The organism is Pseudomonas sp. CK-NBRI-02 (assembly GCF_008124495.1).
Taxonomy (GTDB): domain Bacteria; phylum Pseudomonadota; class Gammaproteobacteria; order Pseudomonadales; family Pseudomonadaceae; genus Aquipseudomonas; species Aquipseudomonas guariconensis.
The window spans coordinates 56,241-110,841 of sequence record NZ_VSJH01000027.1 but is presented as its reverse complement, the minus strand read 5'-3'; the positions used below and the strand labels follow the sequence as shown (position 1 = coordinate 110,841).

The window sequence follows — 54,601 nt, the reverse complement described above, 5'->3', positions numbered from 1 at the left end:
AACGGCGTCACCTCCAACTACCGCTATGACCTGGCACCCTACACCTGGCAGTTGGTGCAGAACCTGAAAAAAGGCAGTGCCCTCTTCACTCAGCCGCCAATGCCAATCAAGTGTGCCGGTGCGCCCCAGAAAGCGTTGTACCTGTCCTGTGACCATTGGTTGCGCCAAGGCCACCTGGGCGCGATCAAGGCCCGTTTCTTCAATGCCGGCGCGGTGCTGTTCGGCGTGCCTGACTATGTTCCGGCCCTGATGGCTTACATCGACAAGTACGCTGTGGACCTCAACTACAGCCATCGCCTGGTGGCGGTGGATGGCCCGAACAAGCGTGCGACTTTCGTGCGCACATTGCCCGATGGCAGCAGCGAGACCCGCGTCGAGGCTTTCGACATGCTGCATGTGGTGCCCCCGCAAGTCGCGCCGGACTTCATTCGTCAGAGCCCGCTGGTCGATGCTGCCGGTTGGGTCGATGTGGACCCCGCCACGCTTCGCCACCGCCAATTCACCAACATCCATGCGCTGGGAGATGTCACCAACACCAGCAATGCCAAGACCGCCGCTGCGGCGCGCAAGCAAGCGCCGGTGGTGGCTAACAATGTGCTAGTTGCGCTGGGACGCCTGCCCACCCTCGCCCAATACGATGGGTATGGTTCCTGCCCGCTTACCGTCGAGCGCGGGAAGATCGTGCTTGCCGAGTTCACCTACGGCGGCAAGGTGGCGCCGAGCTTTCCGCGTTGGTTGCTCGATGGTCGCCAGCCCACTCGCCTGGCCTGGCTGCTCAAGGCGCAGATACTCCCGCCGTTGTACTGGAAAGGCATGCTCAAAGGTCGTGAATGGTTGGCGCGACCTCAACCGCTGGTGGCTGAGGTCGGGCAGTGATCGAACATCAACTGATCGGAGCTGGGCTCGGCGCGATCATTGGGGCCGTGCTGGCACTCACTGGTGCCGGTGGGGGCATCCTTGCCGTACCCCTGTTGGTGTTCGGTCTCGGTTTGTCGATGGTCGAAGCGGCGCCCATCGGCTTGCTCGCCGTGGGGTTGGCAGCCGGGGTCGGCGCCGTGCTGGGTTTGCGCAAGGGGGTGGTGCGCTACCGTGCGGCGTTGTTCATCGCGGCCCTCGGGGTCATCGCGGCACCGCTCGGCCTGATGCTGGCGCACCGTCTGCCCAATACGCCATTGGCGTTGGTGTTCGCTGGCGTGTTGGTCTATGCCTGCCAGCGCATTTGGCGCAAAGCCGGCCGTGAACTGCGCGGCGAACCGGCCTGCGGTGAGCGCCAGATCATGCCCTGCGTGCTCAACCCGTTGCAGGGGCGCTTACGCTGGACCCTGCCTTGTGCTCGCGCGCTGGCGTTTACCGGTGTGCTGTCTGGGCTGCTGTCCGGCCTGCTGGGCGTCGGTGGCGGCTTCGTCATCATTCCGGCCCTGAACCGCTACACCAACCTGGACATGAAGAGCATCGTTGGCACTTCCCTGGCGGTGATCGCCCTGGTATCCACAGGCAGCGTGGTCAGCGCCAGCCTGGCCGGTGTCATGCACTGGGCAGTGGGCGCGCCGTTTGCTGTCGGGGCTGTGTTGGGTCTGCTGCTGGCCCGGCCCCTGGCGAGTAAGCTGGCCGGGCCACGCCTGCAGCAGTTATTTGCCGTGACGGGGATCGGCGCTGCATTGCTGTTGGCGGGCAAGGCGCTACTCGGCTAGCAGTTCGTCCTGCTCCGCGTTGCACAAGGCCAGCAGGTAGTCCCAGACCACCCGCAGGCGCACCGACTTGTGTAGCTCCCGTCGGGTGCAGATCCAGTAGCTGCGCTGGATGGTTTCACTGGGCAGCACCCGCACCAGCGAGGGGTCATGGCGGGCCATGTAATTGGGCAGCACGGCAATGCCCAGCCCGGCGCGTGCGGCATGCTGCTGGGCGATCACGCTGGTGCTTCGGAACACCACGTTGGGCGCCCGGCAGAAACTGTTGAGAAACAGCAGCTCTTGGCTGAACAGCAGATCGTCGACATAGCCGATCCAGCTATGCCGGGCCAGGTCCTCACGGTTGCGCAGCGGCGGCGCCCGATCCAGGTACGCCTGGCTGGCGTACAGCGCCAGGCGGTAGTCGGTGAGTTTGCGAGTGATCAGCAGGTCTGCGCTGGGTCGCTCCAGGTGGATGCTGATCTCTGCTTCCCGGTTGAGGATGCTGACGAACCGCGGCACCGCCACCAGTTCCACTTCCAGCCCCGGGTAGCGCTCGAACAGGGCGTTCATACGTGGGGTGAAGAACATGATGCCGATGCCCTCGGTGACCCCCAGTCGGATCTTGCCCAATGGCGTGATGGCCTGGGTGATCTCTTCCTGAGCGAGCAAGGCCACATTCTCCATGGCTTCGGCATGCTTGAGCAGAGCCTGTCCGGACGGCGTGAGTTCATAACCCTGAGCGTGCTGGACGAACAGCGCAGTACCCAGGCTCTGCTCGATGCTCTCGATATGCCGAGCCACGGTGCTGTGGGTGGTGTTGAGGCGTTTGGCGGCGCTGAGCAAACGGCTGCTGCGCTGCAACTCGAGGAAAAACCGCAGATCGTTCCAGTCGAACATGCTGATCCTTTTGGCTGTTCGCGCTGGCCCTTTCGCGGGTAAACCCGCTCCGACAGGTTCTCCGCCGATCCTGAGTTCGGCGATAACCTATGGGAGCGGGTTTACCCGCGAAGGGCCGGCTCAGGTATAGCGCTGTGCTAAAACGCACAGCGGCTGCGCGAAATCTCGTGTTTCGTCCTCGAAATTAATCAATAAGATGGTCAGGGACAAGAATAAAAATCAGGCGCGAGGTTTCACATGCCATCAGCCGATTCAGTCTTCGACTATGTGGTCGTCGGTGCCGGTCCAGCCGGTTGCTTGCTGGCCAACCGCTTGTCCGCCGACCCGTCCTGCCGCGTGCTGCTGCTCGAAGCGGGTGGCCGCGACAACTACCCCTGGATTCACATTCCCGTCGGTTACCTCTACTGCATCGGCAACCCACGCACCGACTGGTGCTTCAAGACCGAGGCGCAGCCAGGCTTGGGTGGTCGCAGCCTGGGGTATCCCCGGGGCAAGGTGTTGGGTGGGTGCTCCTCGATCAACGGCATGATCTACATGCGCGGCCAGGCAGCCGACTACGACCGCTGGGCCGAACAAGGCAATGACGGCTGGGCGTGGAAGGATGTGTTGCCGTTGTTCAAGGCCAGCGAGTGTCACTTCGCCGGTGCCAGCGACAGCCATGGCGCCGAGGGCGAATGGCGTGTCGAACAGCAGCGCTACAGCTGGCCGATCCTCGATGCCTTCCGCGATGCGGCCGAGCAGAGCGGCATCGCCAAGGTGGCGGATTTCAATACCGGCGACAACGCAGGTTGTGGATACTTTCAGGTCAATCAACGCAGCGGTGTGCGTTGGAACGCCTCCAAGGCCTTCCTCCGGCCGGTGCAAGGGCGTCCGAACCTCACGGTGCTCACCGGTGTTCAGGTCGACCAGATCATCCTCGAAAATGCTCGGGCCTCAGCGGTCAAGGCCCGCTGGCAAGGGGCCTGGCAGGCATTCAAGGCGCGCCGGGAGATCATTCTGTGCGCCGGTTCGGTCGGCTCGCCTGGCATCCTGCAGCGCTCTGGCATCGGGCCGCGCAAGTTGCTCGAGGGGTTAGGTATCGGGGTTCGTCATGAGCTGCCGGGTGTGGGCGGCAACCTGCAGGACCACCTGCAACTGCGCCTGATCTACCAGATCCGCAACACCCGCACGCTCAATCAGATGGCCAACAGTCTATGGGGCAAGATGGGCATGGGCCTGCGCTACCTCTATGACCGCAGTGGCCCGTTGGCCATGGCGCCAAGCCAGCTGGGTGCCTTCGTGCGTTCGGGCCCTGAGCAGGCCACCGCCAACCTGCAATACCACGTACAACCCTTGTCGCTGGAGCGCTTCGGCGAGCCGCTGCACCGCTTCCCGGCGTTCACCGCCTCGGTCTGCAACCTGCGCCCGGTCAGCCGTGGGCGCATCGATATCCGCAGCGCGGACATGCTTGCTGCGCCATTGATCGATCCCAATTACCTGAGTGATCCGCAAGACCTCAAAGTCGCCGCCGATGCCATTCGCATCACTCGGCGCATCGTTCAGGCCCCTGCCCTGGCAGCATTCGATCCGCGTGAGTACCTGCCAGGCCCGGCACTGCAGACTGAACAACAATTGCACGAGGCTGCCGGCAAGATCGGCACCACTATCTTCCATCCCGTGGGCACCTGCCGCATGGGCAGCGGCCCACTGGACGTTGTGGATAACCAGCTGCGCGTTCATGGCGTGCCGGGCCTTCGGGTAGCCGATGCCTCGATCATGCCGCAGATCGTTTCGGGCAATACCTGCTCACCCACGTTGATGATCGCCGAGAAGGCGGCGCAACTGATCCTCAAGGGGGCTCTCACCCAGACCAACCTCAGCGACACCGCGATACCGACGCCCTGACCCGGGTGCGTGCAACACCGGCGGCTTGCGGTCAGAGGCCGCCGACAGTGGAAAACAACAATAATCACTGTGGCCTGCGGGCCGAGGACAGCAACGATGTCGGATTACATCCAAGAGCAAGGTACGGCTGCCAGCACGGTCAGCCGACGTGAGGAACGTAAGATCATTTTCGCGTCATCCCTCGGGACGGTGTTCGAGTGGTATGACTTTTTTCTCTATGGCGCATTGGCGGCGGTGATCAGCAAGCAGTTTTTTGCAGGGGTCAACGACACCACGGCGTTCATCTTCGCGCTTATGGCCTTTGCAGCCGGCTTTCTGGTCCGCCCGTTCGGCGCGCTGGTCTTCGGCCGCCTGGGTGACATGATCGGGCGCAAGTACACCTTCCTGGTGACCATCGTGCTGATGGGCCTGTCGACCTTCGCCGTTGGTCTATTGCCCACCTATGCCAGCATCGGCATCGCCGCACCCATCATCTTGGTGGTGCTGCGCATGCTTCAGGGCCTGGCTCTGGGCGGTGAGTATGGCGGCGCAGCAACCTACGTCGCCGAGCACGCACCGCCTGGCAAGCGTGGTTTTCATACCGGGTTCATCCAGTCCACCGCAACGCTTGGTTTGCTGCTTTCGCTGGTCGTCGTGCTGGGCAGCCGCTACATCAGTGGTGACCAATTCGAGGCTTGGGGCTGGCGGTTGCCATTCCTGTTGTCGATCTTCTTGCTGGCGATCTCCACGTGGATCCGCATGAGCATGGAAGAGTCGCCCGCCTTCGTGAAGATGAAGGCCCAAGGCAAGGTCAGCAAATCGCCGATCCGCGAATCTTTCACCTCCTGGCCGAACCTCAAGGTCGTGTTGACCGCTCTGTTCAGTATCAACGCCGGCCAGGCCGTGACCTTCTACACGGCGCAGTTCTATGTGCTGTTCTTCCTGACCCAGATGCTCAAGATGGACCCGGCCCAGGCCAATACCCTGCTGATCATCAGCGTGGTGATTGGTGCGCCGTTCTTCGTGTTCTTCGGCTGGTTGTCCGACCGAGTGGGGCGTAAGCCGATCCTGATGATCGGCCTGCTACTGGCCACGGTGCTGTACTTCCCGATGTTCAAGGCCCTGAGCCACTACGCCAACCCACAAATCGATGCGGCCAGCCGGCAGGCGCCGATCGTCGTCACGGCCGATCCACAAGGCTGCACATTCCAGTTCGACCCGGTGGGCAAGGCTCGTTTCGACAGCCCTTGCGACAAGGTCAAGACGTTCCTGGTCAAGCAAGGCCTGCCGTACAGCTCGGTGGATGCGCCAGCGGGATCTGCGGTGCAGGTCTCCATCGGCGAGCAGCGCATCGATGGGTTTGACGAGGCGGCCATGCGCTCGGCCATCGAGCAGGCTGGCTACCCGGCCAAGGCGGATCCCGCGAGCGTCAACCAGGTGATGGTGGTGGTGCTGATCGTCGCCATGATCCTGATTGCCACCATGACCTATGGGCCTCTGGCGGCAGTAATGGTCGAGCTGTTCCCGACCCGCATCCGCTACACCTCCATGTCCCTGCCGTATCACATCGGCAATGGCTGGTTCGGTGGCTTCCTGCCGACCGTGTCGTTCGCCTTGGTGGTGTACACCGGGGATATCTTCTATGGGCTGTGGTACCCGGTGCTGATTACCGGGGTGAGCCTGGTGGTGGGGCTGTTCTGCCTGAAAGAGACCAAGGATGTGGATATCGACAAGGTCTAGTGCCTGGCCTTGGTCGCGCGCAGGGTAGTTTGCGGGAGCGGGTTTATCCGCTCCCGCAAGTCTTCACGCTATCAGCGGTGCTGCGGACACAAAAAACCGGCGTAAAAGCCGGTTTTTTTATGCTGCGAAAAAACTTATGCACGATTTCCAAGAAAAGGTCATACAAAGAAATAAGCTTTTAAATCAATCACTTAAGTAGCATTTCGAGGTAATGATCCAAAACTTGCTCACAAGTTATCCACAGAACGTCAAACATTGTGTTCCGCCTGGCTTTCCGCCACCGGCGGCAACGATCCCATGGCCCGCTGTGCCGCCTCGTTCCAGGCCTGGGCGCGGTCGTTGAGCTCTGCGATCGCCCGCGGGCCAGTGCCCACCGGGTACATCGGCTCGCCGATCACCACTTCGATGGTCCCCGGGCGCTTGCCCCAACCTTCACGTGGCCAGAACTTGCCTGCATTGTGCGCGATCGGCAGCACCGGCAGCCCGGCATTCACCGCCAGGGCGGTGCCGCCTCGGGAAAACTTTCCGATCTGTCCGTGGGGGACCCGGGTGCCCTCGGGGAAGATCAGTACCCACACGCCCTGCTTGAGCAGCTCGTCGCCCTTGCTGGCGACTTGGCGCAGGGCCTCCTTCGGGTTTTTCCGGTCGATGGCGATCGGGCGAAGCATCGCCATTGCCCAACCAAAGAACGGCACGTACAGCAGCTCACGCTTGAGCACCTGGCTCAGCGGCGAAAAATAGGCAGACAGGAAGAACGTCTCCCAAGTGCTCTGGTGGTTGGACAGAATCACGCAGGGCTCCTTGGGCACATTCTCGGCGCCGCTCACCTTGTAGCGAATGCCCAAGATCACCCGTGCCAGGAATACGGCGCAGCGGCACCAGTAAACATTGATGAACCGGTAGCGCTTGTGGAACGGCAGAAACGGTGCGACGAAGAAACTCAGCGAGCACCACAGCAGCGAACTGGTGCCCAACAGCAGGTAAAAAAGAAAGATTCTGATCGCCTGCAGGATCGACATAGTGGCATGTACCGTTGCGGGGCCTGCCCGCCTAAGGAAAAGTGCGCCACAGCGGGCGCACTACTTAAATTAGTTCTCTGGCGATGGCTGCCAGATCGTCGAAAATCAAAGTGTTTTGCGGAACGCCTTTTTCCAGCGTCCTTTGTCCTTTGCCGGTCTTCACCAGCACAGGTTGTGCATCGACGGCCAGGGCGGCCTCCAGGTCACCTTTGCTGTCGCCGACAAACCAGACGCCAGCCAGATCGACCTGATAATGCTCGGCAATCGCCCGCAGCATGCCAGGCTTGGGTTTGCGGCAATCGCAACCGTCGTCCGGGCCGTGCGGGCAATGCACGATGTAACCCACCTCTCCCCCTTGCTCGGCCACTAGCGCGCGAAGGCGCGCATGCATGGCCTCCAGGGTCGCCAGCGGATAATAGCCGCGGGCGATGCCGGACTGGTTGGTGGCCACGGCCACCGTCCAGCCCGCCTTGCTCAACTGCGCGATGGCCTCGATCGAGCCCGGAATGGGAATCCATTCATCCAGCGACTTGATGTAGGCGTCGGAGTCGTGGTTGATCACTCCGTCTCGATCAAGAATCAGCAGTTTCAAGGCTTACCCCAGCAGCGAGATGTCGGCCACGCCCAGGAACAGGCCGCGCAGGCGGCTGAGCAGGGCATAACGGTTGGCGCGGACCTTGGCATCTTCGGCGTTGACCATCACCGCCTCGAAGAAGGCGTCGACCGGATCACGCAGGGCGGCCAGGCGGGCCAGCGACTCGCTGTACTGACGCGCGGCAGCCATCGGTTGCACGGCTTGGTCGGCCTGCTGGATGGCCGAATACAGGGAGAACTCGTTGGCATTGTCGAAGTACTTGGGCTCGACGTGCTCGGCGATGGCGCCTTCGGCTTTGCTCAGCAGGTTCGACACGCGCTTGTTCACCGCGGCCAGGGCTTCGGCTTCAGGCAGCTTGCGGAAGGCCTGCACGGCCTGCACGCGCTGATCGAAGTCCAGGGCAGAGCCCGGCTTGAGGGCACGCACCGAGAGGTAGGTGGCGACGTCGATGCCTTCGTCTTCGTAGCGCGCGCGCAGGCGGTCGAAGATGAACTCCAGCACCTGCTCGGACAGGCCGGCGGCCTTGACCTTGGCACCGTACTGCTTGACGGCGAATTCGACCGCGGTGGTCAAATCCAGGTCCAGCTGCTTCTCGATCAGGATGCGCAGCACGCCCAGGGCGGCACGGCGCAGCGCGTAGGGGTCCTTGCTGCCGGTCGGCAGCATGCCGATGCCGAAGATGCCGACCAAGGTGTCGAGCTTGTCGGCGATGGCCACGGCGGCACCGGTCAGGGTCTGCGGCAGCTCGGCGCCAGCACCGCGCGGCATGTACTGCTCGTTCAGCGCCAGGGCCACGTCTTCCGGCTCGCCATCGTTCTGGGCGTAGTAGTAGCCGGCAACGCCTTGCATCTCAGGGAATTCGCCGACCATCTCGGTGGCCAGGTCGCACTTGGACAGCAGGCCTGCGCGGCCTGCGCGCTGGGCATTGCCGCCAATCAGCGGAGCGATGAACGCAGCTAGCTTGGAAACGCGCTCGGCCTTGTCGTAGACAGTGCCCAGCTGAGCCTGGAAGACCACGTTCTTCAGGCGCTCGTTGAAGGTTTCCAGCGGCTGTTTCTTGTCCTGCTTGAAGAAGAACTCGGCGTCGGTCAGGCGCGGACGCACGACCTTCTCGTTGCCCAGCACGATCTGCTTCGGATCACGGCTCTCGACGTTGGCCACGGTGATGAAGCGCGGCAGCAGCTTGCCTTCGCTGTCCAACAGGCAGAAGTACTTCTGGTTGTCCTGCATGGTGGTGATCAAGGCTTCCTGCGGCACCTCCAGGAAACGCTCCTCGAAGGAGCACACCAGCGGCACAGGCCATTCGACCAGAGCGGTCACTTCGTCCAGCAGCGCCGGCGGCACGACAGCTGTGCCTTCCTGCTGCATCGCCAGCTCCGCGGTGCGCTTGGCGATCAGCTCGCGACGCTCGGCGAAGTCGGCCAGCACGTAGGCCTTGCGCAGGTCTTCGACGTAGTTGGCCGGGGTGGTGATGACCACGTTTTCCGGGTGGTGGAAGCGGTGGCCACGGGATTCGCGACCGGCTTTCTGGGCCAGGAGGGTGCATTCGACGACCTGGTCGCCGAGCAGCATCACCAACCACTGGGTCGGACGCACGAACTCTTCACGGCTGGCGCCCCAGTGCATGCGCTTGGGGATCGGCAGATCGTTGAGCGAGTCTTCGACAATGGTTGGCAGCAGGCTGGCGGTGGCCTTGCCTGGAATGTGCTGCGAGAAGCGCAGCTTTGCACCGCTCTGGTCGATCTCAGCCAGGTCGACGCCGCATTTCTTGGCGAAGCCCAGGGCGGCCTGGGTCGGGTTGCCCTCGGCGTCGAAGGCGGCCTGGCGGGGTGGGCCGTCGATGTTGATGCTGCGGTCAGGCTGCTGCACGTCCAGCTGGCGGATCAGCACGGCCAGACGGCGCGGGGCAGCATAGACCTGCTTGCCGGTGTAGTTCAGGCCGGCGGCCTGCAGGCCTTTCTCGATGCCGGCCAGGAAGGCGTCGCCGAGGCTGGCGAGGGCCTTCGGTGGCAGCTCTTCGGTGCCCAGTTCGACCAGAAAATCTTGAGCACTCATTGTGCAGCCTCCAGCTTAGCCAACACTTCGTCACGCAGTTCAGGGGTCGCCATCGGGAAGCCCAGGCGTGCGCGGGCTTGCAGATAGCTTTGCGCCACGTCCCGGGCCAGGGTACGCACGCGCAGGATGTAGCGCTGACGCTCGGTCACCGAGATGGCGCGGCGGGCGTCGAGCAGGTTGAAGGTGTGGGACGCCTTCAGGACCATTTCGTAGGTCGGCAGCGGCAGGTCCAGCTTGATCAGGCGGTTGGCTTCGCTTTCGTAGAAGTCGAACAGCTCGAACAGTTTCTCGACGTTGGCGTGCTCGAAGTTGTAGGTCGACTGCTCCACTTCGTTCTGGTGGAACACGTCGCCATAGGTGACCTTGCCGAACGGGCCGTCGGCCCAGACCAGGTCATAGACCGAGTCCACGCCCTGGATGTACATGGCCAGACGCTCCAGGCCATAGGTGATTTCACCGGTAACGGGGAAGCACTCGATGCCACCGACCTGCTGGAAGTAGGTGAACTGGGTCACTTCCATGCCGTTGAGCCAGATTTCCCAACCCAGGCCCCAGGCGCCGAGGGTCGGCGATTCCCAGTTGTCTTCGACGAAACGGATGTCGTGGACCAGCGGGTCCAGGCCGATCGCCTTCAGCGAGCCGAGGTACAGCTCCTGGAAGTTGGCCGGGTTCGGCTTGAGCACCACCTGGAACTGGTAGTAGTGCTGCAGGCGGTTGGGGTTTTCGCCATACCGTCCGTCGGTTGGGCGACGGCTAGGCTGCACATAGGCGGCGTTCCAGGTTTCCGGGCCGACGGCGCGCAGGAAAGTGGCGGTATGGAAAGTGCCGGCGCCTACTTCCATATCGTAGGGCTGAAGCACCACACAACCTTGCTCCGCCCAGTATTGCTGCAGGGCGAGGATGAGGTCTTGGAAGGTACGCACGGCTGGCGTAGGCTGGCTCACGAAATTCACCTGTATCTGGGGATGCGGATGTAAAGAGCGGGAGTATAACCCGATTCGCCTCGCCCTCTACCCATGGAATGGAGCCTTATGCCACGCTGCTTCTGGTGTACCGACGATCCGTTGTACCAGGCCTATCACGACCAGGAGTGGGGAACGCCTCAGCGTGACCCGGCGTTGCTCTTCGAGATGCTTTTACTCGAAGGGTTCCAGGCCGGGCTTTCGTGGATCACGGTATTGAAGAAACGCGAGCGCTACCGCGAGGTACTGCATGGCTTCGACCCGGTGAAGCTGTCGCAGATGAGCGACGAGCGGATCGAAGAGCTGATGCTCGACGCGGGGATCATCCGCAATCGCCTCAAGCTCAAGGCCGCGCGGCGCAATGCCCAGGCCTGGCTGGCTGTGGATAACCCGGCCGAGTGGTTGTGGTCGTTCGTCGGTGGCGCGCCCAGGATCAACCACTTCAAGACGCGCGGCGAGGTGCCAGCGGTAACCGACGAGGCCCGGGCCATGAGCAAGGCCCTGCAGAAGGCCGGCTTCACGTTCGTCGGACCGACCATCTGCTACGCCTTCATGCAGGCCACCGGCATGGTCATGGACCACACCACCGACTGTGATCGCTACGCCGCGTTGCTGCGCTGAAGCGTTACAATGCCCGCCTTGCAGAAATAAGGAATCCGGCTGTGGAAAAATTCAAAGGCGCCCTGATGGTCGGGGTGCTGCGACTGTTCGCCAAGCTGCCCTGGGGCGCAGTGCAGCGGGTCGGCGCGGGTATCGGCTGGCTCATGTGGAAGATCCCCAACGGTTCGCGCAATGTGGTGCGCATCAACCTGGCCAAATGCTTCCCGGAAATGAACCCGGCCGAGCGCGAGCAACTCGTGGGTCGTGCACTGAAGGACATCGGCAAGTCCTTCGTCGAAAGCGCCTGCGCCTGGATCTGGCCTCCCCAGCGCTCGCTGGAGCTGATCAAGGAAGTGCATGGCCTGGAGGTCCTGGAGCAGGCCCTGGCCTCGGGCAAGGGCGTTGTGGGCATCACCAGTCACTTGGGCAATTGGGAGGTGTTGAACCACTTCTATTGCAGCCAGTGCAAACCGATCATCTTCTACCGCCCACCCAAGCTCAAAGCTGTTGATGATCTGCTGCGCGAGCAGCGGGTGCAGATGGGTAACCGCGTGGCGCCTTCGACCAAGGAAGGCATCCTCAGCGTGATCAAGGAAGTGCGTCGGGGCGGTCAGGTGGGAATTCCGGCCGACCCGGAGCCGGCCGAGTCCGCTGGAGTGTTCGTGCCATTTCTCGGCACCCAGGCGTTGACCAGCAAGTTCGTGCCCAACATGCTGGCGGGCGGCAAGGCGGTAGGCGTGTTCCTGCATGCGCTGCGTCTGCCGGATGGCTCTGGCTTCAAGGTGTTCCTGGAAGCTGCGCCCGAGGAGATGTACAGCGAGGATGTGACCGTGGCGGCCGCCGCCATGAGCAAGGTCGTCGAGCGTTACGTACGCGAGTATCCAAGCCAGTACATGTGGAGCATGAAGCGCTTCAAGAAGCGTCCGGCGGGCGAAGCGCGCTGGTATTGAGTTATCCACCGCCGCTGGAACAGGCTCCATACAACTCTGCCTGTTTCAGCAGGGCCCCTGTGGGAGCGGGTTTTACCGCCCCCATAGGGACCGCGTCAACCTGCTGCCTTGTCGAGTTTCTTCAGGAACACCGCCATCTCCTTCTCGGCCTGCTTGTCCCCGTGGGCCTGCGCCGCCGCGATCCCCTCTTCCCAGGCCTTGCGCGCCGCCGCCAGGTCGCCCTGTAGCTGGTAGGCCTTGCCCAGCAGCTTCCAGGCCGCCGAGTACTTCGGATCGTGCTCCACGCAGCGCGCCAAGTGCACCGCCGCCTCGGCACCGTTGCCTTCATCGAGCCACGCCTTGCCCAGGCCAAAGCGTAGCAGGGCGTTATCCACACCCTTGGCCAGCATCTTTTCCAGCGATTCGCGCATGCCGTTTTCTCCCTAGAAGAAACTCAGGCCGACGTGGAACAGCTTTTCCACGTCACGGATGTGCTTTTTATCCACAACGAACAGGATCACATGATCACCCGCTTCGATCACTGTGTCGTCGTGGGCGATCAGCACTTGCTCGTCGCGGATGATCGCGCCGATGGTCGTGCCTGGCGGTAGGGCGATGTCTTCGATGGCCTTGCCGATCACTTTGCTCGACTTGGCATCGCCATGCGCGACCGCCTCGATGGCCTCCGCCGCGCCCCTGCGCAGCGAGTGCACGCTGACGATGTCGCCGCGGCGCACGTGGGCCAACAGCGTACCGATGGTAGCCAGCTGCGGGCTGATGGCGATGTCGATATCGCCGCCCTGGACCAGGTCGACATAGGCCGGGTTGTTGATGATGGTCATCACCTTGCGTGCACCCAGGCGCTTGGCCAGCAACGAGGACATGATATTGGCCTCATCGTCGTTGGTCAGGGCCAGGAAGATGTCGGCGTCGGCGATGTTCTCCTCGAGCATCAGGTCCTTGTCCGAGGCGCTGCCCTGCAGCACCACGGTGCTTTCCAGGGTGTCGGAGAGATGGCGGCAGCGGGTCGGGCTCATCTCGATGATCTTCACCTGGTAACGGCTTTCGATGGCCTCGGCCAAGCGTTCGCCGATCTGCCCGCCCCCGGCGATGACCACGCGCTTGTTGCTTTCATCGATGCGGCGCAGCTCGCCCATCACCGCGCGGATGTCCTTGCGCGCGGCAATGAAGAAGACTTCGTCGTCGGCTTCGATCACCGTATCGCCTCGCGGCGTGATGGGGCGGTCGCGACGGAAGATGGCCGCCACACGGGTATCGACGTTGGGCATGTGGGCGCGGATCTGGCGCAGTTGCTGGCCCACCAGTGGCCCGCCGTAATAGGCCTTGACCGCCACCAGTTGCGCCTTGCCGTCGGCGAAGTCGATCACCTGCAGGGAGCCGGGGTGCTCGATCAGGCGTTTGATGTAGTTGGTCACCACCTGTTCCGGGCTGATCAGCACATCCACCGGGATGTGGTCGTTGTCGAACAGCTCTTCACGAGTCAGGTAGGCCGACTCGCGCACCCGGGCGATCTTGGTCGGGGTGTGGAACAGCGAATAGGCCACCTGGCAGGCGACCATGTTGGTCTCGTCGCTGTTGGTTACCGCCACCAGCATGTCGGCGTCGTCGGCACCGGCCTGGCGCAGCACCGTAGGCAGCGAGCCGCGGCCTTGCACGGTGCGGATGTCCAGGCGGTCGCCCAGGTCGCGCAGGCGGTCGCCGTCGGTGTCGACCACGGTGATGTCGTTGGCTTCGCTGGCCAGGTGCTCTGCCAGCGTGCCGCCCACCTGCCCTGCGCCGAGGATGATGATCTTCATCCGCTACTCCTAGTCCTTGTGCTTATCCGCGCGAGGCGGCGATCTTGATCAGCTTGGCATAGTAGAAGCCGTCGTGGCCGCCCTCCTGGGCCAGCAGCTGGCGGCCGTGGGGCTGGCGCAGGCCGGCCTCGAGTGCCAGGTCCAGCTCGCGGGCACCGGGGGTGCGGGCGAGGAAGGCCTTGATCACTTCGGTGTTTTCGGTCGGCAGGCTCGAACAGGTGGCGTAGACCAGCATGCCGCCGACTTCGAGGGTCGGCCACAGGGCATCGAGCAGCTCGCCTTGCAGCGCGGCCAGGGCCGGGATGTCGTCAGCCTGGCGGGTCAGCTTGATGTCCGGGTGGCGACGGATGACGCCGGTGGCCGAGCAGGGCGCGTCGAGCAGGATGCGCTGGAACGGCTCGCCGTCCCACCAACTGGCGGTGTCGCGGGCATCGCAGGCGATCAGCTGGGCGTCCAGCTGCAAGCGGTCGAGGTTCTCGCGCACCCGCGCCAGGCGCTTGGCTTCCAGGTCGATGGCGACCACTTCGGCCAACCCGGCTTCGGCTTCGAGCAGGTGGCAGGTCTTGCCGCCCGGGGCGCAGCAGGCGTCCAGCACACGCTGGCCGGGCGCCAGTTCCATGAGGTCGGCGGCCAGTTGCGCGGCCTCGTCCTGCACGCTGACCCAGCCCTCGGCAAAGCCTGGCAGGCCGCGCACGTCACAGGCTTCGGCCAGCAGGATGCCATCGCGACTGTATTGGCAAGGGCTGGCGCTGATGCCGGCCTCGGTCAATAGCGCCAGGTAGGCGTCACGGCTGTGGTGGCGGCGGTTGACCCGCAGGATCATCGGCGGATGGGCGTTGTTGGCAGCGCAAATCGCTTCCCACTGCTGCGGCCAGAATGCCTTGAGCGCCTTTTGCAGCCATCGTGGGTGAGCGGTGCGCACCACCGGGTCGCGCTCCATGTCGGCGAGCAGTGCCTCGCCTTCACGCTGGGCGCGGCGCAGCACGGCATTGAGCAAGCCTTTGGCCCACGGCTTCTTGAGCTTGTCGGCGCAACCGACGGTTTCGCCAATGGCGGCGTGGGCCGGAATGCGGGTGTAGAACAGCTGGTACAGGCCGACCAGCAGCAAGGCCTGAACATCGGCATCGGCGGCCTTGAAGGGCTTTTGCAGCAGCTGGGCGGCCAACAGATCCAGGCGCGGCTGCCAGCGGGCGGTACCGAAGGCTAGGTCCTGGACCAGGCCGCGATCACGCTCCTCGACCTTGTCCAGTTGCGCGGGCAACGAGCTGTTGAGCGAGGCCTTGCCGCTGAGCACGGCGGCCAAGGCACGGGCGGCGGCCAGGCGAGGATTCATTGGCCGAGTACCTTACCGCTAGCGAACTTCTCGCGGCGGCTGTTGAACAGGTCGCTGAAGGCCAGCGGCTTGCCGCCCGGCAGTTGCAGGCGGGTCAGGCTCAGGGCGCCTTCGCCGCAGGCGACCACCAGGCCATCCTTGCTGGCGGAAAGGATCTCGCCAGGGTTGCCCTTGCCTGTGGACAACTGCGCAGCCAGGACCTTGACGCTCTCGCCGTCCAGGGTGCTGTGGCACACCGGCCACGGGTTGAAAGCACGGATCAGACGCTCCAGCTCTATGGCTGGGCGTTTCCAGTCGATGCGTGCTTCGTCTTTGTTCAGCTTGTGGGCGTAGGTGGCCAGAGCGTCATCCTGAACCTCACCTTGCAAGCTGCCGTCTGCCAGGCCTGCAATGGCCTGCACCACGGCGCCTGGGCCCATCTGGGCGAGGCGGTCGTGCAGGGTGCCGCCGGTGTCCTCGGCGCTGATCGGGGTCACGACCTTGAGCAGCATGGGGCCGGTGTCCAGGCCGGCCTCCATGCGCATCACGGTCACGCCGCTTTCGGCATCGCCGGCTTCGACTGCCCGCTGGATAGGCGCGGCGCCGCGCCAGCGCGGCAGCAGAGAGGCGTGGCTGTTGATGCAGCCCAGGCGCGGGATATCCAGCACCACCTGAGGCAGGATCAAGCCGTAGGCGACTACCACCATCAGGTCTGGCTTGAGCGCGGCAAGCTCCGCCTGGGCCTCGGCGTTGCGCAGGCTCTGCGGTTGGTACACCGGGATGGCGTTTTCAACGGCCAGCTGCTTGACCGCCGAGGGCATGAGTTTCTGGCCACGGCCAGCCGGACGGTCGGGCTGGGTGTAGACGGCCACCACTTCGTAGGGGCTGTCGAGCAGGGCTTTGAGGTGTTCGGCGGCAAACTCTGGGGTGCCTGCGAAGACGATGCGCATGGAGTTCTCGCTTTGAAAAAGAAAAAGGCTTGCCGAAGCAAGCCTTCTGAAAGGTGGGGATCAGGCTTGCTGGCGGTGCTGCTTTTCCAGCTTCTTCTTGATCCGGTCGCGTTTGAGCTGTGACAGGTAGTCGACGAACAGCTTGCCGTTGAGGTGATCGAACTCGTGTTGCACGCACACTGCCAGCAGGCCTTCGCATTCCAGCTCGAACGGCTTGCCGTCGCGGTCCTGGGCCTTGACCCGTACACGCAGGGGACGGTCGACGTTCTCGTAGAAGCCCGGCACCGACAGGCAGCCTTCCTGGTACTGGCCCATGTCGTGGGTCAACTCTTCGACGCTGGGGTTGATGAAGACGCGCGGCTCGCTGCGGTCTTCGCTGAGGTCCATGACCACGACCTGCTTGTGCACGTTGACCTGGGTGGCGGCCAAGCCGATGCCAGGGGCTTCGTACATGGTTTCAAACATGTCGTCGATCAGCTGACGCAGGGCGTCGTCGAACTCCGTCACCGGTTTGGCGATGGTGCGCAGGCGCGGGTCCGGGAATTCGAGAATGTTCAAGATGGCCATAAGGTCAGGCAGTCACTGTGCGTTCGGTTGAAAACTGAGCACACATAATAAAGGGAATCGGGGCATTCGGCACCTGGCAAAGCTCGGCTAGGGTGTGAAAGGACTGCATCAGGTCCATTCCATGGACAGCTTGTCAAAGTATTATCAACAAAGTTATCCACAGGTTGTGCCACGTGGATGACCCCTTGCCGATCAAGGATGATCCGCCATGAACATGCCTGTTGTGCCCGCCTGTCCACCTGCCGAACTCGAGGCGCGTCTGCGTTTGCATCAGCTGCCCGAGGTGGGCCCGCGACGTTTCCACGCCCTGATCGATGCCTTCGGCGATGCCGCTTCGGCCCTCACAGCTCCCGCCAGCGCTTGGCGTGCGCTGGGCTTGCCGGCGGCCTGTGCCGAGGCCCGTCGCAGCGCCGAAGTTCGTGACGGCGCTGCCGCCGCAATGGCCTGGCTAGAGCGTCCGGGCCAGCATTTGCTGATGTGGGACGCCCCTTCGTATCCCGCGCTGCTTGCTGAGACGGACACAGCCCCGCCGCTGCTCTTCGTGGCCGGCGACCCTACATTGCTCGAGCGGCCGCAGCTGGCCGTCGTCGGCAGTCGCCGCGCAACGCCGCCTGCGCTGGACACCGCCAAGGCATTTTCCCGGTGTCTTGCCCAGGCCGGTTTCACCATCACCAGCGGGTTGGCTCTGGGGGTCGATGGTGCCGCTCATCGGGCGGCATTGCAGGCCGGTGGGCACACCATCGGCGTGCTCGGCACGGGACTGCAAAAACTTTATCCACAGCGCCATCGCGAGCTGGCCCGGGACATGATCGAAGGTGGCAGTGCGCTGGTGTCGGAGTTTCCCTTGGATGCCAATCCGCATGCCGCGAATTTTCCCCGACGCAACCGGATCATCAGCGGTCTGTCGCTAGGAGTGCTAGTGGTCGAGGCGAGTCTGGCCAGTGGTTCGCTGATCACCGCGCGACTGGCGGCCGAGCAAGGCCGGGAGGTGTACGCCATTCCCGGTTCGATCCACCACCCCGGCTCCAAGGGCTGCCATCAGCTGATCCGCGACGGTGCGTTGCTGGTTGAAAGCGTTGAGCAGATCCTCGACAGCCTCAAAGGCTGGCAAAACCTGCCCCCTGCACCTGTGGAAAACTCGGACCACCCATTGCTCGCCCTGCTGCATGCCGCGCCCCAGACCAGCGAAGCCCTGGCCCACAGCAGCGGGCAGCCCCTGGCCCAGGTGCTGGCCAGCCTCACGGAACTGGAGCTGGGTGGGCGGGTGAGCAACGAAGCTGGGCGTTGGTTTGCCCGAAACAGCTAAGTACACTGCGCATCAGGCTTAAATGCGGAGAGACAAAATGGTGAGCAGTTGGCGTGTGCAACAAGCCGCACGTGAGATTCGGGCAGGTGCGGTCATCGCCTATCCGACAGAAGCGGTCTGGGGCTTGGGCTGCGACCCATGGAACGAGGACGCGGTGTATCGCCTGCTGGCGCTCAAGTCGCGGCCTGTGGATAAAGGGCTGATTCTGGTCGCTGACAACATTCGACAGTTCGATTTCCTGTTCGAGGATTTTCCACAGGACTGGATCGACCGCATGGGCAGTACTTGGCCTGGGCCGAACACCTGGCTGGTACCGCACCAGGACCTGTTGCCTGAATGGGTGACCGGGATGCACGACACCGTAGCCCTGCGGGTCAGCGATCACCCCTTGGTGCGCGAGCTGTGCGCGCTGGTCGGGCCGCTGATTTCCACCTCGTGCAACCCAGGCGGGCGCCCGGCGGCCAAGAGCCGGTTGCGGGTGGAGCAGTATTTCCATGGCCAATTGGACCTGGTGCTCGGCGGAGCGCTGGGTGGGCGAAAGAATCCGAGCGTGATTCGCGACCTGGTGACAGGCGAGGTCGTTCGGGCCGGCTGACCCAGGGAGGGCCCGGCGATGGATCGCCACGCGGCCCTTAGGTATTGCAGGACTTTTCTGATTTCCTCCGCCCGGCTGTCCAGCTGGAATTTAGGGAAATACCCTACCTATCCGTCAGCTGCCGTCACCTTCCGGCAGGGAACCCATGCCTCTAGGCTCCAGACCGTCGCCAAATAACTTGGTGATCGGGTGTGGTAACCCGGCAGTCTAGGTTCTCCGTGGCAGTCCATGGCGGCTGTGCGCGGGAGGCTTTCGAGCCTGCCGGATTGGGAACCGCCGGTTTACCACCCTGCGTACAGCTGCCACCTAATTCGTGTGGTAACGGATTGAGTGCTGGCGCCAACAGGTAGGTTCCCATGAAAAAGCTTGTCCCTGATCCACCTCTACCCAACACCACATCTCGCCCTTTCGGCCGCTGCGACGCCGGTCATCCTCCCCTCTTCTCCACAAACCGTGACATCTCTGCCCACGACGCCCTCGTCCACGTAGCGCTTTACCTGCGCTGCGCCTACGAGACTGGCCTGCAGGCACTCGAACACCTGCACGAGTCAGGCCGCGGCATGTACTGGTCGAACCTGCACGCGATTGAAATGGCAGAGGGCTTGGTGGAGGCGATGCTCGATGGCATCGAGTCGGCGCCGGCAACCATCAGGACCGCCGGCTAAGCGGTGGGCGCTGTGGGAGCGGGTAAAACCGCTCCCCACCGGTGGCGTTCTGAATCAACCCACCGCGTAACGGCCTCGGATCAGGGCAGCAGCACAGTCGAGCCAACGGTTCTGCGTGCCGACAGCTCCGTCTGGGCCTTGGCCGCTTCGCTCAGCGGATACCGCTGCTGGATATCCACAGCCAACTTGCCGCTGCTGATCATGCCGAACAAATCGTCGGCCATGGCCTGGGTATTCTCGGCATTGTTGGCGTAGCTACCCAAGGTCGGGCGGGTCACGTACAGGGAGCCTTTCTGCGAGAGGATCCCAAGGTTCACCCCGGTCACTGCGCCCGACGCGTTGCCGAAGCTCACCATCAAGCCGCGTGGACGCAGGCAGTCCAGCGAAGTGAGCCAGGTGTCGGCGCCCACACCGTCATAGACCACCGCGCACTTCTGGCCGTCGGTCAGCTCCAGCACGCGCTTGGCCACGTCCTCATGGCTGTAATCGATGGTCGCCCAGGCGCCCAGAGCCTTGGCGCGCTCGGCTTTTTCGGCGGAACTGACCGTGCCGATCAGCTTGGCACCCAGGGCTTTCGCCCACTGGCAGGCCAATGAGCCCACGCCACCGGCAGCAGCATGGAACAGGATGAAATCGCCCGGTTGCACGGCGTAGGTCTGCTTGAGCAGGTATTGGGTGGTCAGGCCCTTGAGCATCACTGCGGCGGCCTGTTCGAAGCTGATGGCCTCCGGCAACATGACCACGTTGGCCTCTGGCAGGGTGTGCACCTCGCTATAGGCGCCCAGCGGTCCGCCGGCATAAGCCACGCGATCGCCCACTTTCAGCCGGCTGACGCCTTCGCCGACCGCGTCGATCACGCCGGCAGCTTCGGTGCCCAGGCCTGAGGGCAGCGCGGGCGGCGCGTACAGGCCGCTGCGAAAATAGGTGTCGATGAAGTTCAGCCCGATCGCGTGGTTGCGCACGCGGACTTGTTGCGGGCCCGGAGGAGCGGGTTCGAACTCGACCAGCTGCAGGACTTCCGGGCCGCCGTGCTGGTTGAACTGGATACGCTTGGCCATCTCACACTCCGTTGTCTGGGAATCGGGAAGGCCTTCTATCGGACGCCTTTGCTTGATCGCCGTCAACTGCGGCGTAGCTTGCGCCGATGGTATGCTAGCCGGCACATTTTTCCGCTCCTTCCAGGTGACCCGATGACCAGCCGCACCGAGGCCGTGAAAGCCTACCTGCTCGACCTGCAAGACCGCATCTGCTCTGCCCTCGAAAACGAAGACGGCGGCGCCCGCTTCGTCGAGGATGCCTGGGTGCGCGAAGCCGGGGGCGGTGGCCGCACGCGGGTGATCGGTGAAGGCAAGGTGATCGAAAAGGGTGGTGTTAACTTCTCCCACGTGTTCGGTGCCGGCCTGCCGCCATCGGCCAGTGCGCATCGCCCGGAACTGGCGGGCCGTGGCTTCGAGGCGTTGGGCGTGTCGCTGGTGATCCACCCGCACAACCCACATGTGCCTACCTCCCACGCCAACGTTCGGTTCTTCATCGCCGAGAAGGAAGGCGAGGAGCCGGTGTGGTGGTTCGGCGGTGGTTTCGACCTGACGCCTTACTACGGCAACGAAGAAGACTGCATCCACTGGCACCGGGTCGCCGAGCAGGCCTGCGCGCCGTTCGGCGCCGATGTGTACCCGCGCTACAAGGCCTGGTGCGACCGGTACTTCCACCTCAAGCACCGGGGCGAGCCACGGGGCATTGGCGGGCTGTTCTTCGATGACCTGAACGAGTGGGACTTCGACACCTGCTTCGCCTTCCTGCGCGCCATCGGCGATGCCTACATCGAGGCCTACCTGCCGATCGTCCAGCGCCGCAAGGCCACGCCGTACACCCCCGCACAGCGCGAGTTCCAAGAGTTCCGCCGTGGGCGCTATGTGGAGTTCAACCTGGTCTACGACCGCGGCACCTTGTTCGGCCTGCAATCGGGCGGTCGCACCGAGTCGATTCTCATGTCGCTGCCGCCGCAGGTCCGCTGGGGCTATGACTGGAAACCCGAGCCGGGCAGCGAGGAAGCGCGCCTGACCGAGTACTTCCTGCAGGACCGTGACTGGCTCAATCAGTAAGCCTGTGGATAACGAGGAGTTCCCATGGACCAATACGTCGTTTTCGGTAACCCCATCGGCCACAGCAAGTCGCCGTTGATCCACCGCCTGTTCGCCGACCAGACCGGCCAGGACTTGGAATACAGCACCCTGCTGGCCCCGCTGGATGATTTCAGCGATTGCGCCCGCGGCTTCTTCAAGCAAGGCGCGGGGGCCAACGTCACCGTGCCGTTCAAGGAAGAAGCCTTCCGCCTGTGCGACAGCCTCACGCCACGGGCCCAGCGTGCAGGTGCCGTGAACACCTTGAGCAAACTGGCCGACGGCACGCTGCAGGGCGACAACACCGATGGTGCCGGCCTGGTGCGGGACCTGACGGTCAATGCCGGCGTGGAGCTTGCCGGCAAGCGCATCCTGATTCTTGGTGCCGGTGGTGCGGTGCGCGGCGTGTTGCAGCCAATTCTGGCGCATCACCCGCAGTCGCTGGTGATCGCCAACCGCACGGTGGAAAAAGCCGAGCAACTGGCCCGGGAGTTCGATGACCTGGGGCCGGTGGTGGCCAGTGGTTTTGCCTGGTTGCAGGAGCCGGTGGACCTGATCATCAATGCCACCTCGGCGAGCCTGGCGGGTGAGTTGCCGCCGATTGCCGACAGCTTGGTCGAGCCGGGGTGCACGGTCTGCTACGACATGATGTATGGTAAGGAGCCGACGCCGTTCTGCCAGTGGGCCACCCGGTTGGGCGCGGCCAAGGTGCTCGATGGGCTGGGGATGCTGGCCGAGCAGGCGGCCGAGGCGTTCTTCACCTGGCGTGGGGTGCGACCGGATACGGCACCTGTGCTGGATGAGCTCCGGCGGCAGTTGGCGCGAGGCTGACAGAGTTGGGCCGCACAGCGGCCCTCATCACTCTTCGAAGCGGATCGGGCACAGCGCGGCGCCTTCAAGCTTTTGCAATTCTTCGATCACCTGCGGCCTGGCACGATGCAAGGTGAGGCTCCCGCCATTACGCTTCAGTCGCCGCGCTTCGCGGTGCAGCATGTCCACCCCTGAGTAGTCGATGAAATTGATCTGCCGAGCGTCGATCACGACCTGCGGCCCTTGGCAGCGTTGCAGGCGCACCTGCAGATAATGAGCGGCGCCGAAGAAAATCGACCCGCCCACTCGCAGCACATCGACCCCCCCTTCCCGGCTCTGTTGCACCCGTGGCCGTGAGGTGCGCTTGAGATAGAAGAACAGCGATGCCAGCACGCCCGCATAGATCGCGGTCTGCAATTCCAGCAGCAAAGTGGCGGCGGCAGTCAACGCCATGACGAGAAACTCCGAGCGGCTGACCCGAAACAGCGAGCGGATGGCCCGGTGATCCACCAACCCCCAACAGATCAGCAGAATGCTGCCGGCCATGGCTGGAATCGGCAGGTGTGCGATCAGCCCGGCGCCGGTGACGGCGAACAGGGCCACCCACAATGCCGAGAACACCCCGGCCAATGGCGAACGGGCGCCTGCGTCGTAGCTCAAGCCTGAGCGGGTGAACGAGCCCGATGACAGATAACCGGAAAACAGCGCGCCGACCATGTTCGACAGGCCCTGGGCACGGATCTCCTGATTGGCGTCGATCAGTTGCTCGGAGCGCGCCGACAACGACCGGGCAATCGACAGGCTGGTCACCAGCCCGAGCATGCCCACCGCCACGGCGCTGGGCAGCAGGCGCAGGATCAGTTCCAAATCCAGCAGCGGCAACGGGCTCAAGGGAGGCAACTGGCCAACGAAGGCAGGCACCCTGGGCACGTGACCAAAGACGCTCGGCAGCAGCCAGGCAATGACGCTGACCACCACCAGGCTGATCAACAGGCTGGGCCAGCGTGGGCGCCAGAGCTTGAGCACTACACCGATCAGCAGGGTCGCCAGGCCCAGGGCCAGCGACGGCAGGTCGACCTCGCCGGCATGGTTGAGCAAGTCCTGCAATGTGCGCAGCGCCGTGGCCTGGCTGGGCAGGTCCATGCCCATGAGGTTGGGCAACTGACCGAGGGCGATCACCACCGCAGCGCCCAAGGTGAACCCGAGCACCACGGAGTGGGAGACGAAATTGACCAGCGCGCCGAAACGCAGCATCCCCAGCAATAGCTGGAACACGCCGCCTAGGAAGGTCAGCAGCAGCACCAAGGTGATGTAATCGTCGCTACCAGCCACGGCAAGCGGGCTGATGCTGGCGTAAAGCACGATGGAGATGGCTGCGGTCGGGCCGCAGATCAGGTGCCAGGACGAGCCCCACAGGCAGGCCACCAGCACCGGCACGATGGCGGCGTACAGGCCATATTCGGCGGGCAGGCCGGCGATCAGGGCGTAGGCGATCGATTGCGGCAGCGCGAGGATCGCGCCGCTGAGGCCCACCAGCAGGTCCTGGCGCAGGCTGCGGCCCGATTGACGGGGGAGCCAAGTGAGGAAGGGCAGCAGGTGGCTCAGGTGGGGCATGGGGAGTACAGATTCCTGGAGATTTTTCACCAGCCCTGTGGGCGCGGGTATACCCGTGTCCACAGGGGTTATGTGTCGCTCAGCGGATCAAAGTCTAGCTTTTACAGCCTCTTGGGCATCCCCACCTTCTTTGGTGGTCACCCCGGCCAGCCAAGTGTTCAACGATTCTGGATGCGCCTTCACCCAGGCCTTGGCCGCTTCATCGAAACTCACCTTCTTGTCCACAACCTCGGCCATGATGCTGTTTTCCATCTCCAGACTGAAGCGCAGGTTGCCCAGCAGTTTCGCTGCATTTGGGCAGGCCTGTGGATAACCCTTGCGCACCAGGGTGTACACCTCCCCCTTATCGCCGAACCACTGCTCGCCGCCGGTCAAATAATGCATCTTGAGCTTCACGTTCATCGGGTGCGGTGTCCAGCCGAGGAAGGTGATGAACTGTTTTTTCTGCACCGCACGCTGGACCTGAGCCAGCATCGCCTGTTCGCTGGATTCGACGAGCTTCCACTGCCCCAGGCCGAAGGCGTTCTTGCCGATGATTTCTTTGAGCGACAGGTTGGCCGGTGCCCCGGAGCCGATGCCGTAGAGCTTGTTGCCGAACGCGTCGGCATGTTTTTGCAGGTCAGCGAAGTCTTTCACGCCGGCCTCCCAGACGTAATCCGGCACCGCGAGGGTGAATTGCGTACCTTCAAGGTTGCGCGCCAGACGCTGCACGTCGCCGTTGGCGACGAACTTGTCGTGAAAGCCCTGCTGCGCGGGCATCCAGTTGCCTAGGAAGGCATCCACCTGGCCGTCCTTGAGGCCGCCGAAGATGATCGGTACGGCCAGGTTGTCGATCTTCACCTGGTAGCCGAGGCTCTCCAGGAGCAGGCGGGCCACGGCATTGGTGGAGGCGATGTCGCTCCAGCCGGGGTCGGCCATTTTGACGGTGGTGCATTGGCTATCGCTGTCGGCGTGGGCCGGGATGGCGGTCAGGCCCAGGGCCAGGGCGATCAGGGCGGTGGAGAACTTCTTCATGGCGGTCTCTCTGCTCAATCCAGGGGTGCGGGCTGTGGATAACGTGCCTTGCGCTCGAGGTCGTCGAGATCGATGTGGTTGCGCATGTACTGTTGGCTGGCGTCCACCCAGGGTTGGTGGTCCCAGCTTTTGAGCTTGCCGATGGAAAGCGCCTCTGCCACCAGACGACGACGGCGCTGGCTGGCCAGCACTTGCTGGCGCAGGACGGGAATGTCCCAGCGTTGGCGGGCTTGATCGACAAATGCCTGCAGCAGCGCCTGATGATCCGGGCTGCCGGTGAGGTTCTCCCGCTCGTGCGGGTCGCGGCTCAGGTCATAGAGTAGACACGGGTCGTCCTCGCTGTACACGAACTTGTATGGGCCTCGGCGGATCATCATCAGCGGGCCGACGGTGCCCTCGGCCATGTATTCGCCGATCACCTCGTCATGCCCACCCTGCCCTTGCAGGTGCCCGACCAGGGAGCGGCCATCCAGGTGCAGGGCTGGTTCGACTGCGCCACCAGCCAGCTCCACCAGGGTTGGTAACAGGTCACAGGTGGAGACGTTGGCGCTGATCCGCGCCGGGGCGAAGCGTTTGGGCGCGTGCACCAGAAGTGGCACCCGGGCCGACATCTCGAACCAGTGCATCTTGTACCAGAGCCCGCGCTCGCCAAGCATGTCGCCGTGGTCACCGGAAAACACGATCAGGGTGTCCTCGGCCAGGTCGCATTCCTCCAGGGTCTGCAGGAGCTTGCCGATGTTGTCGTCGATATAGCTGCAGGCGCCGAAATAGGCGCGGCGGGCATCGCGGACCTTGTGCGGCGGCAGGGGTTTGTCCCACAGGTCATAGACCTTGAGCAGGCGTTGGGAGTGCGGGTCCTGCTCGTCTTGGGCAATGGTTGCAAGCGGCATGGGGATATCCACACCGTCGTACAGATCCCAGTAGTGCTTGGGAATCGTGTAGGGGTCATGGGGGTGCGTCATGGAGACGGTCAGGCAGAACGGCCGGCCGTCGCCCTCGCGAACATGGTCGTAGAGATACTGGCGGGCCTTGAACACCACCTCTTCATCGAAATCCAGTTGGTTGGTGCGCACGCAGGGCCCGGCCTGCAGTACCGAGGACATGTTGTGGTACCAGCTCGGGCGCAGGTCGGGTGCGTCCCAGTTCACGGCCCAACCGTAGTCGGCCGGGTAGATGTCGCTGGTCAGTCGTTCTTCGTAGCCGTGCAGTTGGTCTGGCCCACAGAAATGCATCTTGCCAGAGAGCGCGGTGCGATAGCCCAGGCGACGCAGGTAATGAGCATAAGTGGGCACGTCGGCTGGGAAATCCGCAGCGTTGTCGTAGGCACCAATGCGGCTGGGCAGTTGCCCGCTGACCAGGGTGAAACGCGAGGGTGCGCACAGCGGGCTGTTGCAGTACGCAGCTTCGAACACCACCGCCTGTTCGGCCAGGCGGCTCAAGTGCGGCATCTTGATGGGGGATGAGCTGTAGATGGGCAGCAAGGGCGCGGCCATCTGGTCGGCCATGATGAACAGGATGTTGGGTCGCTTCATGGGGCCTTCCATCGTTGGAGGTTATGGGAACTGCTTGCGATCGAGGATGCGACTGTGGATAACATGGGTAAAGCCCATGCCGGGCAATGAGTGGGATTAGCTACGCTTATGTTTGAGCACCTCGCTGACGTTTCTCTGGATACCTTGCGGGTCTTCGAGGCTGCCGCCCGGTTGCGAGGCTTTACCGCTGCGGCATTGGAGTTGGGCACTACGCAGCCGGCGGTGAGCCAGCAGGTCAAGCGCCTGGAGGCCCAGTTGGGCACGCGCCTGTTCGACCGGATCTACCGGGGAATTGAGTTGACCGAGACCGGCCAGGCGCTGTTCGAGCAGATTCACCAAGCGTTGCTGGCGATGGACGACGGCATCGCCCAGGCCAGTGGGCGCGGCCAGCGCGAAGTGTTGCAGGTGGCCACCGACTTCGCCTTTGCGGCCTTTTGGCTGATGCCACGGTTGCCGCGCTTCCATGAGGCTTATCCACAGGTGGACGTCAGCCTGGTGACCGGTGAGCGTAGTCAGGCCATGCTGCGTCCGGACATCGACGTGGCGGTGCTGTTTGGCGATGGCCGTTTTCACCAGGGCGAGAGCCGCTGGCTGTTCGACGAAGAGGTATTCCCTGTCTGCAGCCCCAACCTGATGCGTGGCAAACCCTCGTCAGCCGAGGCTTTGCAACGATTACCCCTGCTTCATCTGCGCGGTGAACAGGCCAGTCGCTGGTTCGATTGGACGGGGGTCTTTCGAGGGTTCGGTCTACACAGTCCACCCCCGCCTGGGCAGATGCGTTTCGACAATTACACGCTGTTGATCCAGGCGGCGATTGCCGGCCAAGGTGTGGCGATCGGTTGGCGACATTTGGTGGATGGGCTGGTGGACCAAGGGCTATTGTGCCGGCCGCTCGAAGGCAGTTTGCGCTCGACGCGCGGGTATTACGTGGTATTGCCGCCGCGCAAGCGGCGTGGGGCGTTGATCCAGCGGTTCGTGGATTGGCTGGAGCAGGAGCGAGGGCTGTGATGCCACGGGCGCTGCTTTGCGGCCCAGCGCAGGCAGCCCCGCGTTCTAGAGCACGAAGTTCACGTGCTCGCCCTGATGCAGATTCAACTCGAGGGCATCGACCATCCCTGCCGCAATCCGCGCCAATCGCTGCAAAGGCCCGGCCAGTCCGGGCTCCAGGGTTCCATCGAGGTTGCGGAAATGCTCGATGCCCAGGCCTGGCATCTCTTCAGGGGCGTTGATCAGCGTCCAGCGCAGCGCGCTGCGTTGCAGTTGATCGACAATCTGGTCTGCGCACGTCCGTTGCGCTTCGCTGTGCCCGGCCGGCTTGTCCAGCACATCGAAATCGCCCACCAGCAACAGCCGGCGTATAGTCGTACGCGAAAGGCCTGCCACCAGGGCTTCGGCCATTTGCCGTTGCGCAGGCAGATCGTCTGGCGCCAGCGCTGAAAGCAAGGCGATCACCGCCGAGCCTCCGGCCACGCTCTGTTCGGCCTGGTGCTTGTCACCTAGCGCGCCTCGCTTGAAGTGCAGCCCAGGACGCGGTGCGTGACGGTTAAGGTCATCGACCACCGCGGTGACCTCGTGCTGGCGCGACAGCAGCTCGACGATCAATGCACTGCCCAGGCTGCTTTCGGCACCGAACAGAACCAGTTTGAACACTGGAGTCTCGGCATTTTTCACAGGATCGCTCCCCTTCGCTGGCCAGTGATCCTTTGACCTCATTTGGGAGTAATCGTGCAAAGGATCAAGGGTTATCACGCCCACGTGTATTACGACGCAGCGACGATGGAGCAGGCCCGGGCGCTGTGCGAGGAAGCGGCGCGGCTGTTTCCCGTGACTATGGGGCGCATGCACCAGAAGCCGGTCGGGCCGCATCCGGACTGGAGCTGCCAGCTGGCCTTCGGGCCGGAAGTGGTGGGCGTGGTGTTGCCGTGGTTGGCGCTGTATCGCAAGGGGTTGGTGGTGTTCCTGCATCCGCTGACGGGGGATGAGCTGGCGGATCACCGGGATCATGCGATCTGGATGGGGGCCGTGCGGCCACTGGACTTGTCGATATTCGAATGAAAGGGCCGCTTTGCGGCCCATCGCAGGCTATCGCCAGCCCCCGCGAGCGGTGATTCCCGCGGGGCTGGCGCTGCGCTCGCTAGGTTACAGGCGGGCGCCGCGTACGCCTTCAGCCAGTGCCGAGCACAGGCTCAGCACATCAGCCACTGCCTGGTCGGCACTCTTGGCTTGGGCGATCTTGTCGACCAGCGCCGAACCGACCACCACGCCTTCGGACAGCTTGGCGATCGCCGCGGCCTGCTCCGGTGTGCGGATACCGAAACCCACGCTGATGGGCAGGTCGGTGTGGCGGCGCAGGCGAGCGATGGCCTGCTGCACGTGCTCGGTGGTGGCCGAGCCCGCACCGGTCACGCCGGCCACCGAGACGTAGTAGACGAACCCGGAGCTGCGCTCCAGCACGCGCGGCAGGCGGGCGTCATCGGTGGTCGGGGTGGTCAGGCGGATGAAGTCGATGCCTGCGGCCTGGGCCGGGGTGGCCAGCTCGGCGTCGTGCTCAGGCGGCAGGTCGACGATGATCAGGCCATCGACGCCGGCGTCCTTGGCCTCTGCCACGAAGCGCTCCACGCCAAAGCGATGGATCGGGTTGTAGTAGCCCATCAGCACGATCGGCGTGGTCTGGTTGCCGACGCGGAACTCGCGGACCATCTGCAAGGTTTTCGCCAGGGTCTGACCGGCATCCAGGGCGCGCAAGGTCGCCAGCTGGATGGCCACGCCATCGGCCATCGGGTCGGTGAACGGCATGCCCAGCTCGATCACGTCGGCGCCTGCTTCGGGCAGGCCCTTGAGGATGGCCAGGGAAGCGTCATAGCCAGGGTCGCCGGCAGTGATGAAGGTGACCAGCGCGGAGCGGCCTTGGGCCTTCAGCTCGGCGAAGCGGTGTTCAAGACGGCTCATGGCTGTTTCTCCTGGGCGGCCATATGGTTCATCACGGTTTGCATGTCCTTGTCACCACGTCCGGACAGGCACACGACCATCAGGTGGTCCTTGGGCAGGTTCGGTGCGCGCTTGATCGCTTCGGCCAGAGCATGGGAGCTCTCCAGGGCCGGAATGATGCCTTCCAGGCGGCAGCAGGTGTGGAAGGCGTCGAGGGCTTCATCGTCGGTGATGCTGACGTACTCGACACGTTTCACTTCGTGCAGGTAGGCGTGTTCAGGGCCGATCCCCGGGTAGTCCAGGCCGGCGGAGATCGAGTGGGCATCGGTGATCTGGCCATCCGCGTCCTGCAGCAGGTACGTGCGGTTGCCATGCAGCACGCCCGGGACGCCGCCGTTGAGGCTGGCGGCGTGCTTGTCGGTGTTCACGCCGTGGCCACCGGCTTCGACGCCGATGATTTGCACGCTGGCATCATCGAGGAAGTCGTGGAACAGGCCCATGGCGTTGGAGCCACCGCCGACGCACGCAATCAGGCTATCAGGCAGGCGGCCTTCCTTCTCATGCAACTGGGCGCGGGTTTCCTTGCCGATGATCGATTGGAAATCGCGGACCATCGCCGGGTACGGGTGAGGACCTGCCACGGTGCCGATCAGGTAGAAGGTGTCGTCGACGTTGGTGACCCAGTCGCGCAGGGCCTCGTTCATGGCGTCCTTGAGGGTGCCGGTGCCGGCGGTGACCGGGACGATCTCGGCGCCCAGCAGCTTCATGCGGAACACGTTGGCTTGCTGGCGCTCGATGTCGGTGGCGCCCATGTAGATCACGCAGGGCAGGCCGAAGCGTGCGGCCACGGTGGCGGTGGCGACGCCGTGCATGCCGGCGCCGGTCTCGGCGATCAGGCGTTTCTTGCCCATGCGTTTGGCCAGCAGCACTTGGCCAATGCAGTTGTTCACTTTGTGCGCGCCGGTGTGGTTGAGTTCTTCACGCTTGAAGAAGATTTTCGCGCCGCCGCAGTGTTCGGTCAGGCGCTCAGCGAAGTACAGCGGGTTGGGACGGCCGATGTAGTCGCGCTGGAAGTAGGCCAGTTCCTCGAGGAACTTCGGATCGGCCTTGGCCGCTTCGTATTCGCGGGCCAGGTCCAGGACCAGCGGCATCAGGGTTTCGGCCACGTAGCGGCCGCCGAACGAGCCGAACAGGCCGTTGGCGTCGGGGCCGGCGCGGTATTGGGTCTGGGTCATGGGGCGCTCCATAGGCGATGTGATCAGTGAAATCGTGTGGGCCTGTGCGCAGCTGAACCCGCGAACAGGCCTTTCTCGTCGATGGGCCTACTCTAACCACGACATGGCTGGCTGAAAACCGATAAGATTGCGATAACTTGTCAGAAAATCTCACATATAAAATGCGCCAGGATCTCCCCCCTCTCAATGCCTTGCGGGCCTTCGAGGCCACTGCCCGGCTCAACAGCGTCAGCCAGGCTGCCGAGCAGCTACACGTGACCCACGGCGCCGTCAGCCGACAGATCAAGGTACTCGAGGAGCATCTGGGTGTGGCCTTGTTCGTCAAGGATGGGCGCGGCATCAAACTCACAGATGCCGGGTCACGCCTGCGCGATGCGAGCTTCGATGCCTTCGATCGGCTGCGCACGGTCTGCGCGGAGCTCAGCCGTGATGTCAGCGAGGCGCCGTTCGTGCTGGGGTGTTCTGGCAGTCTGCTGGCGCGCTGGTTCATCCCGCGTTTGGGACGGCTTAAGGCTGACTTGCCGGAGCTGCGGCTGCATTTGTCCGCCGGTGAAGGCGACCTGGACCCCCGGCGCCCCGGACTGGATGCCTTGCTGGTGTATGCCGAGCCGCCGTGGCCTGCGGACATGCAGGTTCATGTGTTGGCCCAGGAGCGCATCGGGCCGGTGGTGAGCCCGCATTTCGCGGGTTTCGAGCGTTTGCGCAGCGCGCCGGCCAAGGCGTTGCTCGATGAAGCCCTACTGGATACCACCTCGCGCCCACAGGCCTGGCCGACCTGGGCCGAGCAGCAAGGGCTTGACCCGGCCGCGTTGAGGTTCGGCCAAGCCTTCGAGCATTTGTATTACCTGCTGGAGGCCGCAGTGGCCGGTCTGGGGGTGGCCATCGCTCCGCAACCGCTGGTGGCGGATGACCTACGGGCCGGGCGGCTGAGCGCACCTTGGGGCTTCTCGCCTACCCGCGCAGCCTTGGCGCTATGGGTGCCGCGACGCGCCGCGGACGGGCGCGCCGAGCAGTTGGCGCAGTGGCTGCGCAACGAGCTGGACCTTCAAACGACTTAGTTGCGCTTGCACATCAGCCAGGCGGCCAGCAGGCCGAGGGCACCGATGGCGACGCCTGCGGTGGTCCAGGGATGTTCCTGGGCGTAATCGCGGGTGGCGATGCCGGTCTGGCGGGTGCGGGCTTTGACTTCTTCGTAGGCTTCGCCCATCAGTGTTCGCGACTGCCTGAGCGCGTTCTCGGCGTTGCTGCGGATCGCTTTCATGGATTTCTGCGACTCTTCCGAGGCGTCGTGCTTGAGGTGTTCGAGGGTCTTGAGCAGGCTTTCGATCTCCGCCTCCATGCTTTCCAGCGACGCTTTACGCAGCGAGTTGTAGGCCATGATGACTCTCCTTCGCGTGGGTTGGGTTGTAAGGGTTGCGACTGTGCAGCGAAGCGAAAGTGCGATCGAACTTTCGTTTGCCATGCAAGTTCGCAGGTAAAGCGGGCCTGCGCTGCTAGGCTCAAATCTCACACGCCAACCAAGGAGAGCGCTCATGTCCGATCATCGCACCTACAAGAAGATCGAGCTGGTCGGGTCCTCGCCCACCAGCATCGAGGACGCGATCAACAATGCCCTGGCTGAAGCCGGCAAGAGCATCAAGCATTTGGAGTGGTTCGAAGTCGTCGATACCCGTGGCCATATCCGCGATAACCAGGTCGCGCACTTCCAGGTCACGTTGAAGGTCGGTTTCCGCATCGCCAACAGCTGAAACAGGCCCAGGCTGGCTTCGCCCGGCCAGATGGGGTAAAGGTTGCAGGGTGCCATTTCGATAATGGCACCCTGTCCTTTTTTGATCTGAACAAGGAAAGCGATCGATGAAGAAACTGATTCTGGCGGTGGGTTTGATGGCGCTGGCAGGCGGGGCATTTGCGGCTGGGAAGCCGTGCGAAGAGCTCAAGGCCGAGATTGCGGCGAAGCTGGATGCCAAGGGCGTGAAAGACTACACGCTGGAGATCGTGAACAAGGGCGAGCCGGCGGGCAAAGTGGTCGGTACCTGCGAAGGCGGTACCAAGGAAATCGTCTATCGACGGGGTTGAGTGAATGAACGCTTCGCGGGTGAACCCGCTACCACGTGCTCCGCGTTGAGGCCTGTGGGAGCGGGTTCACCCGCGAAAAGCGCTACTCGGTCTTGAGCGCCTGGGCCAGCAGCTCGTAAGAGCGCAACCGATCCGCATGCTCATACAGGTCGCAGGTGAAGATCAGCTCATCGGCACCGGTCTGCTCCAACAGCACTTCCACCTTGGCCCGCACCTTCTGCGGGCTGCCGATCATCGCCAAGCCCAGGAAACTGCCCACCGCATCGCGTTCGTGGGGCAGCCACAAGCCGTCCATGCTCGGCACCGGTGGTCGCTGCATCAGGCTTTGGCCACGGATCAGCGCGAGGATGCGCTGGTACACGGAGGTGGCCAGATACTCGGCCTGTTCACCGGTGTCGGCCACGACCATCGGCACGCCCAGCATCACGTAGGGCTTGTCGAGCACGGTCGAGGGCTTGAAGTGGTCGCGGTAGATGCGGATCGCCTCATGCATGTAGCGTGGGGCGAAGTGCGAGGCGAAGGCGTAGGGCAGCCCGCGCATGCCGGCCAGCTGGGCGCTGAACAGACTGGAGCCCAACAGCCAGATCGGCACGTCGGTGTCATGGCCGGGCACGGCGATGACCTTCTGGTCCGGCGTGCGAGGGCCCAGATAGCGCGATAGCTCTTCGACATCATCCGGGAAATCATCGGCGCTGCCGGAGCGTTCGCGGCGCAGTGCGCGGGCGGTCATCTGGTCGGAGCCTGGCGCACGGCCAAGGCCCAGGTCGATACGGCCGGGATACAGGCTGGCCAAGGTGCCGAACTGCTCGGCGATGACCAGTGGCGCGTGGTTGGGCAGCATCACGCCGCCAGAGCCGATGCGGATGCTCGAGGTACCGCCGGCCAAGTAGCCGATCAGCACCGCCGTGGCGGAGCTTGCGATGCCATCCATGTTGTGGTGTTCGGCCACCCAGAAGCGGTTGTAGCCCCAGCGTTCGACGTGCTGCGCCAGATCCAGCGAGTTGCGCAGGGACTGGGCCGGGCCGCCGTCGGCGCGCACCGGTACCAGGTCGAGGGTAGAAATCTTCAGGTCACGCAGGTGCGTCATTGGAGCCTCCGCAGAAATTTGGCCAAGGGGCCTTGAAGACTCTGTATGGGCAGTTTCCGGGGTTTCAATGTTGAGCGTCGGATTGTTCTGAACTTGCATAGGGTGCCGTCCTCAGAACCCATAGGTACTCACCCTATGACCAGGAGGCAGCATGAAAAAGACAGCATCGGCGATCTGGCAAGGCGGGCTCAAGGACGGCAAGGGCTCGCTGTCCACCGAGAGTGGGGCGCTCAAGCAGAATCCCTATGGCTTCAACACCCGCTTCGAAGGCTCGCCTGGGACCAACCCGGAGGAGCTGATTGGTGCGGCGCATGCGGGGTGTTTCTCGATGGCCCTGTCGATGATGCTGGGCGAGGCCGGCTTGACCGCAGAACGCATCGACACCATTGCCGAAGTGAGCCTGGACAAGCAGCCGGACGGTTTCGCCATCACCGCCGTGCACCTGATCCTCAAGGCCAAGGTTCCTGGCGCCAGCGAGGCGCAGTTTCAGGAAATCGCCAACAAGGCCAAGGCCGGCTGCCCGGTATCGAAGGTACTGAACGCCACGATCAGCCTGGACGCGAGGTTGGTTGCCTAGGCGCAACAGGGGCGGTTTCCTGTAGTCTAACCAGCGTTGGCAGCTGGTCTGCCTTTTCAGGAGCCGTCCCATGATCCGCGTTGCAACCGCCGTGCTGGTTTCCCTGCTGGCCACGACCGCCCTGGCCGCGCCCAAGCCGTGCGAAGAACTCAAGGCCGAAATCGAAGCGAAGATCCAGGCCGCGGGCGTGACGTCCTACACTTTGGAAATCGTGCCCAATAGCGAGGTCCGCGACCAGAACATGATCGTCGGCAGCTGTGATGGCGGGACCAAGAAAATCATCTACCAGAAAAACGATCGGTAGAAAGGGCCCGCGCTTGCGGGTCACGGAATGCAGAAAACGTTGCTGGGCTCGTCCACCACCACCGTGCGTTTGGCATCGTACAGCAGCACCTGCGGCTGCATTACCGGCGCTCGGGCTTCCAGACGATAGCGTTCACCGGCCTTGAAGTCGTCGTAGCGCACGGTCAGGTAGCAGGTGCGTTCGGTTGGATCGGTCGAGAAGCCGCCTGCGTACACCTCGTAGTCGAAGCGCACCACCAACTCGTGCCTGCCAGGTGTGACCTGGAAGTAGCGGCCATCATCGAGCCGTTTGCCGTCCAGGCGGTCGGCCATGATGGTCCTGCCGGGGGTGATGGTGTAGAGATCGACCCAGGCCTGCTTGGGGTCGACGGGCGGCAAGGGGCTGGCGCAGGCCCCCAGCGCACTGAGGGCGATCAGCATCATGGGCTGGCGCATGGCGAAACTCCCGCTTGCGATTCACAAGCTATAAGCATAGCGCCGACAGGCCCGCACTGTCGCGAAAGTCGTTGTCTTTCAGGTGCGCTGGCAGCCTGCTGGCAAGCCTTGGCTGACGAGTTTTCGCTGCTGGTCGTACAGCTTGATCCAGGGGCGGAAACCGATGCTGCCGGCTTGCAGTTGGTAACGCTGTCCGGCGCTGAAATCCTTGAAGGTCAGATTGAGCTGACAGTCACGCCACAAGGGTTCGTCGACCGGGCCGATGTTGCTCGGCTCCACGGCGAACTGGTAGCGCACAGTGAGCTCATGGTTGCCAGGCTGGACTTCGAAATAACGGGTGTCGGCCCAGTCGCGTTCGTCCACCTGCACTGCGTGCAGTGACGTGTTGTCGAAAGGCGCGAGATCGACCCAGGCCTGATTAGGGTCTGGCGCCGGCAACGTGGAGCATCCGGACAGCAGCACGAGCGTGCCGGCGATGACAATCATTGAACGCATGGCGAAACGCCCCCCTGGCGAGATAGTCTTGGACCGCACTGGCCGTGAGCGAGATAGACAGCCTTGATGTTCCGACTTTTTCTTTTACAGCGCTCAAGCCCTGGGCCTCTCGACCGCGTTTTCACCCGTTTGGTTCCCGTCCTTGCAGCCCTCCTGCTGAACGGTTGCAGCAGCCTTGGCTATTACGGACAACTGGCCGAAGGGCAATGGCAGTTGCTGCGCGCACGCCAGCCGGTGCAGCGCCTGCTTGATGACCCCACCACCCCTGCTCCTTTGCGCCAGCGACTGGCGCAGGCCGAGCTGGCCCGGTCGTTCGCCAGCGAGCACCTGAAACTGCCGGACAACCGCAGTTACCGCATCTACGCCGATCTGGGCCGACCCTATGTGGTCTGGAACGTGTTCGCCACGCCGGAGCTATCGTTGCAGCCGGTGACCCATTGCTTCCCGATCGCCGGTTGTGTCGCCTACCGCGGCTACTACCGACAAGGCGCGGCCCGGGGGGCGGCGGCACTGATGCGCCAGCAAGGACTGGACACCTATGTGGGGGGCGTCGAAGCGTATTCGACCCTGGGCTGGTTCGACGATCCGATTCTCTCCTCGATGGTCGGCTGGGGCGACGAGCGTCTGGCCGCGGTGATCTTCCACGAGCTAGCGCACCAGCGTTTCTATGTGCAGGACGACACAGAGTTCAACGAGTCTTTTGCCTCGTTCGTCGAGCAGGAAGGATCGCGGCAATGGCGCGCAGCCCGTGGGCTTGCAGCGATTCGGGAGGATTCGCTGCGCCAGCGCGAGCAGTTCATCCAACTGGTGCTGGACAGTCGAGCGCGGCTCGAGGCGATCTACGCAAGCCCACGCAACGAGCCAGCCAAGCGGGCGGCCAAGCAGGCGGAGTTCGCACGGCTGCGCCAGGCCTATCGGCAGGTGCGCGATGAGCAGTGGCAAGGGGACAAACGCTATGACGCCTGGATGTATGGGCCGATGAACAACGCCAAGCTGTTGCCGTTCGGGCTGTATGACCAGTGGGTGCCGGCGTTTGCGGCGTTGTTTAGGCAAGCGGGCGGAGACTGGAGCCGGTTCTACCGGCAGGTCGAGGCGCTGGGGCGGTTGCCGCTCGAAGAGCGCAAGACGCGGTTGGCGCGATTGGCTGCAAGCCGGTGAGTGGGGCCGGCTTGTGCCCTTTGCAGGCTTCTACAAGGGTCACCGCTGCCCTGTAGGAGCCTGCGAACGGGCTGCAACAGCAGCCGCCCCCTGCACTTAATGACCGACGAATGCCTGGTGCATCTGCGCCAGGGTCTCGAAATGAAATGCCGGCGCTTCGGCTGTGAGCTCTTCACGGCTGCCGAAGCCATACCCCACCGCCACCGCCTGCAAGCCGTTGCTGCGTGCACCGATCAGGTCGTGCTTGCGGTCCCCGATCATCAGCGTCTGGGCCGGGTCCAGCCCTTCTTCGTCCAGCAGGTGGCGAATCAGCTCGACCTTGTTGGTGCGGGTGCCATCCAGTTCGCTGCCGTAGATCACCTTGAAGTGGTGGTCGAAGGCAAAGTGCCGGGCGATCTCCCGGGCGAACTCCCAGGGCTTGGAGGTGGCGATGTAAAGCGTGCGGCCTTGGCTGTTGAGGGTTTCGAGCAGTTCTGGCACGCCGTCGAACACCAGGTTCTCGTACAGGCCCGTGACACGGAAGCGCTCACGATAGAAGTTCACCGCCTCCCAGGCTTTGGCTTCGTCGAAGCCATAGAACTGCATGAAGGCTTGCAGTAAAGGTGGGCCGATGAAGTGTTCGAGGCGGGTCAGGTCCGGCTCGTCGATGCCCAGCTTGGCCAGGGCGTACTGGATCGAACGGGTGATGCCCAGGCGTGGGTCGGTCAGGGTGCCGTCGAGGTCGAAGAGAATGTTCTGCTGGTGCATGTACAAAGGGTTCCACTTGAATGCTGCGTGGCGTTGTTCGCGGGTAGACCCGCTCCCACAAGGTCAGTCGTAGGGCTTGTGGCGCGGTTAGTCGCGAAGACGGTCATTCGGGCCGGTCGTAGCCTTCGGCCAGGTGCTGGTCCTTGAGCTTGACGTAATTGGCGGCGCTGTAGGTAAAGAACGCCCGTTCCTTGTCGGTCAGCGGGCGGGCTTGCTTGGCCGGGCTGCCGACGTACAGGTAGCCGCTCTCCAGGCGTTTGCCGGGGGGGACCAGGCTGCCAGCACCGATGATCACTTCGTCCTCTACCACCGCGCCATCCATGATCGTGCAGCCCATGCCGACCAGGATGCGGTTGCCAAGGGTACAGCCATGCAGCATCACTTTGTGACCGATCGTCACATCGTCGCCGATCAGCAGTGGAAAACCGTCAGGGTTGAAGGGGCCGGCGTGGGTAATGTGCAGCACGCTGGCGTCCTGCACGCTGGTGCGTGCGCCGATGCGGATGCGGTGCATGTCGCCGCGAATGACGGTCAGCGGCCAGACCGAGCTGTCCTCGCCGATCTCCACGTCGCCCAGCACCACCGCCGAACGATCGATGAAAACCCTGGGTCCAACTTTCGGAGTGTGTTGTGCAAAGCGTCGGATGGCCATGATAGCGCCCCTCTTGAATGCCGATAGGCGGGCTGCCTGCTGCGGTCGGCGTCGATTGTAATTAAGATGGTCCCGTGTTTCCTCCTGCCAAGGTATCTAAACCGTGAGTGCGAACAACCCGCTTCTGCAGTCCTACGATCTGCCGCCCTTCTCGGCGATCCGTGCCGAACACGTGCTGCCGGCGATCGAGCAGATCCTGGCCGATAACCGAAAAGCCATTGCCCAGATCCTTGAACAGCAAGGCCAGAACCCGACCTGGGCCGGCCTGGTGCTGGCGATGGACGAGCTTAACGACCGCCTGGGCGCCGCCTGGAGCCCGGTCAGCCACCTCAATGCGGTGTGCAACAGCAAGGAACTGCGTGAGGCCTACGAGTCCTGCTTGCCTGCGCTGAGCGCCTATTCCACCGAGCTGGGGCAGAACCGCGCCCTGTTCGAAGCCTATGAAGCCCTGGCCAAGAGCCCCGAAGCCGCGGGCTTTGATGTGGCGCAGAAGACCATCATCGACCACGCCCTGCGGGACTTCCGTCTGTCGGGTATCGACCTGCCGGCCGACAAGCAGCAGCGCTACGCCGAGGTGCAAAGCCGCCTGAGCGAGCTGGGCAGCCGCTTCTCCAACCAATTGCTGGACGCCACCCAGGCCTGGACCAAACACGTCACCGACGAAGCGCAGCTCGCCGGCCTGACCGACTCGGCCAAGGCGCAGATGGCCGCCGCTGCCCAGGCCAAGGGCCTGGACGGTTGGTTGATCACCCTGGAGTTCCCCAGCTACTACGCGGTGATGACCTACGCCAATGACCGCGCCTTGCGCGAAGAACTCTACGCCGCCTACTGCACCCGCGCCTCCGATCAAGGCCCGAACGCCGGCCAGTTCGACAATGGCCCGGTGATGAGCGAAATCCTCGACCTGCGCCAGGAGCTCGCTGAGCTTCTGGGCTACAAGAACTACGCCGAGCTGAGCCTGGCCACCAAGATGGCCGAGTCCAGCGACCAGGTGCTGAGCTTCCTGCGCGATCTGGCCAAACGCAGCAAACCGTTCGCCGCTCAGGATCTGGAGCAGCTCAAGGCCTACGCCGCCGAGCAGGGCTGCCCGGAGCTTTCGAGCTGGGACGCCGGCTATTACGGCGAGAAGCTGCGCGAGCAGCGCTACAGCGTCTCCCAGGAGGCCCTGCGCGCCTACTTCCCGATCGACAGGGTGCTTTCGGGCCTGTTCACCATCGTGCAGCGCCTGTACGGCATCGAGATTGCCGAGCTCAAGGGCTTCGACACCTGGCATCCGGACGTACGCCTGTTCGAGATCAAGGAAAACGGCCAGCACGTGGGCCGCTTCTTCTTCGACCTGTACGCCCGCGCCAACAAGCGTGGCGGTGCCTGGATGGACGGCGCTCGCGACCGTCGCCGTACTGCCGCCGGCAGCCTGCAGAGCCCGGTGGCGAACCTGGTGTGCAACTTTACCCCGGCCGCGCCTGGCAAGCCGGCGCTATTGACCCACGACGAAGTCACCACCCTGTTCCATGAGTTCGGCCATGGCCTGCACCACCTGCTCACCCGCATCGAGCATGCGGGCGTCTCCGGCATCAATGGTGTGGCCTGGGATGCCGTGGAGCTGCCGAGCCAGTTCATGGAGAACTGGTGCTGGGAGCCTGAAGGCCTGGCGCTGATCTCCGGCCACTACGAGACCGGCGAGCCTCTGCCTCAGGACCTGCTGGACAAGATGCTGGCGGCCAAGAACTTCCAGTCGGGCATGATGATGGTGCGTCAGCTGGAGTTTTCGCTGTTCGACTTCGAACTGCACGCCAACCATGGCGATGGGCGCAGCGTGCTGCAGGTGCTCGAAGGTGTGCGCGACGAGGTGTCGGTGATGCGCCCGCCGGCGTACAACCGCTTCCCGAACAGCTTCGCCCACATCTTCGCGGGTGGTTACGCGGCCGGTTATTACAGCTACAAGTGGGCAGAAGTGCTTTCGGCGGATGCCTTCTCGCGCTTCGAGGAAGAAGGTGTGTTCAATGCCGAGACCGGCCGTGCCTTCCGCGAAGCAATCCTGGCCCGTGGCGGCTCCCGCGAGCCGATGGTGCTGTTCGTCGACTTCCGTGGCCGCGAGCCCTCCATCGATGCGCTGCTGCGCCATAGTGGCCTGACCGAGGATGCGGCGGCATGAGCGAGGTTCCTGTGAGCAAAACCAAGAAGCGCTTCATCGCCGGGGCGGTCTGCCCGGCGTGCAGCGAGCCCGACAAGCTGATGATGTGGAATGAAGACGGTGTGCCGCACCGCGAGTGCGTAGCCTGCGGTTTCACCGACACCCTGAACGAGCAGGGCCTGTCGGTGCCGACCGAGCTGGGCACCCGGGTCAACCACTTGGCGCCCAAGGCCGCGCCGGCCAAGGTGCAGACCGTGCAGTTCTTCCCCAATCCTAAGCTGAAGAAACCGGCCGAATGAGGCCGTCGCACCGCTGGGCCAAGGCCCGGTGGTGCGTGCCTGCCCAGGCAGGTGGTAGTTATGCAGCCACCTGCGCAGGGCCTTGCGTTCCATGCTCGCGTTGATCATCAACCGAGCAGGAACCTCCCATGCAAGCCCGCAATCCCCTACTGAACGACAATCGTGCGCCCATCGATTACGACAGCGTGACGCTCGAGCACGTTAAGTCGGCCCTCGACACCGTGGCCGGAGCCTATGAAACCGGTCTGTCGCAAGTGTTGGAAGGTCAGCAAAAACAGCCCAGCTGGGATGGGTTGGTGTTGGCGATGGACAACGTCATAGCCGATCTGCAGGCGATCGTCTTTGCGACCTTGCCCCTGGCCAACAAAGGTGAGGCCTGGCATGCGGCGTTTGACGAAGGCTATCGTCGAGCGCAGCGCCTGTTCATGGAAAACCGCAGAAACAAGCCCCTGCACGCCCTCTATCAACGCCTGGCCACGGATGAGTCCAGCCTGGATGTCTATGAAAAGGCCACGCTGCGCAGGATCCTTCTGGAGTACCGCTTGGCCGGTGTACATCTGGATGCGCAGCAAAACGCCACGTTGGCGCAGCTGGAAGATGACATCAACGAACAGATCGGGGGCTTCTATCAGACGCTCGATGAAACGAGTGAACGATCGAGTATTCAGATCGAGGATGAGGCGCGCCTGCAAGGGGTGCCCCAGCGCTTGCGCGACCTGATGGCCCGGCAAGCCAAGGATGCCGGCCTGGAGGGCTGGCAGATTCTCTGCAATGAACGCAACGCCAAGGCCATTCTCGAATTCGCCGATGATCGGCGTCTGCGCGAGGCTGTCTATACGGCCTACCACTCCCGGGGTGTTCATTCGGATGAACAGCAAGACAATGGCACCCGCCTGCAGCAGCTGGCGCTTCTGCGGGAGCAGAAAGGGCAACTGATCGGAAACACCAGCTACGCGCAGCTGATCTTGCAGGGCAAGGCCGCAGGCAGCGTCGAGCCTGTTCATCAGTTGCTCCAGACGCTGGCGCAAAAGCTGCGGCCCGCCATGCTCAAAGCGCGCACCGCGCTTCAGGGCCTGGCTGCGCAGCATGATCTGGATGCAGTCCAACCATGGGACGTCCGGTACCTGCGAGCCCGCAAGCAGGCCATGAGCAATGAAGCGCTGCGCGGCTACTTCACGCTGGACAAGGTGGTGCACGCCTTGGTCGATCTGGCCGAGCGGGTCTTCGACCTGACGCTTGCGCCCTGCTCTGTCTCGGCGTGGCATCCCAGCGTGCGCAGCTTCACCGTGCGCCAGGAAGGCGTGGAAGTCGGCATGCTGTATCTGGATGTCCTGATGCACCCAGGCAAGCAAGACGGAGCTCATACTATTGCCGTGCGCCATCGGCGTCGGGACGAACAGGGCCGGACGCATGGCGCTTCGGTAATGGTGGTCAGCGACGGCGAGCCAGGCTTGGGGGGCGAGCCAGCCCTGCTCGATCATCTGGCCCTGCGCAAACTGTTCCACGAGTTCGGCCACGGGCTGCACATCCTGCTGATGCCCGCCACCAACCATTTGCTGTCCGATCCAAACCGGGCAGGCTCGGATAGCCAGGAGTTCTTCGGCAAGTTTCTTGAGCGTTGGCTGTGGAACGCGCAGTACCTGGCGGACATCTCCAGCCATTACCTGACCGGTGAGCCGCTCACGCTGGCGCAGGCTCAGGCGGCCCTGGCCAACCTGCGCGAGGCGCAGTTGGAGAAATGCGCCTTCGACGTGAGCATGGCGCTGTTCGATCTGGAGCTGCACAGCTCGCCCGGCGATGGCAAGTCCATCCAGCAGCGCCTGTCTGAATGCCGCGAACGTTGCGGCTGCTGGCCTCTGGCGAGCTTCGAGAAGCCGGCGCACGCGTTCGACTATCTGGTGGCCGGTTACGAGGCGGGTTATTACAGCTACGTCTGGGGCGAAGCACATGCCATCGACGTATTCACCCACTTCGAAAAATGGGGGTTGTTCGACAACAGGGCGGGTAAGCGCTTCCGGGCGGCATTCGCCAACTGGGCCAATGCCAAGCCGATGCCCGAAGGATGCGAGGAGTTTCTGGGACGACCTATGCAGATCGAGGCACTGTTGGACTGGTACGGTCTCGAATGAGGCGCACTGGCTGACGTAAGGCGCTAGAACGGATGATCATCCAGATGTACTGTACATGGATACAGTGATTTGGAGCCTGCGATGTATTCCCCAGCGCCGCAAAAAGGTCGAGGCACGACCCACAATCCGCTCAATCGTTTTTCTCCCAGCCATTCGACTGTGGAAGACGATGGCTGGTACCAGGACGTGCCGGCGACCCAAGGCACCGAGATCCGCATCGAGACCGCCAAGACCATCATCACCCGCAACACCTCGCCCGATCTGCCCTTCGACCGCTCGATCAACCCCTACCGGGGTTGCGAGCATGGCTGCATTTACTGCTACGCCCGACCCAGCCATGCCTACTGGGACCTCTCCCCTGGCCTGGATTTCGAGACCAAGCTGATCGCCAAGACCAACGCCGCCGAGGTGCTCGAGCAACAGCTGAGCAAGCCAGGCTATGTCTGCGCCCCCATCAACCTGGGTTCCAACACCGACCCCTATCAACCCATCGAACGGGAGCAGCAATTGACCCGGCGCCTGCTCCAGGTGCTGCTGCGCTATCGCCATCCGGTGACCATCGTCACCAAGGGAGCATTGGTGCTGCGTGACCTTGACCTGCTGGCCGAGCTGGCCAGCCAGCGCCTGGCGCGGGTGATGATCAGCCTTACCACGCTCGACGACACGCTCAAGCGCATCCTCGAGCCGAGAGCGGCGGCGCCCAAGGCACGTCTGCGGGCGATCCGCGTCCTGCGTGAGGCCGGGGTGCCGGTGGGGGTGCTGTGCTCGCCGATGATTCCCATGGTCAACGACAGCGAGCTGGAACACCTGCTGGAGGCGGCGAAGGATGCCGGCGCCCAGAGCGCGGCCTACATGATGTTGCGCCTGCCGTTGGAGGTGGCGCCGTTGTTCGAGCAGTGGCTGCAGGATCACTACCCGCAACGTGCCGCCCACGTATTGAGCCTGATTCGCCAGAGCCGCGGGGGCGAGCTGTACGACAGCCGGTTCGGGACGCGCATGCGTGGCGAGGGGGTGTTCGCTGAATTACTGGCGCAGCGGTTTCGCAAGGCGGCAAAGCGGCTGGGGTTCGAGGGGCGCGAGGCGCAGGCGCTCGATTGCACGGCCTTTTGCCCACCGGGTGGGCAGATGGCGTTGTTTTGAGGTGCGGTCCCATGGCCATCCTCAGCCTGGCTCATGCAAGCTGAGATTTTTATTCAGGAGTAGTGGCGATTGATATTTTTTTGCTACTATCGACGTCCCGCCTCATGAAGCTAGAACGCCCGTTCTAGAGCCTCCGAATTCAGTTTCAGTTAAGTTTTCTCCCGTAGCGTAAGTCGACAAGAGATTGTGATTTATCGCCTGTGCGTGTCATCTAACGCCCTGCATAGCCAGAATCTTTCCCCGGTAAAATGGACCTTACCTACAACCGCCAAGAGGATGAATCATGCCCGTCAAGGACCCAAACAAGGTCGTCCCGGCTGCACCTGCCGAAAGCGCCGATGCTGCCCTGAAGCATATCGTCGACGGCTTCCTGCGTTTTCACCATGACGTCTTCCCCGAGCAGCAAGAGCTGTTCAAGAAGCTCGCCACCGCGCAGAAGCCACGCGCGATGTTCATCACTTGTGCCGACTCACGCATCGTTCCGGAGCTGATCACTCAAAGCTCGCCGGGCGATCTGTTCGTGACCCGTAACGTCGGCAACGTCGTTCCGCCTTATGGTCAGATGAACGGTGGTGTTTCCACCGCCATCGAATACGCCGTGATGGCCCTGGGCGTGCACCACATCATTGTCTGTGGTCATTCCGACTGCGGCGCCATGCGTGCGGTGCTCAACCCCAACTCGCTGGAGAAGATGCCCACGGTCAAGGCCTGGCTGCGGCATGCCGAAGTGGCCCGTACCGTGGTCGAGGACAACTGCTCCTGCGGCAGCGAGCACGAAAGCATGCAGGTGCTGACCAAGGAAAACGTCATCGCCCAGTTGCATCACCTGCGCACCCATCCTTCGGTCGCCTCGCGCCTGGCAGCCGGCCAGCTGTTCATCCATGGCTGGGTCTACGACATCGAGACCAGCCAGATCGAAGCCTACGACGCCGCTTCCGACAGCTTCCTGCCGCTCACTGCCGGTGAGCCAATCCCCTGCGCTACACCGAGAGGCCGCTACTAAGCGACCCGAACACCTGCGTTGTTCTTGATAGCCGGTCGCACCCCTGCGGGGTGTGGCCTGGCTGTCGGCTGCCTTGAATTTCCCTGGCTGACCTGCCGGCTTGCTGGCGGCCCGCGCCTGCGCGCGTGTCAGGGTTCCCCGTGCCTGCGGCCTTGGAGTGGCCGCCAAACTTGAGAAAGGAGCTTCATGGTGAACAAGACACAGATCAAAGCGGCATTGCCGCGAGAGTTGTTGGCCTCGGTGGTGGTCTTCCTGGTGGCGCTGCCCCTGTGCATGGGCATCGCGATCGCTTCTGGCATGCCGCCTGCCAAGGGCCTGATCACCGGCATCATCGGCGGCATCGTAGTGGGCTTTTTGGCCGGCTCGCCCCTGCAGGTCAGTGGGCCGGCGGCAGGCCTGGCGGTGCTGGTGTTCGAGCTGGTGCGCCAGCATGGCATGGCCATGCTGGGGCCTATCCTGTTGCTGGCGGGGCTGTTGCAGTTGGTGGCAGGACGCCTGCGCCTGGGCTGCTGGTTCCGGGTCACGGCGCCTGCGGTGGTGTATGGGATGCTCGCGGGTATCGGTGTGCTGATCGTGCTGTCCCAAGTGCACGTAATGTTCGACAGCGCGCCACAGCCCTCGGGTGTGGAAAACCTGCTGGGCTTCCCGGCAACACTGGCCTCGGCGCTGCCCTTGGAGCGCGCGGGCAATGGCTGGCAGGCCGGTGCCCTAGGCCTGGGCACCATTGCTTTGATGTGGGCATGGGAACGGTGGCGGCCGCAGCGCCTGCGCTTTGTACCTGGCGCGCTGTTGGGCGTCGCGGCGATGACCGCTGTCAGCCTGTGGCTGGCCCTGCCGGTGAACCGGGTGCAGGTGCCGGCGGATTTGTCCGAAGCCATCGACTGGCTGCGCCCGGATGATTTGCTCAAGCTGGCCGACCCTTCCCTGCTGGTCGCGGCCTTCGCACTGGCCTTCATCGCCAGCGCCGAAACCCTGCTGTCCGCCGCTGCGGTGGACCGCATGCACAGCGGCCAGCGCTCGGACTTCGATCGGGAACTGTCGGCGCAGGGGCTGGGCAACATGTTGTGCGGCGTGCTCGGTGCGCTGCCGATGACCGGGGTCATCGTGCGCAGCTCGGCCAATGTCCAGGCCGGTGCGCAGACCCGCTGGTCGGCGATTTTCCATGGCCTGTGGCTGCTGGCCTTCGTGGTGGCGCTTAGCAGTGTGCTGCAGCAGATCCCGGTGGCCAGCCTGGCGGGTGTGCTGGTGTACACCGGTATCAAACTGGTGGACTTCAAGGCATTCCGGGGGCTGGGCCGCTATGGCCGCATGCCGATGTTCACCTATGCCGCGACGGCGCTGGCGATCATCTTCACTGACTTGCTGACTGGCGTGCTGCTGGGCTTTGCCCTGACCCTGCTCAAGCTGGCGCTCAAGGCGGCGCGGCTGAAGATCGGCCTGGTCACCCTGGCGCAACCCGGGCACATGGAGCTGCGCCTGAGCGGCGCGGCGACGTTCCTCAAAGTACCGGCGCTGACCCAGGTGCTGGAGCGCGTGCCGCAAGGGACCACGCTGCACGTGCCGTTGGGCAACCTGAGCTATATCGACCACTCCTGCCTTGAACTGCTCGAAGACTGGGGGCGCAGCAATGCGGCCAAGGGGTCTCGCTTGGTGATCGAGCAGCGCAGGCTCAAGCGGCGTATCGAGGGGCGCCTGCGCACGACGGCGGGTGTTGGGGCCTGACACAAAAGGGGCCGCTTTGCGGCCCGTTCGCGGGTAAACCCGCCCATGCGTCAGGTGGATCAGACCGGCTGGCCGAGCTCCACGCCCAGCTGGCGGGACAGGCAGGGCCAGCGCTTCCAGGCCGCGCCGGTTTCGGGGCTGCAGAGTTTCTCCCGGTAAGTCTCGACCGACTCCACGGCAAAACTCTCGTCGTCGAGCATTTCGTCCACCGAGTGGTGCACCACTTCATCCAACTGGTTGGCGAAGGTTTCGCCGATCAACTGATGGGCGATCAGGTTGGCCACGGTGGTGTCCACCGGGATCAGCGGCTGCTGGAAGTGACGGATGTACAGGTCATTGACCTCTTCGACCAGGCGATGGGCCAGGTAGGCTTCGTCCAGCAGGCAATCCAGGCCGACATGGCCTTGCATGACGCTGGGCGGTTGCAGGAAGTAGGCTTCGGCGATTTTCAGCACCGGCTTGATCTGCGACTCGATCCCGGCTTCGCGGGCCACCTCATGGGCGGCCTCCAGCAGTTCCGGAACCTGATCGATGTAGGCGCTGACGAAGCGCGCCAGAGTACCCTGGGCATCCTGCTCAGGCAGTTGGATCGATGGATGCAGATGCGGCAGTTGTTGTTCCAGGCGCTGTTTCAGTTGGCCGGTCTGGCCCTCGTGTTGGTGGGCGTGGGTGATCTGCTCGCGGACAGCAGCGATGTTCATGACAACTCCAGGGACAAGGCGTTACAAACGGAAGACACTAAGTTAGCTCGCTTACCAGAATGCCTAAGACGCATTTGTTATAACCCCGAGGCACGTCTGTCTGCGTGGTTATATCAATATGCCACCATTTTGCTCTATCCCTGTAACTGCAAGCCTTTCAAGCGATTACGTCAATCGGTGAAGTTGTTTTCATGGCCTTCGTTGCGTGCCATTGGTCGCTGTCTATACTCGGGTTGAACGTGATTCGTTGATGAGGCCCGACTGCCATTTGCAGGGGCTCGGTCGTCGAAGCCAGGCAGTCTTGGCCGCCATCCCCTCCTTAGCCGTACGGTCGTCCACGCCTCCGGGACAACAAGAACGATAAGGGGAACCCGCAATGATGCGACATCCACATGTCTGGATGGGCCTCCTGTTGTGGTTGGTGTTTGGCCAGGCACAAGCCGCCTGGACCGTGAACATGGCACCGGGGGCGACGGAAGTTTCCAACGCCGTGTTCGACCTGCACATGACCATTTTCTGGATCTGCGTGGTCATCGGCATCGTGGTGTTCGGCGCGATGTTCTGGTCGATGGTCATCCACCGCCGCTCCACCGGCCAGGAGCCTGCGCATTTCCACGAGCACACCTGGGTCGAGATCCTCTGGACCGTCGTTCCCTTCCTGATTCTCGTGGCCATGGCCATCCCGGCCACCAAGACCCTGATCGACATCTATGACGCCAGCGAGTCGGACCTCGACATCCAGGTCACCGGCTACCAATGGAAGTGGCACTACAAGTACCTAGGCCAGGACGTAGAGTTCTTCAGCAACTTGGCCACGCCCACTGACCAGATCCACAACAAGGCGCCCAAGGACGAGCATTACCTGCTGGAAGTCGACCAGCCGCTGGTGCTGCCGGTCGGGGCCAAGGTGCGGTTCCTGGTGACTGCCGCCGATGTCATCCACTCCTGGTGGGTGCCGGCCTTCGCGGTCAAGCGTGACGCCATTCCGGGCTTCGTCAACGAGGCCTGGACGCGCATCGAGAAACCCGGCATCTACCGCGGCCAGTGCACCGAACTGTGCGGCAAGGACCATGGCTTCATGCCGGTGGTGGTCGAGGTCAAGTCCAAGGCCGACTACGACGCCTGGCTGGGCGAGCGAAAAGCCGAGGCTGCCAAGCTCAAGGAGCTGACCAGCAAGGAGTGGACGCTTGAGGAATTGGTCGAGCGCGGCGACAAGGTCTACCACACCACCTGCGTGTCCTGTCACCAGGCCGAGGGCCAGGGCCTGCCGCCGATGTTCCCAGCGCTCAAAGGCTCGAAGGTCGCCACAGGGCCTAAGGAAGAACACCTGAACATTGTGTTCCACGGCCGTCCCGGTACCGCCATGGCTGCGTTCGGCAAGCAGCTTTCGGAAGTCGACATCGCCGCCGTGGTGACCTACGAGCGCAACGCCTGGGGCAACAACAAAGGTGACATGGTCACGCCGAAAGACGTGCTGGCGCTCAAGCAGGCAGACGCGCAATGAACCGGGTAACTCGCGGCAATCAATGGATTGCAGGAGACAGGACATGAGTGCAGTGATCGACGACCACGCCCACGGCCATGACCACGCCCACGGCCCGGCCAAGGGCCTGATGCGCTGGGTGCTGACCACCAACCACAAGGACATCGGCACGATGTACCTGTGGTTCGCCTTCACCATGTTCCTGCTCGGTGGCTCCTTTGCCATGGTGATCCGCGCCGAGCTGTTCCAGCCGGGGCTGCAGATCGTGGAACCGGCGTTCTTCAACCAGATGACCACCATGCACGGCCTGATCATGGTGTTCGGCGCGGTGATGCCGGCCTTCGTCGGCCTGGCCAACTGGATGATTCCGCTGATGATCGGCGCGCCGGACATGGCCTTGCCGCGGATGAACAACTTCAGCTTCTGGCTGTTGCCAGCGGCCTTCCTGCTGCTGGTCTCGACCCTGTTCAGCCCAGGCGGAGGCCCCAACTTCGGCTGGACTTTCTATGCCCCGCTGTCCACCACCTACGCGCCGGCCAGCGTGACGTTCTTCATCTTCGCCATCCACCTGATGGGGATCAGCTCGATCATGGGCGCGATCAACGTGATCGCCACCATCCTCAACTTGCGTGCCCCGGGCATGACGCTCATGAAGATGCCGCTGTTCGTCTGGACCTGGCTGATCACCGCGTTCCTGCTGATAGCGGTGATGCCGGTGCTGGCAGGCGTGGTAACCATGATGCTGATGGACATCCACTTCGGCACCAGCTTCTTCAGCGCTGCCGGCGGGGGCGACCCGGTGTTGTTCCAGCACGTGTTCTGGTTCTTCGGGCACCCTGAGGTGTACATCATGATCCTGCCGGCCTTCGGTGCGGTCAGCTCGATCATTCCGGCCTTTTCGCGCAAGCCGCTGTTCGGCTACACCTCGATGGTCTATGCCACTGGCGCGATCGCCTTCCTGTCGTTCATTGTTTGGGCCCACCACATGTTCGTGGTCGGAATTCCGGTGGTTGGCGAGCTGTTCTTCATGTACGCCACCATGCTCATCGCCGTGCCCACGGGGGTGAAGGTGTTCAACTGGGTCAGCACCATGTGGCAGGGTGCACTGACCTTCGAGGCGCCGATGCTGTTCGCCATCGCGTTCGTCATCCTGTTCACCATCGGTGGGTTCTCCGGGCTGATGCTGGCCATCGCCCCGGCGGACTTCCAGTACCACGACACCTACTTCGTCGTGGCCCATTTCCACTACGTACTGGTGCCCGGGGCGATCTTCGGCATCTTCGCCTCGGCCTACTACTGGCTGCCGAAATGGACCGGACACATGTACGACGAAACCCTGGCCAAGCTGCATTTCTGGCTTTCGTTCGTGGGCATGAACCTGGCCTTCTTCCCGATGCACTTCGTGGGGCTGGCCGGCATGCCTCGGCGTATTCCGGATTACAACCTGCAGTTCGCCGACTTCAACATGGTGTCGTCGATCGGGGCCTTCACCTTCGGTGCCACGCAGATCCTGTTCCTGTTCATCGTCATCAAGTGCATCCGCGGCGGCGCGCCGGCACCGGCCAAGCCTTGGGATGGCGCCGATGGCCTGGAGTGGACGGTGCCTTCGCCGGCGCCTTACCACACCTTCCAGACACCACCGGATGTGAAGTGAGGCGCCGGGCATGAACGGCCTTTCGCTCAGACGCCTGGTCACGCGCCTCTTGATGCTGGCGGTGCTGATGTTCGCCTTTGGTTTTGCCCTGGTGCCCATCTACGACGTGATGTGCAAGGCCTTCGGCATCAATGGCAAGACCGGCGGGCAATACGAGGGCAGCCAGGTGAGTGACCCGTCGCGCACGGTGCGGGTGCAGTTCATGTCCACCAACGCCAGCGACATGGTCTGGGAATTCTATTCCACCGCCGATCAGCTGGAGGTCAATCCGGGCGCGGTCAACCAGATGATTTTCATCGCCCGCAACCCCACCGACCGGCCCATGAGTGCCCAAGCCATACCCAGCATCACCCCGGCCGAGGCCGCGGCGTATTTCCACAAGACCGAGTGCTTCTGCTTCACCCAGCAGGTGCTGCAACCCGGTGAGCGCATCGAGATGCCCGTGCGGTTCATCGTCGATCGCGACCTGCCGGCCAATGTGAAGCACCTGACACTGGCCTACACCTTGTTCGACATCACCGCTCGCCACCCACCGGTCGCTCATGTCGCGGCCCAGGACGTCCAGGGCGCCCGCTAAGGGAAGGAGAACAGCAATGGCAAGTCATGAGCACTATTACGTCCCGGCGCAGAGCAAGTGGCCGATCATCGCGACCATCGGGATGTTCATCACGGTGTTCGGCCTGGGGACCTGGTTCAACGATCTCAAGGCCGGACACCCCGAGTCCCATGGGCCACTGATCTTCTTCGTCGGCGCGCTGTTTCTGGCCTACATGCTGTTCGGCTGGTTCGGTGCGGTGGTCAAGGAAAGCCACGCCGGGCTCTATAGCGCGCAGATGGACCGCTCGTTCCGCTGGGGCATGAGCTGGTTCATCTTCTCGGAGGTGATGTTCTTCCTGGCGTTCTTCGGCGCGCTGTTCTACGTGCGAGTTCTGGCCGGCCCCTGGCTCGGCGGCGAGGGACACAAGGGCATCGCCCATATGCTGTGGCCAACGTTCGAGTTCGCCTGGCCGTTGTTGCATACACCGGATCCGAAGCTGTTTCCGCCACCGAAGGAAATCATCGATCCGTGGCACCTGCCGCTGATCAACACCATCTTGCTGGTGAGCTCCAGCGTGACCATCACCATCGCCCACCATGCCCTGCGCAAGAACCATCGTGGGCCGCTCAAGCTGTGGCTGGGGCTGACCATCCTGCTGGGCTTGTCGTTCCTGGCGTTGCAGGCCTTCGAGTACCACGAGGCGTATACCGAACTGGGCTTGACGCTGGGTTCAGGGATCTACGGCGCGACCTTCTTCATGCTCACCGGCTTCCACGGTGCCCACGTGACCTTGGGCACGCTGATCCTGATCGTGATGTTCTGCCGCGTGCTACGCGGGCATTTCGATCCGGACAAGCACTTTGGTTTCGAGGCGGCGAGCTGGTACTGGCACTTTGTCGATGTGGTGTGGGTCGGGTTGTTCATCTTCGTGTACGTGCTCTGAACTGAGGGCAACTGCCTTTAGAGAACTCCGACGGACCAGATGGGAGCGGGTGAAAACTTAGAAGGGGGCGTGGGAGACCAGTTGGCCGCTGATCAGGCCCCAGGCCACCAGGGCGATGGTCAAGGTGGCCAGGGTGACTCGCACGGTCAGGGCTTTGAGCAAGCGGGTCGAGTGTTCGTCGTCCTTGACCAGGAACACCAGCCCGCTGAACAGGCTGGCAATGGTGGCTAACAGCATCAGGACAATCGCGGCCTTGAGCATGGCGAAACTCCGGGGGGATGCGGTGATGAAATCAAGTATAGCGATCGACCTGCCGAGGACACGGTGAAGCCGTTTCGCCCAGGACTGGTACCAACCTTGGTGGTGCTCGCGCTGCTGCCGGGCCTGATCGCGCTCGGCTGTTGGCAACTGGGCCGTGCCGATGAAAAACGTGCACTGCTGGCAACCTTCGCCGAACGCAGGATCGAGGCGCCCCTGGCCGGCGGCCAACTGCCACAGGTGGCCAACCCGGCCTATCGTCGCGTGCACCTGTATGGCCGCTTCGATGGTGAACACAGCCTGCTGCTGGACAACAGCATTCGCGACGGCCGGGCGGGTGTGGAGGTGCTGCAACCGTTTCATGACCAGGCCAGCGGCCTGTGGCTGCTGGTCAACCGGGGCTGGCTGCCCTGGCCGGATCGTCGCGAGCCGGTCCGTTTCGAGACACCTGCCCAAGCCTTGGCGCTCGAGGCCTGGGTCTATGTCGCGCCGGGCGCCACCTTCCAGCTGCACCCAGACCCGGTCGGCGGCCAGTGGCCACATCTACTGACCGCCGTCGACCCTGCCCAACTGTGGCAACAGCTCGGCCGTGAGGGTTTTGCCCATGAACTGCGTCTGGAACACGGCCCGGCCAGCTACCGGCTGGACTGGCCGGTGGTCGCCTTGGGTCCGGAAAAACACCTGGGCTACGCCGTGCAGTGGTTCGCCCTGGCCACGGCGCTGGTGCTGCTTTACCTCTACTTCGGCTGGCATGACAAAAAGGAGAACCCCCATGGGCGGCGTAACGAGTCCACTGGACGTGCCTGAACGTGGCAAACCCAGAAGCCGCGGGCGTTTGCAGCTGATCCTGATCCTGTTGGTGGTGTTGGGCCCAATGATCCTGGCCACCAGCATGTACAAGCTGCAGTTCTGGGTGCCAGAGGGGCGCAGCTACCACGGCGAGATGATCGGCAACGGCCAAAGCCGCGCGGATATCGGCATCGATGCCCAAGAGGCACGCTGGCAATTGCTGGTCAGCGCCCCGGCTACCTGCATCGAGGATTGCCAGCGACTGGTCTATCTGGCCCGGCAGATCCAGATTGGCCTGGGCCGCGATGCAAGCCGCGCCAGCCATGGCCTGGCCGCCGCCCAGCCATTGCCCGGCGAATTCCAGGGCACGCTCGAGCGTGAATACCCGCAATTGCAACGTTACCCGCTGGATACCCAGCGTTATGGCCAGAAGGTCGATGTACCCGGTCCGCAGCTGTGGATTGTCGATCCCCACGGCAACCTGGTGCTGCGCTACGACGCCAAGGTCAACGGTAAACAGGTGCTCGACGACCTGCGCCATCTGCTCAAGCTGTCCAACATCGGCTAGGAGGCCGCCATGGCCAGACCCGGATACCGCCTTGCTGTGTGTGCCACCGTGCTGGCGCTGCTGGTCGTGCTGCTCGGTGCTTATACCCGCCTGACCCACGCTGGCCTGGGTTGTCCCGACTGGCCTGGCTGCTACGGCTTCATTGGCGTGCCCAAGACCGAAGCCCAACTGGCACACGCCGAGCTGCGCTTCCCGGACCATCCGGTGGAGGAGGCCAAGGGCTGGGCCGAGATGGTCCACCGCTACTTTGCCGGCACACTGGCGACGGTGATCGCGCTGCTGGCCTTCCAGGCGGTGCGCCGTCATGCCCGGGACGGCCAGCCGTACCGCCTGCCGGTTCTGTTGCTAGGAGTGGTGCTCGCCCAGGCGGCGTTCGGCATGTGGACGGTCACGCTCAAGCTATGGCCGCAGGTGGTCACTGCCCATTTGCTGGGCGGCTTCACCACGCTCAGTCTGCTGTTCCTGCTATCGCTGCGTCTATCTCGCGCGTTTGCGCCGTTGCCCAAGCTGCCTTTGAGTCTGCGTCGGGTGGCGGCGCTGGCGCTGCTGGTGGTGATCGGGCAGATCGCCTTGGGGGGCTGGGTCAGTGCCAACTATGCCGCGGTGGCCTGCATCGATCTGCCCACCTGCCACGGTCAATGGTGGCCGGCGGCGGACTTCAGCAACGGCTTTCACCTGACCCAGCACGTGGGGCCCAACTACCTCGGTGGACAACTGGACAGTGATGCCCGCACCGCCATTCACATCAGTCACCGGCTCGGCGCGCTGATGGTCGTTGCGGTGTTGCTGATGTTGAGCTGGAAGCTGCACCGCAACGGTCTCACCGGGCTGGCTCGTCTGGTGCTGCTGGTGCTGGGCGTGCAGGTCAGCCTGGGTATCAGCAACGTACTGTTCCATCTGCCGTTGGGGGTGGCC

57 protein-coding genes (2 of these 57 only partly in view) are annotated in these 54,601 nt (G+C 63.3%); 32 read left to right on the top strand and 25 right to left on the bottom strand.

Annotated features, from left to right (window positions below; genetic code table 11):
* Window positions 1–876 carry the 3' portion of an FAD/NAD(P)-binding oxidoreductase gene (locus tag DQ397_RS17235; protein ID WP_043207567.1) on the top strand. 405 nt of this gene lie to the left of the window's left edge, so the window shows 876 of its 1,281 coding nt (coding positions 406–1,281); its start codon lies beyond the left edge, outside the window; it ends in the stop codon at window positions 874–876.
* The gene (locus DQ397_RS17230) at window positions 873–1,691 is read left to right on the top strand and encodes a sulfite exporter TauE/SafE family protein (RefSeq protein WP_043207570.1); all 819 of its coding nucleotides are present in this window, start codon (window positions 873–875) and stop codon (window positions 1,689–1,691) included. Before DQ397_RS17235 ends, DQ397_RS17230 begins: the two co-directional genes overlap by 4 nt.
* Here the strand turns inward: DQ397_RS17230 and DQ397_RS17225 are convergent.
* A complete protein-coding gene (locus tag DQ397_RS17225; protein ID WP_043207572.1) occupies window positions 1,680–2,567 on the bottom strand; it encodes a LysR family transcriptional regulator in 888 nt (295 codons plus the stop codon). The genes DQ397_RS17230 and DQ397_RS17225 overlap by 12 nt on opposite strands.
* Window positions 2,568–2,804: 237 nt before the next feature.
* Between DQ397_RS17225 and DQ397_RS17220 the strand changes: the two genes are divergently transcribed.
* Together DQ397_RS17220 and DQ397_RS17215 are read left to right on the top strand one after the other, a co-directional pair.
* The gene (locus DQ397_RS17220) at window positions 2,805–4,451 is read left to right on the top strand and encodes a GMC family oxidoreductase (protein ID WP_043207574.1); all 1,647 of its coding nucleotides are present in this window, start codon (window positions 2,805–2,807) and stop codon (window positions 4,449–4,451) included.
* Between the two features lie 96 nt (window positions 4,452–4,547).
* Window positions 4,548–6,170, top strand: coding sequence for an MFS transporter (locus DQ397_RS17215; protein ID WP_043207576.1), 1,623 nt, complete (start codon window positions 4,548–4,550; stop codon window positions 6,168–6,170).
* A gap of 248 nt (window positions 6,171–6,418) precedes the next feature.
* Here the strand turns inward: DQ397_RS17215 and DQ397_RS17210 are convergent, their stop codons facing one another.
* From DQ397_RS17210 to glyQ, 4 genes are all read right to left on the bottom strand, one after another.
* A complete protein-coding gene (locus DQ397_RS17210; RefSeq protein ID WP_043207578.1) occupies window positions 6,419–7,189 on the bottom strand; it encodes a 1-acyl-sn-glycerol-3-phosphate acyltransferase in 771 nt (256 codons plus the stop codon).
* Between the two features lie 64 nt (window positions 7,190–7,253).
* The gene (gmhB, locus tag DQ397_RS17205) at window positions 7,254–7,781 is read right to left on the bottom strand and encodes a D-glycero-beta-D-manno-heptose 1,7-bisphosphate 7-phosphatase (protein ID WP_043207580.1); all 528 of its coding nucleotides are present in this window, start codon (window positions 7,779–7,781) and stop codon (window positions 7,254–7,256) included.
* A gap of 3 nt (window positions 7,782–7,784) precedes the next feature.
* A complete protein-coding gene (gene glyS, locus DQ397_RS17200; RefSeq protein WP_043207582.1) occupies window positions 7,785–9,839 on the bottom strand; it encodes a glycine--tRNA ligase subunit beta in 2,055 nt (684 codons plus the stop codon).
* The gene (gene glyQ, locus DQ397_RS17195) at window positions 9,836–10,783 is read right to left on the bottom strand and encodes a glycine--tRNA ligase subunit alpha (RefSeq protein ID WP_043207584.1); all 948 of its coding nucleotides are present in this window, start codon (window positions 10,781–10,783) and stop codon (window positions 9,836–9,838) included. The genes glyS and glyQ overlap by 4 nt, the downstream gene beginning before the upstream one ends.
* Window positions 10,784–10,870: 87 nt before the next feature.
* Here glyQ and DQ397_RS17190 point away from each other — a divergent pair, with 87 nt between their 5' ends.
* Together DQ397_RS17190 and DQ397_RS17185 are read left to right on the top strand one after the other, a co-directional pair.
* The gene (locus DQ397_RS17190) at window positions 10,871–11,422 is read left to right on the top strand and encodes a DNA-3-methyladenine glycosylase I (protein WP_043207586.1); all 552 of its coding nucleotides are present in this window, start codon (window positions 10,871–10,873) and stop codon (window positions 11,420–11,422) included.
* Between the two features lie 41 nt (window positions 11,423–11,463).
* Window positions 11,464–12,351: a lysophospholipid acyltransferase gene (locus tag DQ397_RS17185; protein ID WP_043207587.1), complete on the top strand. Its 888-nt coding sequence runs from the start codon at window positions 11,464–11,466 to the stop codon at window positions 12,349–12,351.
* Between the two features lie 95 nt (window positions 12,352–12,446).
* Here the strand turns inward: DQ397_RS17185 and DQ397_RS17180 are convergent, their stop codons facing one another.
* The 5 genes from DQ397_RS17180 to def are packed head-to-tail and all read right to left on the bottom strand — an operon-like array spanning window position 12,447 to window position 16,976.
* Entirely contained in the window at window positions 12,447–12,761 is a 315-nt protein-coding gene (locus DQ397_RS17180; protein ID WP_043207591.1) for a tetratricopeptide repeat protein, read from the bottom strand.
* 12 nt (window positions 12,762–12,773) lie between these two features.
* Window positions 12,774–14,147, bottom strand: coding sequence for a Trk system potassium transporter TrkA (trkA, locus tag DQ397_RS17175; protein WP_043207594.1), 1,374 nt, complete (start codon window positions 14,145–14,147; stop codon window positions 12,774–12,776).
* Between the two features lie 22 nt (window positions 14,148–14,169).
* Window positions 14,170–15,480 (bottom strand): 16S rRNA (cytosine(967)-C(5))-methyltransferase RsmB, encoded by a 1,311-nt coding sequence (rsmB, locus tag DQ397_RS17170; RefSeq protein WP_043207596.1) that lies wholly within the window; start codon window positions 15,478–15,480, stop codon window positions 14,170–14,172.
* On the bottom strand, window positions 15,477–16,409 hold the full coding sequence (gene fmt, locus DQ397_RS17165; protein ID WP_043207598.1) for a methionyl-tRNA formyltransferase: 933 nt from the start codon (window positions 16,407–16,409) through the stop codon (window positions 15,477–15,479). Before fmt ends, rsmB begins: the two co-directional genes overlap by 4 nt.
* Window positions 16,410–16,469: 60 nt before the next feature.
* Window positions 16,470–16,976: a peptide deformylase gene (gene def, locus DQ397_RS17160; RefSeq protein WP_016394290.1), complete on the bottom strand. Its 507-nt coding sequence runs from the start codon at window positions 16,974–16,976 to the stop codon at window positions 16,470–16,472.
* 208 nt (window positions 16,977–17,184) lie between these two features.
* Between def and dprA the strand changes: the two genes are divergently transcribed.
* The 3 genes from dprA (at window position 17,185) to DQ397_RS17145 (ending at window position 19,542) form a co-directional block, all read left to right on the top strand.
* Entirely contained in the window at window positions 17,185–18,282 is a 1,098-nt protein-coding gene (dprA, locus tag DQ397_RS17155) for a DNA-processing protein DprA (protein WP_372240774.1), read from the top strand.
* A gap of 37 nt (window positions 18,283–18,319) precedes the next feature.
* A complete protein-coding gene (locus tag DQ397_RS17150) occupies window positions 18,320–18,877 on the top strand; it encodes an L-threonylcarbamoyladenylate synthase (protein WP_043207599.1) in 558 nt (185 codons plus the stop codon).
* 356 nt (window positions 18,878–19,233) lie between these two features.
* Window positions 19,234–19,542 carry a hypothetical protein gene (locus tag DQ397_RS17145; RefSeq protein WP_043207602.1) on the top strand — a complete coding sequence of 103 codons (309 nt, stop codon included), beginning with the start codon at window positions 19,234–19,236 and terminating at the stop codon, window positions 19,540–19,542.
* 80 nt (window positions 19,543–19,622) lie between these two features.
* On the opposite strand, the gene DQ397_RS17140 is transcribed toward DQ397_RS17145, so the two are convergent.
* Window positions 19,623–20,600, bottom strand: coding sequence for an NADPH:quinone reductase (locus DQ397_RS17140; RefSeq protein ID WP_043207605.1), 978 nt, complete (start codon window positions 20,598–20,600; stop codon window positions 19,623–19,625).
* A gap of 132 nt (window positions 20,601–20,732) precedes the next feature.
* Between DQ397_RS17140 and hemF the strand changes: the two genes are divergently transcribed.
* Both hemF and aroE read left to right on the top strand, forming a co-directional pair.
* Complete coding sequence (gene hemF, locus DQ397_RS17135) at window positions 20,733–21,644, top strand: oxygen-dependent coproporphyrinogen oxidase (RefSeq protein ID WP_043207607.1); 912 nt, start codon at window positions 20,733–20,735, stop codon at window positions 21,642–21,644.
* A 24-nt stretch (window positions 21,645–21,668) separates the two neighbouring features.
* On the top strand, window positions 21,669–22,493 hold the full coding sequence (gene aroE, locus DQ397_RS17130) for a shikimate dehydrogenase (protein WP_043207610.1): 825 nt from the start codon (window positions 21,669–21,671) through the stop codon (window positions 22,491–22,493).
* 27 nt (window positions 22,494–22,520) lie between these two features.
* On the opposite strand, the gene DQ397_RS17125 is transcribed toward aroE, so the two are convergent.
* The 3 genes from DQ397_RS17125 to betC form a co-directional block, all read right to left on the bottom strand.
* Window positions 22,521–24,086: a SulP family inorganic anion transporter gene (locus tag DQ397_RS17125; RefSeq protein ID WP_043207613.1), complete on the bottom strand. Its 1,566-nt coding sequence runs from the start codon at window positions 24,084–24,086 to the stop codon at window positions 22,521–22,523.
* A gap of 87 nt (window positions 24,087–24,173) precedes the next feature.
* Window positions 24,174–25,100, bottom strand: coding sequence for a choline ABC transporter substrate-binding protein (gene choX / locus DQ397_RS17120; protein WP_090344101.1), 927 nt, complete (start codon window positions 25,098–25,100; stop codon window positions 24,174–24,176).
* A gap of 14 nt (window positions 25,101–25,114) precedes the next feature.
* A complete protein-coding gene (betC, locus tag DQ397_RS17115) occupies window positions 25,115–26,632 on the bottom strand; it encodes a choline-sulfatase (RefSeq protein WP_043207615.1) in 1,518 nt (505 codons plus the stop codon).
* A 108-nt stretch (window positions 26,633–26,740) separates the two neighbouring features.
* On the opposite strand from betC, the gene DQ397_RS17110 reads away from it, so the two are divergent.
* Window positions 26,741–27,640, top strand: a complete 900-nt coding sequence (locus DQ397_RS17110) for a LysR family transcriptional regulator (RefSeq protein WP_043207617.1) — start codon at window positions 26,741–26,743, stop codon at window positions 27,638–27,640.
* A 45-nt stretch (window positions 27,641–27,685) separates the two neighbouring features.
* On the opposite strand, the gene DQ397_RS17105 is transcribed toward DQ397_RS17110, so the two are convergent.
* Window positions 27,686–28,303, bottom strand: a complete 618-nt coding sequence (locus tag DQ397_RS17105) for an NAD(P)-dependent oxidoreductase (RefSeq protein WP_043207621.1) — start codon at window positions 28,301–28,303, stop codon at window positions 27,686–27,688.
* A 54-nt stretch (window positions 28,304–28,357) separates the two neighbouring features.
* On the opposite strand from DQ397_RS17105, the gene DQ397_RS17100 reads away from it, so the two are divergent.
* A complete protein-coding gene (locus DQ397_RS17100) occupies window positions 28,358–28,687 on the top strand; it encodes a DOPA 4,5-dioxygenase family protein (RefSeq protein ID WP_043207625.1) in 330 nt (109 codons plus the stop codon).
* Between the two features lie 84 nt (window positions 28,688–28,771).
* Here DQ397_RS17100 and trpA read toward each other — a convergent pair whose 3' ends face one another.
* A complete protein-coding gene (gene trpA, locus DQ397_RS17095) occupies window positions 28,772–29,581 on the bottom strand; it encodes a tryptophan synthase subunit alpha (protein WP_043207627.1) in 810 nt (269 codons plus the stop codon).
* On the bottom strand, window positions 29,578–30,795 hold the full coding sequence (gene trpB, locus DQ397_RS17090; RefSeq protein ID WP_043207629.1) for a tryptophan synthase subunit beta: 1,218 nt from the start codon (window positions 30,793–30,795) through the stop codon (window positions 29,578–29,580). The genes trpA and trpB overlap by 4 nt, the downstream gene beginning before the upstream one ends.
* A 161-nt stretch (window positions 30,796–30,956) precedes the next feature.
* On the opposite strand from trpB, the gene DQ397_RS17085 reads away from it, so the two are divergent.
* Window positions 30,957–31,853, top strand: coding sequence for a LysR family transcriptional regulator (locus DQ397_RS17085; RefSeq protein ID WP_043207631.1), 897 nt, complete (start codon window positions 30,957–30,959; stop codon window positions 31,851–31,853).
* Here DQ397_RS17085 and DQ397_RS17080 read toward each other — a convergent pair.
* A complete protein-coding gene (locus DQ397_RS17080; RefSeq protein ID WP_043207633.1) occupies window positions 31,850–32,173 on the bottom strand; it encodes a YqjD family protein in 324 nt (107 codons plus the stop codon). The two genes, DQ397_RS17085 and DQ397_RS17080, sit on opposite strands and share 4 nt — an antisense overlap.
* A gap of 154 nt (window positions 32,174–32,327) precedes the next feature.
* Here DQ397_RS17080 and DQ397_RS17075 point away from each other — a divergent pair, with 154 nt between their 5' ends.
* Window positions 32,328–32,543, top strand: coding sequence for a dodecin (locus tag DQ397_RS17075; RefSeq protein ID WP_043207635.1), 216 nt, complete (start codon window positions 32,328–32,330; stop codon window positions 32,541–32,543).
* Window positions 32,544–32,649: 106 nt separating this feature from the next.
* On the top strand, window positions 32,650–32,871 hold the full coding sequence (locus tag DQ397_RS17070; RefSeq protein ID WP_043207638.1) for a DUF1161 domain-containing protein: 222 nt from the start codon (window positions 32,650–32,652) through the stop codon (window positions 32,869–32,871).
* An 82-nt stretch (window positions 32,872–32,953) separates the two neighbouring features.
* Here the strand turns inward: DQ397_RS17070 and DQ397_RS17065 are convergent, their stop codons facing one another.
* On the bottom strand, window positions 32,954–33,958 hold the full coding sequence (locus tag DQ397_RS17065) for an LLM class flavin-dependent oxidoreductase (protein WP_043207640.1): 1,005 nt from the start codon (window positions 33,956–33,958) through the stop codon (window positions 32,954–32,956).
* Between the two features lie 151 nt (window positions 33,959–34,109).
* Between DQ397_RS17065 and DQ397_RS17060 the strand changes: the two genes are divergently transcribed.
* Complete coding sequence (locus DQ397_RS17060; protein ID WP_043207643.1) at window positions 34,110–34,535, top strand: OsmC family protein; 426 nt, start codon at window positions 34,110–34,112, stop codon at window positions 34,533–34,535.
* A 70-nt stretch (window positions 34,536–34,605) separates the two neighbouring features.
* The gene (locus DQ397_RS17055; RefSeq protein WP_043207645.1) at window positions 34,606–34,839 is read left to right on the top strand and encodes a DUF1161 domain-containing protein; all 234 of its coding nucleotides are present in this window, start codon (window positions 34,606–34,608) and stop codon (window positions 34,837–34,839) included.
* Window positions 34,840–34,859: 20 nt separating this feature from the next.
* Here the strand turns inward: DQ397_RS17055 and DQ397_RS17050 are convergent, their stop codons facing one another.
* Complete coding sequence (locus tag DQ397_RS17050) at window positions 34,860–35,273, bottom strand: hypothetical protein (RefSeq protein WP_043207647.1); 414 nt, start codon at window positions 35,271–35,273, stop codon at window positions 34,860–34,862.
* A gap of 78 nt (window positions 35,274–35,351) precedes the next feature.
* Entirely contained in the window at window positions 35,352–35,768 is a 417-nt protein-coding gene (locus tag DQ397_RS17045; protein WP_043207649.1) for a hypothetical protein, read from the bottom strand.
* A gap of 66 nt (window positions 35,769–35,834) precedes the next feature.
* Here DQ397_RS17045 and DQ397_RS17040 point away from each other — a divergent pair, with 66 nt between their 5' ends.
* Entirely contained in the window at window positions 35,835–36,926 is a 1,092-nt protein-coding gene (locus DQ397_RS17040; RefSeq protein WP_043207653.1) for an aminopeptidase, read from the top strand.
* Window positions 36,927–37,022: 96 nt separating this feature from the next.
* On the opposite strand, the gene DQ397_RS17035 is transcribed toward DQ397_RS17040, so the two are convergent.
* Both DQ397_RS17035 and DQ397_RS17030 read right to left on the bottom strand, forming a co-directional pair.
* Window positions 37,023–37,673 carry an HAD family hydrolase gene (locus DQ397_RS17035; protein WP_043207657.1) on the bottom strand — a complete coding sequence of 217 codons (651 nt, stop codon included), beginning with the start codon at window positions 37,671–37,673 and terminating at the stop codon, window positions 37,023–37,025.
* A gap of 103 nt (window positions 37,674–37,776) precedes the next feature.
* Entirely contained in the window at window positions 37,777–38,325 is a 549-nt protein-coding gene (locus DQ397_RS17030) for a gamma carbonic anhydrase family protein (protein ID WP_043207659.1), read from the bottom strand.
* Window positions 38,326–38,428: 103 nt separating this feature from the next.
* Between DQ397_RS17030 and prlC the strand changes: the two genes are divergently transcribed.
* The 6 genes from prlC to DQ397_RS17000 all read left to right on the top strand — a co-directional run bounded on the left by prlC (window position 38,429) and on the right by DQ397_RS17000 (window position 46,752).
* Window positions 38,429–40,480, top strand: coding sequence for an oligopeptidase A (gene prlC / locus DQ397_RS17025; protein ID WP_043207661.1), 2,052 nt, complete (start codon window positions 38,429–38,431; stop codon window positions 40,478–40,480).
* A complete protein-coding gene (locus tag DQ397_RS17020; protein WP_043207663.1) occupies window positions 40,477–40,758 on the top strand; it encodes a YheV family putative zinc ribbon protein in 282 nt (93 codons plus the stop codon). Before prlC ends, DQ397_RS17020 begins: the two co-directional genes overlap by 4 nt.
* 128 nt (window positions 40,759–40,886) lie before the next feature.
* Window positions 40,887–42,887 (top strand): M3 family metallopeptidase, encoded by a 2,001-nt coding sequence (locus DQ397_RS17015; protein ID WP_043207665.1) that lies wholly within the window; start codon window positions 40,887–40,889, stop codon window positions 42,885–42,887.
* Between the two features lie 81 nt (window positions 42,888–42,968).
* Complete coding sequence (locus DQ397_RS17010) at window positions 42,969–44,027, top strand: PA0069 family radical SAM protein (RefSeq protein ID WP_043207668.1); 1,059 nt, start codon at window positions 42,969–42,971, stop codon at window positions 44,025–44,027.
* A gap of 283 nt (window positions 44,028–44,310) precedes the next feature.
* Complete coding sequence (locus DQ397_RS17005) at window positions 44,311–45,030, top strand: carbonic anhydrase (protein ID WP_043207671.1); 720 nt, start codon at window positions 44,311–44,313, stop codon at window positions 45,028–45,030.
* Window positions 45,031–45,216: 186 nt separating this feature from the next.
* Window positions 45,217–46,752 (top strand): SulP family inorganic anion transporter, encoded by a 1,536-nt coding sequence (locus DQ397_RS17000; protein WP_178113798.1) that lies wholly within the window; start codon window positions 45,217–45,219, stop codon window positions 46,750–46,752.
* A gap of 59 nt (window positions 46,753–46,811) precedes the next feature.
* Here DQ397_RS17000 and DQ397_RS16995 read toward each other — a convergent pair whose 3' ends face one another.
* On the bottom strand, window positions 46,812–47,453 hold the full coding sequence (locus DQ397_RS16995) for a hypothetical protein (RefSeq protein WP_043207674.1): 642 nt from the start codon (window positions 47,451–47,453) through the stop codon (window positions 46,812–46,814).
* Between the two features lie 376 nt (window positions 47,454–47,829).
* On the opposite strand from DQ397_RS16995, the gene coxB reads away from it, so the two are divergent.
* Genes coxB through DQ397_RS16975 form a run of 4 tightly spaced genes read left to right on the top strand, consistent with a single transcriptional unit; the run spans window position 47,830 to window position 52,071 of the window.
* A complete protein-coding gene (coxB, locus tag DQ397_RS16990) occupies window positions 47,830–48,957 on the top strand; it encodes a cytochrome c oxidase subunit II (RefSeq protein ID WP_043207676.1) in 1,128 nt (375 codons plus the stop codon).
* 43 nt (window positions 48,958–49,000) lie between these two features.
* Window positions 49,001–50,590 carry a cytochrome c oxidase subunit I gene (gene ctaD, locus DQ397_RS16985; protein ID WP_043207679.1) on the top strand — a complete coding sequence of 530 codons (1,590 nt, stop codon included), beginning with the start codon at window positions 49,001–49,003 and terminating at the stop codon, window positions 50,588–50,590.
* A 10-nt stretch (window positions 50,591–50,600) separates the two neighbouring features.
* Entirely contained in the window at window positions 50,601–51,167 is a 567-nt protein-coding gene (locus tag DQ397_RS16980) for a cytochrome c oxidase assembly protein (protein WP_043207680.1), read from the top strand.
* A gap of 16 nt (window positions 51,168–51,183) precedes the next feature.
* Window positions 51,184–52,071, top strand: a complete 888-nt coding sequence (locus tag DQ397_RS16975) for a cytochrome c oxidase subunit 3 (protein WP_043207681.1) — start codon at window positions 51,184–51,186, stop codon at window positions 52,069–52,071.
* Between the two features lie 57 nt (window positions 52,072–52,128).
* Here the strand turns inward: DQ397_RS16975 and DQ397_RS16970 are convergent, their stop codons facing one another.
* Entirely contained in the window at window positions 52,129–52,332 is a 204-nt protein-coding gene (locus tag DQ397_RS16970) for a twin transmembrane helix small protein (protein ID WP_043207682.1), read from the bottom strand.
* Window positions 52,333–52,395: 63 nt separating this feature from the next.
* Between DQ397_RS16970 and DQ397_RS16965 the strand changes: the two genes are divergently transcribed.
* The 3 genes in view from DQ397_RS16965 to DQ397_RS16955 are tightly spaced (at most 9 nt apart) and all read left to right on the top strand, a layout consistent with a single transcriptional unit that may run on beyond the window.
* Entirely contained in the window at window positions 52,396–53,136 is a 741-nt protein-coding gene (locus DQ397_RS16965; RefSeq protein ID WP_043207683.1) for an SURF1 family protein, read from the top strand.
* Complete coding sequence (locus DQ397_RS16960) at window positions 53,102–53,686, top strand: hypothetical protein (protein WP_043207685.1); 585 nt, start codon at window positions 53,102–53,104, stop codon at window positions 53,684–53,686. Before DQ397_RS16965 ends, DQ397_RS16960 begins: the two co-directional genes overlap by 35 nt.
* Before the next feature lie 9 nt (window positions 53,687–53,695).
* On the top strand, window positions 53,696–54,601 hold the 5' portion of the coding sequence (locus DQ397_RS16955) for a heme A synthase (protein ID WP_043207687.1). The gene runs 168 nt beyond the window's last position; the window shows 906 of its 1,074 coding nt (coding positions 1–906); the start codon lies at window positions 53,696–53,698; the stop codon falls past the right edge of the window.

What these genes read in the sequence shown, in the direction of transcription:
- DQ397_RS17190 (WP_043207586.1), top strand. Translation starts at nt 10,871, where the DNA reads ATGCCACGCTGCTTCTGGTGTACCGACGATCCGTTGTACCAGGCCTAT.
- DQ397_RS17215 (WP_043207576.1), top strand. Translation starts at nt 4,548, where the DNA reads ATGTCGGATTACATCCAAGAGCAAGGTACGGCTGCCAGCACGGTCAGC.
- dprA (WP_372240774.1), top strand. Translation starts at nt 17,185, where the DNA reads ATGAACATGCCTGTTGTGCCCGCCTGTCCACCTGCCGAACTCGAGGCG.
- choX (WP_090344101.1), bottom strand. Translation starts at nt 25,100, where the DNA reads ATGAAGAAGTTCTCCACCGCCCTGATCGCCCTGGCCCTGGGCCTGACC.
- DQ397_RS17030 (WP_043207659.1), bottom strand. Translation starts at nt 38,325, where the DNA reads ATGGCCATCCGACGCTTTGCACAACACACTCCGAAAGTTGGACCCAGG.
- trkA (WP_043207594.1), bottom strand. Translation starts at nt 14,147, where the DNA reads ATGAAGATCATCATCCTCGGCGCAGGGCAGGTGGGCGGCACGCTGGCA.
- DQ397_RS17060 (WP_043207643.1), top strand. Translation starts at nt 34,110, where the DNA reads ATGAAAAAGACAGCATCGGCGATCTGGCAAGGCGGGCTCAAGGACGGC.
- DQ397_RS16975 (WP_043207681.1), top strand. Translation starts at nt 51,184, where the DNA reads ATGGCAAGTCATGAGCACTATTACGTCCCGGCGCAGAGCAAGTGGCCG.
- DQ397_RS17125 (WP_043207613.1), bottom strand. Translation starts at nt 24,086, where the DNA reads ATGCCCCACCTGAGCCACCTGCTGCCCTTCCTCACTTGGCTCCCCCGT.
- DQ397_RS17220 (WP_043207574.1), top strand. Translation starts at nt 2,805, where the DNA reads ATGCCATCAGCCGATTCAGTCTTCGACTATGTGGTCGTCGGTGCCGGT.
- DQ397_RS17065 (WP_043207640.1), bottom strand. Translation starts at nt 33,958, where the DNA reads ATGACGCACCTGCGTGACCTGAAGATTTCTACCCTCGACCTGGTACCG.
- DQ397_RS17055 (WP_043207645.1), top strand. Translation starts at nt 34,606, where the DNA reads ATGATCCGCGTTGCAACCGCCGTGCTGGTTTCCCTGCTGGCCACGACC.
- DQ397_RS17000 (WP_178113798.1), top strand. Translation starts at nt 45,217, where the DNA reads ATGGTGAACAAGACACAGATCAAAGCGGCATTGCCGCGAGAGTTGTTG.
- rsmB (WP_043207596.1), bottom strand. Translation starts at nt 15,480, where the DNA reads ATGAATCCTCGCCTGGCCGCCGCCCGTGCCTTGGCCGCCGTGCTCAGC.
- DQ397_RS17085 (WP_043207631.1), top strand. Translation starts at nt 30,957, where the DNA reads ATGCGCCAGGATCTCCCCCCTCTCAATGCCTTGCGGGCCTTCGAGGCC.
- DQ397_RS16970 (WP_043207682.1), bottom strand. Translation starts at nt 52,332, where the DNA reads ATGCTCAAGGCCGCGATTGTCCTGATGCTGTTAGCCACCATTGCCAGC.
- DQ397_RS16960 (WP_043207685.1), top strand. Translation starts at nt 53,102, where the DNA reads ATGGGCGGCGTAACGAGTCCACTGGACGTGCCTGAACGTGGCAAACCC.
- fmt (WP_043207598.1), bottom strand. Translation starts at nt 16,409, where the DNA reads ATGCGCATCGTCTTCGCAGGCACCCCAGAGTTTGCCGCCGAACACCTC.
- trpB (WP_043207629.1), bottom strand. Translation starts at nt 30,795, where the DNA reads ATGACCCAGACCCAATACCGCGCCGGCCCCGACGCCAACGGCCTGTTC.
- DQ397_RS17070 (WP_043207638.1), top strand. Translation starts at nt 32,650, where the DNA reads ATGAAGAAACTGATTCTGGCGGTGGGTTTGATGGCGCTGGCAGGCGGG.
- DQ397_RS16995 (WP_043207674.1), bottom strand. Translation starts at nt 47,453, where the DNA reads ATGAACATCGCTGCTGTCCGCGAGCAGATCACCCACGCCCACCAACAC.
- DQ397_RS17015 (WP_043207665.1), top strand. Translation starts at nt 40,887, where the DNA reads ATGCAAGCCCGCAATCCCCTACTGAACGACAATCGTGCGCCCATCGAT.
- glyS (WP_043207582.1), bottom strand. Translation starts at nt 9,839, where the DNA reads ATGAGTGCTCAAGATTTTCTGGTCGAACTGGGCACCGAAGAGCTGCCA.
- DQ397_RS17075 (WP_043207635.1), top strand. Translation starts at nt 32,328, where the DNA reads ATGTCCGATCATCGCACCTACAAGAAGATCGAGCTGGTCGGGTCCTCG.
- DQ397_RS17145 (WP_043207602.1), top strand. Translation starts at nt 19,234, where the DNA reads ATGAAAAAGCTTGTCCCTGATCCACCTCTACCCAACACCACATCTCGC.
- ctaD (WP_043207679.1), top strand. Translation starts at nt 49,001, where the DNA reads ATGAGTGCAGTGATCGACGACCACGCCCACGGCCATGACCACGCCCAC.
- DQ397_RS17225 (WP_043207572.1), bottom strand. Translation starts at nt 2,567, where the DNA reads ATGTTCGACTGGAACGATCTGCGGTTTTTCCTCGAGTTGCAGCGCAGC.
- coxB (WP_043207676.1), top strand. Translation starts at nt 47,830, where the DNA reads ATGATGCGACATCCACATGTCTGGATGGGCCTCCTGTTGTGGTTGGTG.
- DQ397_RS17050 (WP_043207647.1), bottom strand. Translation starts at nt 35,273, where the DNA reads ATGCGCCAGCCCATGATGCTGATCGCCCTCAGTGCGCTGGGGGCCTGC.
- betC (WP_043207615.1), bottom strand. Translation starts at nt 26,632, where the DNA reads ATGAAGCGACCCAACATCCTGTTCATCATGGCCGACCAGATGGCCGCG.
- aroE (WP_043207610.1), top strand. Translation starts at nt 21,669, where the DNA reads ATGGACCAATACGTCGTTTTCGGTAACCCCATCGGCCACAGCAAGTCG.
- DQ397_RS17150 (WP_043207599.1), top strand. Translation starts at nt 18,320, where the DNA reads ATGGTGAGCAGTTGGCGTGTGCAACAAGCCGCACGTGAGATTCGGGCA.
- DQ397_RS17010 (WP_043207668.1), top strand. Translation starts at nt 42,969, where the DNA reads ATGTATTCCCCAGCGCCGCAAAAAGGTCGAGGCACGACCCACAATCCG.
- DQ397_RS17110 (WP_043207617.1), top strand. Translation starts at nt 26,741, where the DNA reads ATGTTTGAGCACCTCGCTGACGTTTCTCTGGATACCTTGCGGGTCTTC.
- DQ397_RS17035 (WP_043207657.1), bottom strand. Translation starts at nt 37,673, where the DNA reads ATGCACCAGCAGAACATTCTCTTCGACCTCGACGGCACCCTGACCGAC.
- def (WP_016394290.1), bottom strand. Translation starts at nt 16,976, where the DNA reads ATGGCCATCTTGAACATTCTCGAATTCCCGGACCCGCGCCTGCGCACC.
- DQ397_RS17180 (WP_043207591.1), bottom strand. Translation starts at nt 12,761, where the DNA reads ATGCGCGAATCGCTGGAAAAGATGCTGGCCAAGGGTGTGGATAACGCC.
- DQ397_RS17045 (WP_043207649.1), bottom strand. Translation starts at nt 35,768, where the DNA reads ATGCGTTCAATGATTGTCATCGCCGGCACGCTCGTGCTGCTGTCCGGA.
- DQ397_RS17140 (WP_043207605.1), bottom strand. Translation starts at nt 20,600, where the DNA reads ATGGCCAAGCGTATCCAGTTCAACCAGCACGGCGGCCCGGAAGTCCTG.
- DQ397_RS17020 (WP_043207663.1), top strand. Translation starts at nt 40,477, where the DNA reads ATGAGCGAGGTTCCTGTGAGCAAAACCAAGAAGCGCTTCATCGCCGGG.
- DQ397_RS17040 (WP_043207653.1), top strand. Translation starts at nt 35,835, where the DNA reads ATGTTCCGACTTTTTCTTTTACAGCGCTCAAGCCCTGGGCCTCTCGAC.
- DQ397_RS16980 (WP_043207680.1), top strand. Translation starts at nt 50,601, where the DNA reads ATGAACGGCCTTTCGCTCAGACGCCTGGTCACGCGCCTCTTGATGCTG.
- DQ397_RS17210 (WP_043207578.1), bottom strand. Translation starts at nt 7,189, where the DNA reads ATGTCGATCCTGCAGGCGATCAGAATCTTTCTTTTTTACCTGCTGTTG.
- trpA (WP_043207627.1), bottom strand. Translation starts at nt 29,581, where the DNA reads ATGAGCCGTCTTGAACACCGCTTCGCCGAGCTGAAGGCCCAAGGCCGC.
- DQ397_RS17080 (WP_043207633.1), bottom strand. Translation starts at nt 32,173, where the DNA reads ATGGCCTACAACTCGCTGCGTAAAGCGTCGCTGGAAAGCATGGAGGCG.
- hemF (WP_043207607.1), top strand. Translation starts at nt 20,733, where the DNA reads ATGACCAGCCGCACCGAGGCCGTGAAAGCCTACCTGCTCGACCTGCAA.
- DQ397_RS17005 (WP_043207671.1), top strand. Translation starts at nt 44,311, where the DNA reads ATGCCCGTCAAGGACCCAAACAAGGTCGTCCCGGCTGCACCTGCCGAA.